Genomic DNA, 57,671 nt, shown 5'->3' on the forward strand with positions numbered 1-57,671 from the left:
GCTAAGATCTTCGACTAATTCTTAGGAATTAATTGAAATCTTGCACTTTTCTTCATTTATGAAGAAAGCGCATCTAGAAAAAGAGAAGCTTCGGCTTCTCTTTTTTGATTTTTGGTTATAAAAAAAATTGTCCGATAACTTCACTCACTCACCAATTCCTCTTTTCTTTATTCGTTAAATCAAACAGTTATCAAGGCTTATTTCATTACCATTGTTATGGTTAAGTGCGTAAGTGTTTTGTGCAGGCTTTTTCCTATTTTTGATATAACAAATCAGTCTTAATACCTCCAAAAATGCAACTGGTAATAAGAACAATTATTGTTTATATTTTTCTCCTAGGTTGTATTACGGGTTTCATTTATGTACGTTTGTTTGTGTCACGGAGTTTCTGACAAGAAAATCAAAAAGTTAGCTTTAGAAGAAGGCATAACTGATATCAGAGGCATAAAGAAATGTACCGCGCTTGGCAGCCAATGTGGCAAATGTGTCAAGATGGCGAAGGAAATCCTTAATGAAACAGGCGTAGTACAGTACCAAAAAGCGAGCTAAAACAGTCTCGTGGCTTTTTGACACCTTCTCAATTGGTTCTACAGTTTAATTGGAGCCAAAGAGGAGGTTTTTGTCATGAAAGGCGATCCAATCATTATTCAACATCTCAATAAAATCCTTGGCAATGAGTTAGTTGCCATTAATCAATATTTCCTTCATGCACGAATGTATAAAGACTGGGGCTTAAAGCATCTAGCCGATAAGGAGTATCACGAATCCATCGATGAAATGAACCATGCGGATCATTTGATTGAACGTATTCTGTTTCTTGAAGGCGTCCCTAACTTGCAAGATCTTGGTAAGTTAATGATCGGCGAAGATACCAAAGAGATGCTGGAGTGCGACCTTAAGTTAGAAATGGCCGCGATACCTGATCTAAAAGCTGCCATCGCTTACGCAGAAGACACACACGATTATGTATCCAGAGATCTGTTTCAGGATATATTGGAAGATGAAGAAGAACACGTAGACTGGCTTGAAACGCAACTTGGCTTGATCGACATGACAGGTATTCAAAATTACTTGCAGGCTCAATATGTTGATGAAGATGATGACTAGTCAGAATTAGAACAATCCCGGGCAGCGTGCGATACGCTGCTCTATCCCTACCAGCTTACCTCCACTTGTATCACATTTTTCTTGCTTAAATTGCATTCATTCTGTACTATTCGTGCTCCTTAAAACTCGGTCAATTATCTTTAGTTCCTTGCTTCCTCTGGACGACCGGGCCAATTGTGGAAGCTGAATAATCCGTAAGGAGCAACCAATGCGTCATTACGAAATCGTATTCATGGTGCACCCTGATCAAAGCGAGCAAGTTGCTGGCATGATCGAGCGTTACACTGGTTCTATCACTGAAGCTGGCGGTACTATCCACCGTCTAGAAGACTGGGGTCGTCGTCAACTGGCTTACCCAATCAACAAGCTTCACAAAGCTCACTACGTTCTAATGAACGTTGAAGCTGACCAAGCTGTAATCGATGAGCTAGAAACTGCTTTCCGTTTCAACGATGCAGTTCTACGTAACATGATCATGCGTACTAAAGCGGCTATCACTGAGCAATCTATCATGCTTAAGCAGAAAGAAGAGCGTGCTCCTCGTCGCGAAGAGCGTGCTGAAGCTAAGCCAGAAGCAGCTGCTGAGTAATTACTACTCAGAATTAGTACTCAGTCTAGATAACTCACGAGTTTACTCGGATGTGTTTATTTAGGCAGACAACTTTTTTAAATTTAAGATCAGGAGATAGCCCATGGCTCGTTTCTTCCGTCGTCGTAAATTCTGCCGTTTCACTGCAGAAGGCGTACAAGAGATTGATTACAAAGACGTAGCAACTCTTAAAAACTACATCACTGAAGCTGGTAAAATTGTACCTAGCCGTATCACTGGTACAAGCGCTAAGTATCAACGTCAACTAGCTCGCGCTATCAAGCGTTCTCGCTACCTAGCTCTACTACCGTACACTGACAAGCATCAGTAATCGGTCGTTTTATTAAGAAAGAGGATTAAGCAATGCAAGTTATTCTACTTGATAAAATCGGTAACCTAGGTGGTCTTGGTGACACTGTAAACGTTAAATCTGGCTACGCTCGTAACTTCCTTATCCCTCAAGCTAAGGCAGTTATGGCAACTAAAGCTAACGTTGAAATGTTCGAAGCTCGTCGTGCTGAACTAGAAGCTAAAGTTGCTGAGAAACTAGCTGCTTCAGAAGCTCGTGCTGAGAAAGTTAACGCTCTAGAAGCTGTTGTTATCGCTTCTAAAGCTGGTGACGAAGGTAAACTATTCGGTTCTATCGGTACTCGTGACATCGCTGAAGCAATCACTGCTGCTGGCGTTGAAGTTGCGAAGAGCGAAGTTCGTCTTCCAGAAGGCGCACTACGTAACACTGGTGAGTTCGAGATCAGCGTTCAACTTCACTCTGAAGTTTTCGCGACAGTTAACCTACAAGTTGTTGCTGCTGAGTAATTCAGTATCAAGACGTATTTTAAAAGCACCTCTTAGAGGTGCTTTTTTTACGTCTGGCGTTTGGAGAGTAAGACTAGAATAAGAACAGCAAGTTGACAGAAAAGATGCTGTCTGCTTTTTTCAGCCCTTCTGGCACTCGGTCATGATATTGACGAGTGTAGGCGAGTTTAAGGGCGATATCCTCTGTGATGTTGTTGGTCACGTTGATATCGGTATCCGCTCTGAGGTTACTGTCACCGGCGACGAGAGTGACGCCGCCCGCTACGCTGAGGTTTTTCAGCACCTGCCAGCTTGAATTGACGTTGCCTCGGAAAATGGCTTCTTTCACCGTCTCCTCGAATACGATATCACTGTCGCCAATCTCATCGGTATTTGGTTCTTGATAGCGAAAACCTGGGCCCAGTTCTAATTCCAGTACAAACACCTCGGTATTGGAAAACTGATAACCTAAACCGCCCGAAAGTGTGTAGTCCTTAAAGTAGGCACTGTAGCGAGAATCTACGCCTTTGAAACTACCGTAAAGGTATGTCTTAGGCCCAAGCTTGTAGTCGCTCTGTGCGGTATAGGTCGACTGACGTTTATCTTCTTCCCCATCTTTATAGAGTAGGTAGTACTTCCACTCACCGCTGGTTCTATAGCGGCCAGAGAGGTATTCAGCGCTGAGTCTAGAGTTGAGAGAGCGCGAGTCTGAGTTTCCGGTGTGCGACTGATAACCGAATTCGACTTCGGTGTCCCAGGGGGAGGGTATCTCAATATCGGTTTGACTTTGTACCGCCTCATCCGCATAGACCACGGAACTGCACAGCAGGCCTGCACTCATGAGCCAAAGTTTCGCCACTCATTACCTCTTATTTGATGGGAAAATTGGGGGGAATAGTAGAGGGTATTCACTCTAATTCCGTCAGTTCTAAGTTAATTCTACACGAGAAGCTTTCAAACTCCTTGTTTATTACAGACATCCGTCTCATTCTGGCTATAATGAGCGGTCACAAGTAAGTTGTTGAGCAAGAGCATGGCAGATTCCAGAACAGACAATCGTAATCAAAAACCAGCAGACGCCCAAGTGGACGCAATCAAGGTTCCTCCGCATTCGTTGGAAGCTGAGCAGTCGGTTATTGGTGGTTTGTTGCTTGATAATGAGCGCTGGGATACGGTCGCTGAGCGAGTGGTAGCGAAAGATTTCTACAGTCGCCCCCACCGTTTGATGTTTGAAGCGTCTCAGGCGATTTTAGAAGAAAGCCAGCCTCTTGATCTTATTACACTTTCCGAATTCCTTGAGCAGCGTGAGCAGCTTGATGATGTCGGTGGTTTCGCCTATTTAGCAGACTTGGTCAAAAACACCCCAAGTGCAGCGAACATTAACGCTTATGCTGACATTGTCGCAGAACGTGCTCTGACGCGTGAACTGATTGGGGTCGCGAACGAGATTGCTGATGCGGGTTACGATCCTCAGGGACGTACATCGGAAGATCTGCTCGACATGGCAGAGAGTAAGGTTTTCGCTATCGCCGAATCACGCACTACTGAAAGCGAAGGCCCACAGAACGTTGATAACATTCTGGAAAAGACGCTTGAGCGTATCGAAATCCTGTATAAGTCACCGCAAGATGGTGTCACAGGGGTGACGACTGGTTTCACTGACCTGAATAAGAAAACCGCAGGCTTGCAAGGCTCGGATCTGGTGATTGTTGCCGCGCGTCCGTCGATGGGTAAAACGACTTTTGCGATGAACTTGGTTGAAAATGCAGCCATGGCGCATGATAAACCTGTGCTGGTATTCTCTCTTGAGATGCCGTCTGAACAGCTGATGATGCGTTCCTTGGCATCGCTTTCTCGTGTTGACCAAACTAAGATTCGTACTGGTCAGCTGGATGATGAGGATTGGGCGCGTATTTCTTCTACGATGGGGCTGTTGATGGAGAAGAAGAACATCTTCATTGATGACAGCTCAGGTCTGACACCAACCGAAGTCCGCTCGCGTGCACGACGCATTGCGCGTGACCATGGTGGCTTGTCGATGATCATGGTCGACTACCTTCAGCTGATGCGTGTCCCTTCTCTTGCTGACAACCGTACTTTGGAAATCGCTGAAATTTCCCGCTCACTGAAAGCGCTGGCTAAAGAGCTCAACGTGCCAGTGGTTGCACTGTCGCAGCTTAATCGTTCCTTGGAGCAACGTGCCGATAAACGCCCAGTTAACTCTGACTTGCGTGAATCAGGCTCGATTGAGCAGGATGCCGACTTGATTATGTTCATCTACCGTGACGAAGTGTATCACCCGGACAGCCCGATGAAAGGCACGGCGGAAATCATCCTAGGTAAGCAGCGTAATGGCCCGATTGGTTCGGTACGTTTGACCTTCCAAGGTCAGTGGTCTCGATTTGATAATTATGCTGGCCCAGCGTTTGATGTGGATGAAGAGTAACGCATGAGTTATATGAAAGCGGCAACCGCCTTTATCGATTTAGATGCGTTGCAACACAACCTGAAACAGATCAAATCTCAAGCACCAAATAGTAAAATCATGGCGGTGGTGAAAGCCAACAGTTACGGTCATGGTTTGAGACATATTGCTAAGCATGCCACAGATGCGGATGCGTTTGGCGTTGCACGGATTGAAGAAGCGTTACAACTTCGTGCTTGCGGTGTGGTGACTCCAATTTTGTTGCTCGAAGGCTTTTATTCTCCGGGTGATTTACCTGTCTTAGTGACCAATAACATTCAAACCGTTGTGCATTGTGAAGAGCAGCTCGAAGCTCTTGAGCAAGCAGAGCTGGATACCCCTGTTGTGGTTTGGCTTAAAATCGACAGCGGGATGCATCGTCTCGGGGTCAGACCGGAGCAATACACGGACTTTGTCGCTCGCCTGAAAGCGTGTCGTAATGTCGCTAAGCCACTGCGTTATATGAGTCATTTTGGTTGTGCTGATGAGTTGGATAAGTCCACCACGACAGAACAAACTGAATTGTTCTTGTCCCTCACCGATGGTTGTGAAGGTGAACGTTCACTGGCGGCTTCTGCGGGATTACTGGCGTGGCAGAACAGTCACCTCGATTGGGTCAGACCCGGAATCATAATGTACGGTGTGTCGCCTTTTAACGACAAAACGGCACAGCAGATGGGCTATCAACCTGTCATGACGCTCAAGTCGCATCTGATTGCGGTGCGTGAAGTAAAAGCCGGTGAGAGCGTCGGCTATGGCGGAATGTGGACCAGCCAGCGTGACACCAAAGTCGGTGTTATTGCTATTGGCTACGGTGATGGTTACCCGAGAACCGCGCCTAATGGCACCCCAGTGTTAGTCAATGGTCGCAAAGTACCGATTGCGGGAAGAGTGTCGATGGACATGTTGACGGTTGATCTCGGTCCAGATGCCAATGATAAGGTAGGGGATGAGGCAATCCTTTGGGGACAAAGTCTTCCTGCTGAAGAGGTGGCCTGCCATATTGGCACCATTGCTTACGAATTGGTGACTAAACTAACATCGCGAGTTGAAATGGAATATTCCAAATAGCTCACATCGAACCTTTCGTTTTAGGCTGGCTTATTAAGCCAGCCTTTTTATTATTCGCCCTGAATCGTCGCAACTAGGGTGCGGCTTCCGCCATAATCACGATGCTCTCCAAGGTATATTCCTTGCCATGTCCCTAAAGCTAATCGTCCGTTGCTAATGGGTATCATCACGCTGCACCCTAAGGTCGACGCTTTTATGTGGGCGGGCATGTCATCATCACCTTCATAGGTATGCTTGTAGTAAGGGGCACGCTCCGGTACAAATTGGTTAAAGTGCTTTTCCATATCATGACGCACCGTTGGGTCGGCGTTTTCGTTAATGGTCAGGCTTGCAGAAGTATGTTGGATAAATAACTGTAATATTCCGACAGAAAAATCCGCTATCTCTGGAATTTGTTGTTCTATTTCATCGGTGATGAGATGAAATCCGCGTTTTCTCGCGCTCAATTGAATACTCTTCTGAGCCCACATATGGCATCCTCTATAATCTATTTGGCAAATTCAACCTAAGGCGGTAAGGTGAGTGCCAATAGCTAGTCATGGGTTTGAGTGTAACTAAATCACTTAACGTGACTTAACTCAATGATGGTGCAGCCACACTGGTTCATAATTGCACCTTGAAAATTTATTACAAAGTTCTGGCTGCTTGTTGCAGTGCGAGAACCGAACTATTTTTGCTTAATCGGGGATTCTACTGGCTGTCGTTTATCTTATTATCCAGCCAACCAATGTAGAATAAAACCTACTGTAACATCGGGATAGTAACCATGTTGAAAAATATCAATCCAACGCAAACATCAGCTTGGAACGCGCTGACTGCGCACTTCGAATCGGCTCAAGATATGGATCTTAAAGAGCTGTTTGCTCAAGACGCTGCGCGTTTTGACAAATTCTCTACGCGTTTTGGTAGCGACATTCTTGTTGATTACTCTAAGAACCTAATCAACGAAGAAACTATGAAGCACCTATTCGCATTAGCTGGCGAAACTGAGCTTAAAGCAGCAATCGAAGCGATGTTCAGTGGTGAAGCAATCAACCAAACTGAAGGCCGCGCCGTACTCCACACAGCACTACGTAACCGCAGTAACACTCCTGTTATGGTTGATGGCGAAGATGTCATGCCTGCTGTAAATGCCGTGCTAGAAAAAATGAAGTCTTTCACTGAACGTGTCATCGGCGGCGAGTGGAAAGGTTACACTGGTAAAGCGATTACTGATGTCGTGAATATTGGTATCGGCGGTTCTGATCTTGGTCCTTACATGGTGACTGAAGCTCTAGCTCCGTACACAAACCACCTAAATCTACATTTCGTTTCGAACGTTGATGGTACACATATCGTTGAGACGCTTAAGAAAGTAAACCCAGAAACGACACTATTCTTAGTAGCGTCTAAGACGTTTACTACACAAGAGACTATGACCAATGCACACAGTGCTCGTGATTGGTTCCTCGAGTCAGCAGGTGATGAAGCACACGTAGCGAAGCACTTCGCAGCGCTTTCTACCAACGCACCAGCAGTGTCTGAGTTTGGTATCGACACCGACAACATGTTCGAGTTCTGGGACTGGGTTGGCGGTCGTTACTCACTATGGTCAGCTATCGGTCTTTCAATTGCCCTTGCGGTAGGTTACGACAACTTTGTTGAGTTGCTAGATGGCGCTCATGAAATGGATAACCACTTTGCATCTACAGAGCTAGAAAGCAACATTCCTGTGATCCTTGCGCTAGTTGGCCTGTGGTACAACAACTTCCATGGCGCTGAGTCTGAAGCGATTCTTCCATACGATCAGTACATGCATCGTTTTGCAGCTTACTTCCAACAGGGCAACATGGAGTCTAACGGTAAGTACGTTGACCGTGACGGCAATGCAGTGACTTACCAAACAGGCCCAATTATCTGGGGTGAGCCTGGTACTAACGGTCAGCACGCCTTCTACCAGCTGATTCACCAAGGCACTAAGCTGATCCCTTGTGACTTTATTGCACCTGCTATCAGTCATAACCCTGCAGGCGATCACCACCAGAAGCTTATGTCTAACTTCTTTGCCCAAACTGAAGCGCTTGCTTTTGGTAAGTCGGAAGAGACAGTCAAAGCGGAATTTGCTAAAGCAGGTAAGAGTGAAGAAGAAGCAGCGACGCTAGCACCATTCAAAGTGTTTGAAGGCAACCGCCCGACTAACTCGATCCTAGTCAAGCAAATCACACCACGTACGCTAGGTAATCTGATTGCAATGTACGAGCACAAGATCTTCGTCCAAGGTGTGATCTGGAATATCTTCAGCTTCGATCAATGGGGTGTTGAGTTAGGTAAACAATTAGCTAACCAAATCCTACCTGAGCTAGCTGATGAATCGGAAATCAGTTCTCATGACAGCTCAACCAATGGTCTGATTAACGCATTCAAAGCGTACAAAGCATAAGCCGTTTTGAATGAAGTGAAAAACGCCAACCTGTCGGGTTGGCGTTTTTGTTTTGAAGGGATGTCAGATCGCATCCGGATCTTATTGGTCTACTAATCTTAATTCTTATACTGTGGTATCGATACTAGATTTAGTATCCGTACTTGCGGTGAACTTCTGGCTGAGCAAAGCGACCATCTGATCGTAATACTGCATATTCGGCTTGTTTCCGAGCAGCTTACACAATTCATTACCGGTTGGGCTAAAGCGGTAGTAGAGAAGTCGAACCCCTTTGCTGTGCGCTTGAAGTGACAGCTGCTTGCCCTGATAGGTTAGTGGTAAGGGGGAATCGAGCTCAATTTCACCAGACTCCAACTCAGTACCGTGCATCAGGCCAAGTTCAAATAAGACCAACAGGCTGGAGTAGGGAAGCTGAAAATTACCAACATTGATATTTCCAGTAATGTTACGCTTACCAAAGCTGAAAATCCCCCCTTGTGCCCGATAACCAATCAACAGCTTACGACTGGTATCGCCACCAAAACTGCACGCTAAAGAGGCGGCACGCTGCAACGTCTGTGCTTCTTTTGGAGACATATCCTGTAGCACCTTTAACGCTTTCATTGAGGTTGAGCCTGGGTTGGTGACTTCGCGTTTTAACACTTGTGCCCATAGGCGCTGCATTGAGGAGTTGTGTACTTCCTGAGCCATGTTGAAGAAGCGGTGCAGCCAATCCTGATCGGGGTCGCCCGCAGTTTCATCTTTACAGGACAGATGAGCGAGCTTAAGGATTTGTTCGAGGTTCTTCTGTTTCTGCTCTTTATAACGGCGCTCACGAATGAGGGCGCGTTCTAATGCGGTTTTTTCTGGTGAGTCTTTTTGTAATAAGGCATCCAAACCATGGGTTTGAGCAATGTTCATCACCCGGCTGGCACTATCTTTGATATAGGTTTTCTTTTTCTCATGCCGTGATTCAGCGCTGAACTCGTGCTCTATAACCACTGGCTTTTGCTTTTCCGACATGTGAATTCCTTGCCCATCAAAGTGTTAAACGTATTTATTAAATTTACCTCTTAACCTGATTGGCTGCCAGAGGAACTATGTGAGCAAGCTTTGAAAATTGGCGCTATGCCAAATGATAATAAGTTGTTAAAATTGTTATCGATGTTTTTGAGGGGCTTATGAAGTTTTTAAATGAGAATAAACTGAAAAAGCACCTGTCAATTGCCCTACTATTTCTGGTTTATCTAGCCGTCTTGGTATATCTCTCTAGATACATATAAAGAAAAGCGGATAATTAACAGGTTGCTTTTATGTTAATCAATATTAGTAGTCATCGTACTCTTCGATAGCGGTGCCTTCTAAAACGTAACCTGTTTCAGCCAGATCATGGTTGATGGTTTCCGTTTTCAGCGTACCGACCACGTAAATAACATCCCACAGCTCTTGTACTGGCGCCCCTTTAGGGAACTTCACGTAGATGATCTGGTTCGGCGGTGGTGGTGGCACGTGAATACATGCACCAAAGTATGGCACCAATAAGAATTCGGTGACTTTGTCCTCATCCCCTTCTAACGGAATGACGAAGCCAGGTATTTTAACCTTACTGCCGTTGAGTTCCTGGCGAACCTTACCCACCAAGGATTGCTTGGCTGCCTGACCAGAGTGATCAGTCACTGGCATACCGTACGAATCGAACTGCTTTCGTTCACTCTCCGGGATCAGATCGATCCAGTCCAGTTTGAGAATATCTTCTTTAGCACTAACCAGAGAGGGCGTCATGAAGCTCATGGCTAGCATGACGACTAAGATTATCTTTTTCATGTTTAAACCCGAATTGTCATCCCATCACTAAGGGATTGTCTGTATGCACGGAACGCTGGAATAAAGCCGATTACAGTACCTGCTAACTGCACAGCTGCAAGCAATATCCACTCATAATGGGATATGGCTACCATCTCAATATTAATTCCATACTGTTGTTGAATTACTGGTGCAACAGTGGCCAATAGCGCATATAAACCTACTACACCCACAGCTAAGCCAACTAAGGTTAAGGCACTGGCTTCGAGAACTAACAGCGACAATACATGCCGTGGCCTCGCTCCCATCGCCCTTAGAATAGCCATCTCTCGACGTCGTTCCTGCAAACTAGTCAGCAAACTCGACAACATTCCCAGTAGTCCGGCGATAACGACGAATACTGAAACCGCCATCAGGGCTTGTTCTGCCACTGACATCATGCCCCACAATTCGTGCAGCGCAACACCCGGCATAATGGCACTCAGTGGCTCTTTAGGGTAGGTGTTGATCTGGCGCTGCAGAGCAAAAGTCTGAATTTTGGAATTCAGGCCAAGAAGCATGGCAGTGATTTGTTTTGGCTGGAAGTTTTGCTTTTCAAGATGTTCAGCACTTGGTGTATTACCTAAGTGGGCACCAGATTCCCAGCCAACGTGAATCGCCTCAATCGCTTCAAGTGAGACATGTACGGTTTTATCTACTGGGGTGCCTGTCGGGGCTAGGATACCGACAACTTTAAATGGCAGGTTGTCATGGCGACTAAATCCAACGTCACTGATACCGTGGGCAATAATGATTTCTGTGCCTATCTTGTACCCCAGAGAGCGGGCGACATCAGCGCCAATGACGGTCTCAAATAAACCGTCAAATTCGCGTCCCTCAGCGATGGCAATGTTTTGTTTTTTGCCATAACGATAGTGCTCAAAATAGCTGTGGTTGGTGCCCATCACGCGGAAACCTTTGTGAGAGTCTCCGAGAGAAATAGGAATTGCCCACTTTACAGAACGATGGTTGCTGAATTCCTGATAACTCTTCCAGTCAATGTTATTGGTGGCGTTACCGATGCGAAACACTGAGTAGAGCAGCAAGTTTACTTGACCAGAGCGCCCACCGACGATCAGGTCAGTCCCTGAGATAGTATTGGCAAAGCTGCTTTTGGCTTGAGTACGGATTCTTTCTACCCCCAGCAGTAAGATGACCGAAATGGCGACGGTTAATATGGTCAGAATGGCAGTGACACGGCGGTTACGGACACTCTTCCAGGCAAGCATAAATGTTGGGGTCATTGTTGAGCTCCTGCCTGATTGATTTGATTAAGGTTTAAGGTACGGTCGAACAGGCTTTCCAGGGTCGGGTCATGACTGACAAACAACAGGGTTGATTGAGCCTGATTGACCTGCTCAAGGAGCAACTCGATAAATGCGGTGCGGTTGTCGTAGTCGAGCGAAGATGTGGGTTCATCGGCAATGATCAGAGCCGGTTTGCCAATCAGAGCACGAGCGGCTGCGACACGCTGTTGCTGACCAATACTCAGTTCTACGACAGGTTTATCCATCAGATGTGCAGGCAGATGAAGTTTTTCCAGAAGTCGAATAGCGTCTTCAACCAGCGATGTATCGACCTGTGATTTGCGTTGTGCGGAAAACTGGCATGGCAGGATGACGTTTTCAACCACGTTAAGATAGGGCAACAAATTGAACTGCTGGAATATATAGCCAATATGGTCGGCACGGAATTTGTCGCGCTGGCTACCTTTCATCTGATTAAGGTCTTGACCTAAAACACGTAACTGGCCACTGCTGGTGGTGTTAATACCAGTAAGCAGTCCGAGTAAGGTGGATTTACCACAGCCGCTGGGGCCTTTAATAAAGAGGTGCTCGCCTTTAGTGATATGCAGTTGTTTGATATCGAGTGTCGGATTTTGATTCCCGGGCCAGGTAAAGGTGACCTGCTCCAGCTCAACAACGCTGTTACTTCTGTTTTCTACCATCGGATCAACCTGAACGAATAGACCTGATAGCCACAAGCTATCAGGTCTTTTTAGACTTAAAGCGAAATCTTAGTGTTGTCTGCAGACAGTTCAAGTGCTGTTTGCACTTTATCTGTCAGTAGGTTAACGCTGATAGATTCTGTCGTTGGGAAAGCCTTGAACCATTGTGTATCGATAGAAGATAGGGCGTTGATGTCGTCACACTCGAAGTGATATTCGACAGTAAACTCGCCATGGCCACCTTGGTGTTCATCGTGACCTTCGTGACTAGCGTGATCATCATGGTCATCGTGGTGTTTGTGCTCATCTTGATGCTCGCCATGGTCATCATGGTGTTTGTGCTCATCATGATGCTCGCCATGGTCATCGTGATGTTTGTGTTCATCATGATGCTCGTTATGCTTTTCGTGGTCGTGGTCGTGGTCGTGGTCGTGGTCGTGGTCGTGGTCGTCAGCACCTAATGTGTGGGTTACTGACTGATGCTCAACCTTACAACCTGCTGCTGATGCAAGAACGAAAATAGAGTCTGCATTTTCTAGTCGAGTGACTGCGTCTTTTAGGGCCTTTTCTTGTTCTGCTGTTTTTGGAGCATGTTCAAAGCCCACAACATCAGCACCAGGAGCGGTAACTTCCATTAGAAGCTCTTTACCATCTTGAGCGATGTTTAGCTCAACGTGGCCGTGCACGTGAGCTTCGTGTTGACGGAATCCTTCTTCAGCGAAAGCGGTAGTACTTAGGACAAGACCAACCAGTGTTGCAATTTTTGTCATTGAGTTCATTGTGAATCCTAATAAAATGTTTTGATAAAATATATGGCTATTGCTATGAAACAGCACGTAAAAAATCTGGGTTAACTGATCAATCTCATCGGGGGAGATCGTGCCTGATAGGCAAAGGTTGGCTGCTGGTAGAAGTGGTAATCATCTCGCACGACGAATACATCTGGTAATGAGGTATCGATGAGTGCCAGAGATGAATAGCTCATGCCGTGTTGTGCGCAAGAGAATAGCTGGCAGTGATGATCACTGTGATGTGCAGACGAGATATCGTATTGGTGGTCGATGTAGGCGAAACTCATCCATAGCATCAGCACAATGCCACACAAGGCAAGCGCGGCTGAGCGTCTGGTTAGATTAGGATGAGTTGGAATCACAGCGTTTCATTCAATACGAAAAAAGAGCTGTTATGTTATAACAACTCTTCGGGAAACGCTAAGATCAAATGAGATTAGATATTATCTTTAATCAGGGTCAGAACCTGTTGAATTTCGTCACTATTTAGTGCGCCTTCTTTAACAAACAGGACGTTACCTTGCTTGTCTTGCACTACGATAGCAGACGATTCTTCCTGAAGTTCCCAAGCACCGGCAACCACACCCTCTTCATCAAGTACCATTGAAGACCATGGGAATTCTTTTTTGCTGTCTTCTGCTGAGGATTTTACAAACGAGCCAGTTCCCCAGATAGCATCATCTTGGTTAATGATGGACGTGGTCTGGTAGCTTTCCGCTGGGAATTTAGCCGCTGTAATGGCTGACATGAGTGGTGCATTCAGCTCTTTCGAACTGCTGCGTCCGGCGATGGCTTGGATCACACGTACCTTGCCTAACATGTCCTGAGAAGACCATTGTTGATAAGTCGTATCATTGTCCTTGACCATAATTTCACCATAGCTGGCCACTTCAACGGTCGGAACTGCCTGGCCGACAGTGATGTTATGCGCCAGTGCAAACATGGGAGAGCATGCTACTGCCAAAGCTATTAGAGTCTTGTTTTTCATTATTTTGTTCCTTCTTAGTAAGCGGAAAAAGTATATACCGAAAAATTCTCAGTCGCTGAAGAAAACCAATTGTGTTAATGATTTGTTGTCTATTTGTGATCTTGCTTCTTGTTGGTCTTGGATTAATGTGTATGATGTATTGTAAGCCTATCAGGAAGAGAGGCTGAACCAAGGAAAGGTTCATATCGCAAATGGATATTGAGGTAGTTATGCTGCGCGAATTTACGAAATATCGACCACGTCAGGTGGCACGCTTTGTTAAGACGTTATTCAAGGGACAGTTTGTCATTTCAGGAATTGGTGAGTTTAGATTTGATAACGGTAAAGTCCTGATGCCGGACATAAAAGATAAAAAGAAAATGAATACCTTCAAGGAAATCAATCAGGCCATTACGGTGTTACCTGTGTAGGAAAATAAAAAGTCGCCCAATTGGGCGACTTTTTGCTTTATAGCGTTTAGTTTTCTGGCGGGAAGCACACGCCAGTGCCGCCCAACCCACAATAGCCATTTGGATTCTTGGCCAAATACTGCTGATGGTAGCTTTCCGCATAATAGTAGCGACCAGCAGGCAGGATTTCGGTGGTAATAGACGAGGTTTCTTGTCCGAGCAGTGCCTGATACTCGTCTCTTGACTGTATCGCTGCCTGATACTGTTCATCGCTATACACATAAATAGCAGAGCGGTACTGGGTGCCTAAGTCGTTGCCCTGACGCATTCCTTGAGTTGGGTTATGACGTTCCCAAAACTTTTGCAGCAGTTGGTTAAGGCTAATGACTGCAGGGTCAAAAACAATCCGCACCACTTCAGTATGCCCAGTCTGACCTGAGCAGACTTCTTCGTAGGTTGGGTTAGGTGTAAAGCCACCAGCGTATCCCACTGAAGTACTGATCACGCCCTCAAGTTGCCAAAACAGACGCTCTGCGCCCCAAAAACATCCCATGCCGAACACGATTTCTTCGCAGCCTTCAGCAGGTGGTGCGGTTAAACTGGATTGATTGACAAAGTGTATGTCGTCAATAGCTAGTGGCTGCTCACGCCCCGGCAAAGCCTGCTGAGCAGTGATCATGGTTTGTTTGTCGAGCATAGTGAATATCCTTAAATTAACAATCTTGAGAGTAGACCGCCTAATTGACTGTTTTCGTACAGACTTATTTTATGAGTGGCGTTATTATTCCGTTACGATTTTGAGGTAGTAAATAGAACATGATAAGAAAGTCATTACCAGCCCTTCTCCTTCTCAGCAGTTTTCCTGTTTTTGCGCAGGAGATCGATTTGTCCGTCGAGGGCTTGTCAGGTGAACTGGAAAAGAATGTTGACGCTTATCTCTCGTCTATACCTGCCGAGGAGTATAACACCAGCCTGCGCTTTCAAGCGCGATTGGAAAAGAGTCTGACCGAAGCGCTTAACGCGCTGGGCTACTACCATCCTGATTTTTCTTTTCAGATCGTTGATGATGGCAGTGAGCTGATTGTTACCGTCACTCCGGGCGAGCCCGTCACGATCAAAGAAGTCGATATTCAAATCAGTGGTGAGGCCAGCGACGATCGATCATTTAAAGCCTTGATTCGCAAAAGCGGCCTTAAGGAAGGTCAAATCCTCAACCACAGTCAGTATGATGGCCTGAAGTCTGGGATTCGCAATCTGGCTTTGCAGAAAGGCTACTTTGAGGGCGATTTCACCGCCAGTCGTCTTGAGGTTGCACCTGATCTCAATCAAGCCTTTATACGTCTTCATTTTGATAGTGGCATACGTTACTCGTTTGGCGAGAACCTGATCACGGGCAGTCAAATCGAACAAGATCGGGTTAACTCTTTATCGCCTTATCAGCAAGGCGACCCTTATCAGGTTTCCGAGGTCGGCGCTTACAACCAGAACCTGTCAAACACAGACTGGTTCTCATCGGTATTTGTGGAACCAGACTTGTCTATGCTGGGCAAGGGCAGAGAGCTACCAATGAAAGTGTCTTTGGCACCACAGGCAAAAAATAAGTTGGAGACCGGCCTTGGCTACTCTACCGATGTGGGCGTTCGAGGCTCTCTGAAATGGAAGAAGCCTTGGGTCAACTCTCGTGGTCATAGTTTTGACAGCAGTTTTTCTCTCTCTAACCCAGAACAGACCATTACGGCCGGCTATCGGATTCCGCTTGAAGATGCATTAAATGAGTACTATCGCATTCGCTATGGTATGAAAAACGTCGACAATCGAGATACGAAAAGTCTCGAGTCCAATCTTGCCCTGGAGCGGCATTGGGCTTTGGACAATGGTTGGCATAGAACCGTGTTTGTCCGTTACTTATTGGAAAACTATGAGCAGGGTCTGCAAGATGACTCTGGGCAATTCCTTTTGCCGGGGATCACATACAGCCGAAGCCGCATTCGTGGTGGCGCGATGCCACGTTGGGGTGATCGTCAAAGTCTGACTATCGAATATGGTGATGATAGCTTGATATCAGAAACACGTGTACTGCGCCTTCAGGCGGGCACGTCATGGATCCGTAGTGCAGGGCGCAACCATCGCGGTATTTTGCGTCTAGATGGAGGCGCTAACTTAGCAGATGATTTTGATAAATTATCTCCGTCACTACGCTTCTTCGCTGGTGGTGACAACAATTTGCGTGGTTATGGTTATGAGTCTATTTCCCCGAAAGACAGCAGCGGCGCATTGACGGGTGCCAAATACATCGCCACTTCATCTTTAGAGTATCAATATCGAGTGTATGGCAACTGGTGGGGGGCGGTGTTTTATGACTATGGTGATGCCTTCAATGATAATCCCGACTTTAAACGTGGCACTGGCTTCGGTGTCCGTTGGGCCTCGCCTGTAGGTCCAGTCCGTCTTGATTTTGCCTGGGGCCTTGATGCCACTCCGGGTGACGAATTTAAAATCCATTTCACGTTAGGGCCTGAACTATGACCAAGGTTGTTTTTAAATGGTCTAAGTGGCTGTCTATCTCATTGATCAGCTTATTGGTGGCGATTGCGATTGCCTTAGCGGCAGTACTGTTTACAACTCCGGGGCTTAAACTGGTGCTGTGGGGAGCAGAAAAGTTTGTGCCTCAGTTGAAAGTCGAGTCCTATTCAGGGGCGATTTTTCCGCGCTTTACACTTAATGGAGTTGTGTTTAAAGATGACTCACTTAACGTTGATGTGCAGGCTCGCTCAGTCACGTTGGCAGTTAATGCTGCTTGTCTGACAGAGCCCAGCGTTTGTGTCGATGAACTTGCGGTAGACGGCCTTAAATTTGAGATGCCGGAATTACCGCAGAGCACTGCAACGCCAGATGAGCCTGTGGCTGACGAAAGTGGACCAGTGACAGCGCCGCTGCCAATTAAAGTCAAACGCGTCGCCTTAACCGACATATCACTGGATATTCTAGGTAATCAGATCAACTGGCAGTCTTTCACCACTGGATTAGCGTTTCAGGGGAATCGTCTACGAATTAACAAAACGGCGCTCGACTCCATTCGCGTCGCACTGGCACCAAGTGATGCCAGTGAACCAGCCCCTGCTGCAAGTCCTTCTACGGATGCTAACGCACCGATAGCCTTACCAAACATTACCTTACCGCTGCAAATTGATGTAGTGCGACTGGATGTGAATGATTTTGAGCTGCAACAACCCACTCCTGTAGTCGTGCACCATTTGGGGTTGGAGGCAAGTGCGGCCCGCTCCCAAGTTCAGGTTGATACTCTTGAGTTGGATATGCCTGAAGTCGAAGGTCAGCTGAGTACAACGGTGACCTTAGCAGACGACTATCCGCTGGATCTGGAACTGAATGCCAAAGTGAAGCAGGAGATAGCGGATGGACAGACAGTCAAACTGCATGCGACGGGAAGTGTTGCTGACTTGAGGTTAAAGGCAGACTTCGGTGGTTTAGCGAAGGCACATCTTGAAGCGGCACTGCAGCCACTGAAGTCTGAATTTCCTTTTGAACTGACTTTGAGTGATGGCGACCTTCAATGGCCGTTGAAAGGCCAAGGTGATTATTTTGCCACAATACGCAACTTGCATACTCAAGGCTCGCTAAGCGGCTACAGTGTTGAACTCGATTCGGCTTTGAAAGGTAAGCAATTGCCTGATGTTGACCTGACTCTACAGGGCAAAGGGGATTTAAACCAAATCGATCTTCAGTCCCTCTCTATACAAACTTTAGGTGGGGAGGTGAGCGGTACGGTGATGGCCAATTGGCAAGCGCCGATTAATTGGGCAGCAAACCTTTCACTGAAGGACATTCAACCGGGCCTACAGTGGCAGCAGGCGGAAGGTAATATTAGCGGCAAATTAGCCACTACAGGTTCACTGACAGAGCAAGGTGGTTGGCAGGTTGAGTTACCAACATTAGATATTGACGGCATTTTGCGAGATTACCCGCTGAACATAGAAGGTGCGTTGTCTGCTTCCGATAAAGCGGGCACTGGTGAACTCAAAATTGATACGCCACGCTTAGTCTTATCTCATGGACCGAATCATCTGACGGCAAAAGGTGATGTTGAACAAAACCTAAACATGCAGCTAGCCGTTGATTTTCCGGATATCGCTAAGTCCGTCCCTGATGTAAAAGGCAGTGCACAAGGTCAGATTAAGCTGACTGGTAAGCTGGATAAACCTCTGGTTGGTGTTGATCTCAATGTGAAAGCTATTAAGTGGCAGCAAGATGTGCAGGTAGAGGGTGTTTCGCTGCAAGGGCAGATCTCTCCAATGCCTTTACCTTCCGGCGAATTGCAGCTCAAAGTTGCCAACGCCAAGTACCAAGATTATCTGATTGATAAAGTGTTATTAAATTTTGATGGCGAGCAACAGCAGCACGCATTGACTCTGGATCTTGAGTCAAACATCGCCTCAACGAAATTGGCGATTAAAGGTGCGTTGCAAGATAAGCCTGAGTTGATGTGGAAAGGTGCGCTAGAGCGCATGTCGCTTACCTCAGAGCAAGGTACGTGGAATCTGAATCAACCGACTCAGTTAGAGTTTCTCATCGACTCACAACAAGCTTTCGTTGCGGCCCATTGTTGGTTACAAGCTGATGCTTCGATCTGTCTCGATCAGGATGTGAACGCGGGTCAAAGTGGTGAAGCGCATCTTTCCATCAAACAATTCGATTTTGAGCAGGTTAAAGCGTTTGTGCCTCAAGCGATTAAATTAGAGGGTGGTGTTAATGCCACAGCGATGGCGAAATGGGCACCAGAGCAAGCGCCGCAAGTCGTGATGAAGTTAGAAATGCCAAAAGGATCGGTCACGCAAAAAAGTGAGCAACCTGTGCATCTTGGCTGGGAGTCACTTAAGCTCAATGCTTCTCTGGCAGAAAATACCCTACACGCTGATTGGCTGCTCGATGTGGCTGACAATGGAGACATTTCAGGTGAGCTGAATATTCCGGATGTGCTTGCGAAAGATAAGCAAATCGACGGGCGGCTGGGGTTAACCACATTTAACCTCGACTTCCTTGCGCCTATTCTTGGTGATTACAGCAAGCTTAAATCAAACATTGCCACTGAACTGACTTTCTCTGGGCCAGTTATGCAGCCTAAGGTGCAAGGTCAGTTTGTAGTGGATGATATTTTGCTCAAAGGTGAAATTACTCCCGTTGAGATTGATTCGGGTAAATTGACTGTTAATTTCTCGGGTTACGATGCCACGCTGGCCGCTGCGATCGATACACCTGATGGCAAACTAGAAGTTGCGGGCGATGCCGACTGGCGAGATCTGAAAGATTGGCAAACCAATGTGCGCGTGTTTGCCGAAGAGTTATTGGTTGATGTACCACCTATGGCAAAAATAAAGGTGGTGCCTGACATGACCATATCCGCTTCGCCTAAGCAGGCTCGCATTGACGGTAACATCTCTCTGCCGTGGGGACGGATAGTGGTAGAAGAATTGCCACCAAGTGCGATTGGCGTGTCTAAAGATCAGGTGATTCTTAACGATCAGTTAGAGCCAGAGCAAGAAACTGCCAGTGTTCCATTCAGTGTCCAGACCAACATCAATATCAAAATTGGGGATGACTTTAAGCTGTCTGCGTTTGGTCTTGAGGGTGGACTGTCAGGTAACCTCAATGTTGCCCAGCGTGATAAAGGCCCATTCGTGACCGGAGAAGTGAACATTGTTGACGGTTCGTATCGCTCCTTTGGTCAGGACCTTTTGATTAAGCAAGGTAAGATCCTGATGAACGGCCCGGTTGACCAACCTTATGTCCAGATCACCGCGATCCGAAATCCGGACAATACGCAGGATGAAGTGACTGCTGGTGTCAGGGTGACAGGCCCTGCTGATGAGCCAAGTGTGACCATCTTCTCTGAACCGGCGATGCCGCAGGCCAATGCACTGTCTTACTTGCTGCGTGGACAGAATATTGATGGTGAATCTGGTGGCAACTCAATGACGACCACGCTGATAGGATTGAGTCTGGCACAAAGTGGTCGTGTCGTGGGTCAAATTGGTGAAGCGTTTGGTGTTCAGGACTTGCAAGTTGACACCGCGGGTTCTGGCGATGACTCGCAAGTGACGGTCAGTGGTTATGTTCTACCGGGCTTGCAGGTTAAATATGGCGTTGGCATTTTTGACTCAGTGGGTGAGTTCACGGTGCGTTATCGTCTGATGCAGGATCTGTACGTGGAGGCGATGTCAGGTCTGGACAGTGCCGTTGATCTGCTGTATCAGTTTGAGTTCAATTAATCATTAAGTTAGGTGGCAGGATGCAACATTTACTCTTTGTGTACGGAACCCTACGTCAGGGCGAAAGTAACCATAATTTTTTGGCTGATAGCCAATGCTTGGGGCATTTTGAAACACCGCCGCACTACGCTTTGTATGATTTGGGCACCTATCCAGCAGTAATCGAAGGTCATGATACGATTCTCGGTGAAGTGTACCTGATTGATGATGAAACTCTGGCGAGGGTGGATAAACTCGAAGACGTACCCGTAGAATATCGACGTGAGCAGATTGAGACACCTTTTGGTGAAGCTTGGATATACTTGTATCAAGACGGTAGCATGCTCGATACCATCATTTCATCAGGGGATTGGTGTCAGAGGGTTTAGCTGCTATAGCCATGGAAAAAGAGCCAGCATTGCTGGCTCTTTTTTATTATTTCTGTGCGCGTTCGTAAGACTCTAGAATCTCTTTGCGGGCTGACTTTACGTCTTCCCAACCGTCGACTTTTACCCACTTGCCAGACTCAAGCTCTTTATAACGCTCAAAGAAGTGCGTGATCTGTGCTTTTAGCAGCTCAGGCAGGTCGTTTACGTCTTTAATGTGATCGTATTCTTTTGACAGCTTAGTGTGTGGTACCGCCACTACTTTCGCATCTTCACCAGACTCATCCGTCATCTTTAGAACACCGACTGGACGGCAGCGGATAACTGAACCAGGCATCAGAGGGTGTGGTGTTGGAACCAGAACGTCTACTGGATCACCGTCTAGAGACAGAGTGTGGTTTACGTAACCATAGTTACATGGGTAGAACATAGGTGCAGACATAAAGCGGTCGACGAACACAGCACCTGAATCTTTGTCTACTTCATATTTGATTGGATCAGCGTTAGCTGGGATTTCAATCACGACATAGAGGTCATCCGGAAGAGACTTACCTGCTGGTACGTTGTTTAAACTCATTAAGAAAGTTCCTTTTTTAGTTTGTACCTCAATGAGGCACACGGGCTGAATATAAGACCGGAATACCTTACTGCTAAACTCGGTTTTATGTAAACCAACTAAGGCGAGATTTTGCTCAAGAAAATGTGAAAAAGGCGCTCGAAAGCGCCTTTATATTTAATCTTCTGGATGGCGTTCTAAGAACTCTTCCACTTTTTTGACCATGTTTTTTGAGCCAACAAAGAAAGGCACACGCTGGTGCAGTTCGGTTGGTTTGAGATCCATGATACGAGTTTTACCATCAGACGCTACACCGCCAGCTTGCTCAATGATGTAAGCCATTGGGTTGCATTCGTATAGCAAACGCAGCTTACCGTTTGGATGGCTTTGCGTACTTGGGTAGAGGTAGATACCGCCCTTAAGCAGGTTGCGATGGAAATCCGCAACCAGTGAACCGATATAGCGTGACGTGTAAGGACGTTGCTCGCTCGGCTCATTTTCCTGACAGTATTTGATGTACTTCTTGACGCCCATCGGGAAGCGGATGTAGTTACCTTCGTTGATTGAGTAAATCGTGCCATCTTCAGGAATCATCATGTTTTCATGAGACAGGCAGAATGTGCCCAGAGATGGATCGTAGGTAAAGCCATTAACACCTTTACCAGTTGTGTACACCAACATCGTTGAAGAGCCGTAAATTACGTAACCTGCAGCGACCTGCTTGTGGCCTGGCTGAAGGAAATCTTCTTCTGTCGGTGGGGTGCCAATAGGTGACACACGACGGTAAATCGAGAAGATGGTACCGACTGACACGTTAACATCGATGTTTGAAGACCCATCTAGCGGATCCATCAGGACCACGTATTTCGCGTTTTTGTTCAGCTCTTTATTGAACGCAACGGCTTCGTCTTCTTCTTCACTGGCAACACCACAAACTTGATCACGGGCTTCTAGCGCTGCTTTAAACTTTTCATTCGCGTAAACATCCAGCTTCTGCTGGTCTTCACCCTGTACGTTCTCAGTACCGACTGCACCGGTAATGTCACCAAGACCAGCTGCGTTGATTTCGCGGTTAACGATTTTTGCAGCAAGTCGGATAGAAGAAAGTAGGGATGATAGATCACCGCTAGCGTGGGGGAAGTCCGCTTGTTTCTCAACAATGAACTCGCCAAGGGTGCGCATTCCAGACATGATTTTTCCTTTAAGTCGCTTCAATATAGGGGGATTGGCGTTGGTGATCTCTGACGGATCTTAGATTTCGCCTAAGCCTAGTCTAAGAGTTAGATCTTTTTATTGGTAATGAACTAACTGACTGAGATCTCGTTTTATTTGTCGACTTGATAACGGTTTTCATCTGCTTGTTTGAAGCCATGCGAACAGAGTAACGCGCATTACACGCAATCATTTGCGTTCGTGTGACGAAAAAACAGTGAGCAAAGTAGTTCGCTTTTCTGCGCATAATCGCCATAATGTCAGCTCAGTTTTCGCCTTGGAGAAGGTTGCTTATGCATATTCATATCTTGGGAATTTGTGGCACATTTATGGGAGGTGCTGCAATTTTAGCTCGTCAATTAGGTCATAAAGTGACGGGCAGTGACGCCAACGTTTATCCACCAATGAGTACATTGTTGGAGTCTCAAGGTATTGAAATCATTGAAGGGTTTGACCCTTCTCAGCTTAATCCTGCACCTGATCTGGTAGTGATCGGAAATGCGATGAGTCGAGGCAACCCCTGTGTCGAGCAGGTACTCAACAGTAACCTGAGATACACCTCAGGCCCACAGTGGCTGCAGGAGTTTCTTCTCCATGACCGCTGGGTGTTGGCTGTGTCAGGAACCCATGGTAAAACCACAACTTCCAGCATGCTGGCGTGGATTTTGGAAGACTGTGGCTATCAACCTGGCTTCCTTGTTGGTGGGGTGTTGGGCAACTTTGGTGTTTCAGCGCGTTTGGGCGAAAGTATGTTTTTTGTCGTTGAAGCCGACGAATACGACAGTGCTTTTTTCGATAAGCGTTCTAAGTTCGTGCATTACCATCCTCGCACGTTAGTTATGAACAATTTGGAGTTTGACCATGCGGATATCTTCGATGATCTGGAAGCGATCAAACGCCAATTCCATCACTTAGTAAGAACCGTGCCGGGTAATGGTCGAATCCTTGCCCCGCAAGGCGATTCAGCAATTGCCGATGTATTACAGCGTGGCTGCTGGAGCGAAACGGAGTTCAGCGGTGAACAAGGTGACTGGCGAGCGGAGAAACAAGTCGCCGATGGTTCAATATTCACAGTTTTCTTCCAAGGGGAAGCCGTCGGTACTGTGAAATGGGATCTGGTGGGCGATCATAATGTCGACAATGCCTTGATGGCTATCGCAGCGGCTCGTCACGTGGGTGTTACTCCGGATTTAGCCTGTCAGTCGCTGGCGAAATTCATCAATACCAAACGTCGACTTGAGCTAAAAGGTGAAGTGAATCAGATTACGGTTTACGATGACTTCGCTCATCACCCTACGGCGATTGAACTTACTGTGGGTGGATTGCGTAACAAGGTTGGCAAACAACGTATCCTAGCTGTACTTGAACCTCGTAGTGCGACGATGAAACGTGGCGTGCACAAAGAAACATTGGCGGCGTCCCTTGCTCAGGCTGACGTTGTCTTCCTTTACCAACCAGATAATATTGAATGGTCTGTTGAGGATATTGCCCAGCAATGTCAGCAGTCGGCTTATGCGTCAGACAGTGTTGATGCGTTAGTTCAGATGGTGACAGAACAGGCTCAACCGGGCGATCAAATTCTGGTGATGAGCAATGGTGGGTTTGAAGGCATCCACGACAAGCTGCTGGCTAAACTCGCCGAATAGATTAATGTAGTAGTATGAACAATGAGAAAAACAAGGCAATTACACTCGCTTTTACGGGGGCTTCTGGCGCACCGTACGGGCTTAGATTGCTTGAGTGTCTGCTAGCCGCCGGCTATCAGGTACATTTGCTGATATCGTCAGCAGCTCGAGTTGTGTTAGCCACTGAGCATGATATGAAATTGCCGGCGAACCCAGAGTCTGCTCAAAAAACGTTGGTCGCCCACTTAAACTGTGATGCCGAAAAGCTGATAGTCTACGGTAAAGACGACTGGTTCTCTCCTGTGGCTTCTGGGTCTGCGGCGCCAAAACAGATGGTTGTGTGTCCTTGCTCTGCAGGCAGTGTCGCTGCCATCGCACATGGTATGTCCGACAATCTCATCGAGCGCGCGGCTGATGTGGTGATGAAAGAGCGCGGGCAGTTGTTGCTGGTAGTGCGTGAAACACCATTCTCTACGTTGCATCTAGAGAATATGCATAAGTTGTCGCAGATGGGCGTCACCATTATGCCTGCGGCACCGGGCTTCTATCATCAGCCTAAGTCTATTGACGATCTGGTCGACTTTATGGTGGCGAGAATTCTCGATCATCTTGATGTTGAACAGGGGCTTGTCCCACGTTGGGGATATGACCAGCGTGCTTAATTCTGGCTAATTGATAACATTACGATTACAATTCAGCCGACACTCATCGGGGAGCTATTCATCGCACAGATGAAGCTGAGATTGGGCAAAGCCCAGGACCCGTGTACCTGAACCAGATAATGCTGGCGTAGGAATTGAGTCTGAACATTTGCCCTGCCAATGTTTCCTCAAGCCTGTGCCGCTCAACCAAGGAGAGAGCGAGCAGTGAAAACCACTTTAAGCACCATCGCCGTTGCCACACTGACATCTTTTTCTGCATTGGCAGCAGATAACACCCTTACCGTTTATACCTACGATTCTTTTGCTGCGGACTGGGGCCCGGGCCCGAAAGTGGAAAAAGCGTTTGAAGCGCAATGTGGCTGTGATGTGAACTTTGTCGCTCTTGATGATGGCGTTTCTATTCTTAACCGCCTTCGTCTTGAAGGAGACAACAGCAAAGCGGATATTGTGTTAGGTTTGGACAATAACCTGATGGCAGAAGCGCAGAAAACTGGCCTATTGGCCGAGCACAAGGTTGATACCAAATCGGTCAATCTGCCTAACGGTTGGGAAGACAGTACTTTTGTGCCGTATGACTTCGGTTACTTTGCGTTTGTCTACAACAAAGAAAAGCTCACCAATCCACCAAAGAGCCTTAAAGAGCTGGTGGAATCTCGCGATGATCTGAAAGTGATTTATCAGGATCCCCGTACGTCAACGCCGGGCCAAGGCCTGATGCTGTGGATGAAATCTGTCTATGGCGATGACGTTACCCCGGCATGGCAACAACTGGCTAAGAAAACCGTCACTGTGACAAAAGGTTGGTCTGAGGCTTACTCTATGTTCCTTGAAGGTGAGTCAGACATGGTGTTGTCTTACACGACTTCACCGGCTTATCACCTGATCGCGGAAAGCGACAGCAAATACGCTGCCGCTGATTTTACAGAAGGCCATTACACTCAAGTTGAGGTTGCGGCTAAAGTAAAAGCATCGAAAAATGAAAAGTTAGCCGATGAATTTATGACGTTTATCCTTAGCGACGACTTCCAGTCTTTGATGCCAACAGGTAACTGGATGTACCCAGTAACTGAAGTCGCACTGCCTGAAGGCTTTGAGACACTGACGGTACCTGAAAAAGCCTTGAGCTTTAGCGCAGAAGAAGTGGCGCAAAACCGAAAATCCTGGATACGTGAGTGGCAAAGCGCCTTAACCTTCTAAGGAGACGCTTTGCGTAGTATTCCAAAATTGGGACTCTGGGTCGCGATAGCTATCGCGGCCTTTGTTGTTTCTGCTCTCGGTGCTTTATTAGTTGCCGCCCCATCTCTGAATATCACTCAGGTTTGGTCAGACCCTTATTATCGGCATGTCACCAAGTTCAGCTTTTACCAGTCGTTCCTGTCGACTCTGCTCAGTGTTGGCTTAGCCGTCCCTGTTGCGCACGCACTATCTCGGCGTACCTTTCCCGGTAAATCCTTGCTACTTAAGCTGTTTGCCACCACATTAGTACTGCCTGTACTGGTTGGGGTGTTTGGCTTACTGGCGATTTATGGCAATAGCGGTCTGCTATCGTCAGCTTTTGCATGGTTTGATTCTAGACTGCCATTTTCGATTTACGGTCTGAACGGTATTCTACTGGCGCATGTGTTTTTCAACCTACCTTATGCGACGCGCCTGCTATTGCAATCATTGGAGTCTATTCCGGCTGAGCAGCACAAACTGTGTGCTCATCTAGGTATGGGCCATTGGCATAAATTTGAGTGGGTCGAATGGCCTCGCTTGCGTCAGGAGTTGCCGCACGTGTGTGGCTTGGTGTTTATGCTGTGTTTTACTAGTTTCGCGACGGTAATGGCACTCGGTGGTGGGCCGAAATCGACCACGATAGAACTGGCGATTTATCAAGCGATCAAATTCGATTTTGACTTGCAGGCAGGGGCATTACTGGCGATATGGCAGATGCTACTGTGTGGCATTATGGCGTTGGCAGTGCAGCGTTTGACCAAGCCTGTGGCTGTGAGTTCTGGTACACAAGGTCACAACCTTTATATGGCAAAGGATTCAATCTGGTCACGTATCTGGGATTGGAGTTGGATTGGCCTGAGTATGCTATTGGTGCTGCCACCTTTACTGATGGTGGTGCTCAGTGGCATCAACTCAGAAGCCCTATCAGTGTTTACGGATCAACGATTTTGGCTGGCGTTATGGTCGTCACTTAAAGTGGCAACATTGGCGAGCGGTATCGCGCTCTCGGCAGGGATTGCAATATTGCTAACTAGCCGTCGATTGCGTTTGAATGCAAAAAACCGTCATGCGGATCAGATTGAGTTACTGGGAACGATCATTCTTGTCACGCCCGGTCTGGTGATATCTACGGGGCTATTCTTGCTACTGCGGTCTTTTACAGATGTGTTTAGTCTGGCGTTTTTTATTGTGGTCGCGGTGAATGCTTTGATGGGCTTGCCTTACGTGATCAAAACCTTGTCACAGCCGATGCTGCATATCGAGCAGCAATACCAATACGTATGCGCAAGTCTAGGTATGAAAGGCTGGCAGCGCTTTCGCGTTGTTGAGTGGCGAGCACTGAAAAAGCCAATGGCTCATGCTTTCGCGATCAGCTTTATGTTTGCGGTGGGAGATTTAAGTGCGATTGCCCTGTTTGGTAGCCAGGAGTTCCGCACTCTGCCGTTGTATCTTTTCCAATTGCTGGGCAGTTATCAGATGGATGCAGCAGCTGTAGTGTCAGTTACTCTGTTACTGCTCAGTGTTGGCTGTTTTGCACTGATTGAAACCCTGTTTAAGGCAAACTCTATGGTGACTTATGCTGACCCTCAATGATGTTCGTTACTATTACCATCAGGACCTATTCCATTTTGATTTACATATTGAGCAGGGGAGTCTGGTCGCATTGATGGGGCCGAGTGGGGCAGGTAAATCAACGTTACTGGCCTTGGTCGCAGGCTTTATCGAACCTGAAAGTGGCAGTATTAAAGCTGGTGGATTAGAGGTTGTGGGCAAAGAGCCTCACCAGCGTCCTTTTGCGATGCTGTTTCAGGAGCATAACCTGTTTGCCCACCTCTCAGTACGTGAAAACATCGGATTGGGCCTGCACCCTGGTTTGAAGCTCAACTCAGAGCAAGTCAGTCAGGTGGAACACGCAGCGATGCAGGTCGGTATTGCGGACTATTTGGATCGTTTACCTGAGCAATTGTCGGGCGGACAGCGTCAGCGTGTCGCATTGGCTCGTTGCTTTGTTCAGCCTCATCCAATCTGGTTGCTTGATGAACCTTTCTCTGCGCTTGATCCGGTGTTGCGTGAAGAGATGCTCGGACTGGTCAAGCAGTTAGCCGCAGAGCGCAATATTACCGTGGTGATGGTGACTCATCATATCAGTGACGCTAAAGCTATCGCCTCGCATTTTGCCTTTGTTGACCAAGGAAAGGTGGTGATTGCTGATACGATTGATCATTTAACCCAGCAACATAACCACGCTGCACTCAGCGGGTTTGTTAAAGCGGGTGAATAACTTTTCCTAAGAGCAAAAAATGGGCTGATGCGTTTGCATCAGCCCATTTTTATCTAAAGCAGCTTGCTTAAATCTCTTCGTCGTTGAGCTCTTTGAGCACTTGGAAGATTTCACGGAATGCTTTAGCGGGCTTACCCGCTTTTTTCTCTTTTGCTGCCTGACGTGCTAGTTGGCGTAAGCGTTGGCGATCCGCTTGTGGGTATAACTCCATTACATCAGCAATGGCATCATCGCCTTCTTCAACGACACGATCGCGTAACTGTTCCAGCTTGTGCAGTGCAGCAGTCGCTTGAGAGTGCTTGTTACGTACTTTGTCTAGTGCCGCCTGAAGTGGTTCAGGATCTTCGAAACGCATCAGCTTACCAATGTATTGTAACTGGCGACGACGAGCTTCATTTTTAAAGCGTTGTGCGTCTTTAATTGCTTCTGCAAGGTCTTCACTTAACGGGAATTTTTCTAACACCGAAGGTTTAAGACTGGCGAGCTCTTCACCCAGTTTTTGTAACTCTTCCATGTCACGTTTCATTTCGGTTTTACTGACCCAAATGATTTCCTCTTCTTCTTCCCATGGCGCTTTTTGATTCTTACGGGCCATCTTTCTGCCTTAATTTGAACATCTATTTCTCTATTTTAACAAGAATCATGGGGAGAAAGCGAAATTCTTGTTATTCTAGGGACAACAGACCTTAAGCATGAAGAAGATATGGACGTAAGACAGCAAGTCGCTCAGCAACGTGTTGAGCTTGAGGCCGCCGTTGCGAAAGCACTGGAAATGGCCGCGGAAAAATCCGATGGCGCTGAAGTCGCGATCACCAAAACCACTGGCCTGAGTGTATCATCACGTATGTGTGAAGTGGAAAACGTTGAATTTAACAGCGATGGCGCTTTGGGGATTACTGTTTACCGTGGTCAGCGCAAAGGCAGTGCGTCTACCTCCGATCTCAGTGAAAAAGCCATTCAGCAGACGGTAATGGCAGCACTTGATATTGCCAATTACACTTCAGAAGATCCATGCGCAGGCCCAGCTCCTAAAGAGCTGATGGTAAAAGAAATTCCTGATCTTGATTTGTTTCACCCTGATACACCAGACCCAGATCATGCTGCTGAGATTGCGATTGCTGCTGAGCAAAAAGCGTTATCTTTCAGTGACAAAATTAAACAAAGCGATGGTGCAAGTTACGACAGCCACTATGGCTTGAAGGTCTATGGCAACAGCCACGGTTTGCTTGCTAGCTATGCCTCCAGCCGCCACAGTACCAGCTGTTGTGTGATTGGCCAGGGCGAAAGTGGTGTCATGGAGCGTGACTACAGTTATACAGTTGCACGCCATAAAGATGATCTTTGGACGCCTGAGTCAGTCGGCTTGAAAGCGGCAGAGAAAACCATCAGTCGCCTTGATGCGCAAAAGCTCAAGACAGGTAAGTACCCTGTAATGTTCGCAGCCGATGTGGCAACGGGTTTACTTGGACACTTGGTGATGGCAATCAGTGGCGGTAACCTGTATCGCAAGTCGTCATTCTTACTTGATCATTTAGGCCAACAGGTACTGCCAGACTGGTTTAATGTTTCTGAAAAACCTCATGTGTTACGCGGTTTAGCGTCGAGCCCATTTGATAGCGAAGGTGTTACAACACAAGATCGTGAAATCATTACCGACGGTGTGCTCGCGACATACCTATTAACCAGCTATGCCGCGCGTAAAATGGACATGGCGCCAACGGGTCACGCTGGTGGTATTCATAACTGGTTCGTTCAATCGACGGGGCAAGACTTTGAGCAGATGCTTAAAGAACTGGGAACGGGCTTCCTTGTCACCGAAGTGATGGGGCAGGGCGTGAATATCGTCACCGGTGATTACTCACGAGGAGCGGCAGGCTTCTGGGTAGAGAATGGTCAAATCCAATATCCTGTTTCTGAAGTGACAATCGCCAGCAACCTGAAAGATATGTTTAATCAGATTGTCGCGGTTGGTAATGATGTTGAAACCCGCTCACAAATCCAGACGGGTTCGATTCTGATTGAATCTATGAAAGTGGCGGGTGAGTAACACACTCGGTTTTACCACTGATACAAATTGAAAGGGTTGGCGTTTTAGCGCCAACCCTTTTTTGTTCTCTGCTCTATTATTACTTCTCAAACAATTCAGTGTGCAGCTTCTGAATCGCCAATTTTGCATCGGCTTCGTCAACCAAGAAACACAGGTTGTGTGGGCTTGCACCGTAGCAGATCATTCTCAAGTTAAACTCTTCTAATGTGCCAAATACTTGTTTTGCATAACCTTTGCTCTCACTCATATTGTTGCCAATCAGCGCGACCAGACACAGGTTATGCTCTACTTCAACCGTACACAGATCTTCCAGCTCAAGACGTGCAGCTTCAGGTAACTGAGGAGCACCACCAGATGTGTCGGTTTGGTCAAGTGTTAGACTGACACTGATCTCTGAAGTGGTAATCAAATCTACCGAAATCTTGTGCTTCGCCAGAATTTCAAACACTTTGGCTAGAAAGCCGTAAGCGTGGAACATCTGCGCGCTGCGCAACGTCACCATGGTCTGGTTGCATCTTAAAGCCAGAGCACGGAAGAGAGGTGAGCTCTCGACTTGATGGCGAATCCAAGTTCCGCCTTTTTCGGGTTGCTTTGATGAACCGACAAATACCGGAATATCATGGCGAAGAGCAGGGATTAGCGTCGAAGGGTGAAGGATCTTGGCGCCAAAATTGGCCATTTCGGAGGCTTCACTGAAGCTGATCTCAGAGATAGGTGATGCTTTTGGAGCAATGCGTGGGTCAGTGGTATAAATGCCCGGTACATCGGTCCAAATTTCCAGCCCCTGCGCTTCAACCGCTTCTGCAATAAGTGCGGCACTGTAATCGCTGCCACCTCGACCGAGTGTCGTGGTATTGCCATCTGCATCGGCACCGATAAAGCCTTGAGTTACCACAACCTGTTGTTGGCATAACGGGATAAGCGATGCTTGCGCTTGTTGACGAATAGTGGCCAGTTCCGGTTCTGCTTTACCAAAGTTACCATCTGTGCGTAGTACGTCACGAATATCAAAGCGTACCGCATTGATACCACGTTCCCTCATTAACTGGGCCAACAGGTGTGTAGACATCAGTTCACCACAGGCGACAAGGTGATCCGTCAGCTTGGTACTTGACTGAATCGAGGCGGCTTCTGCCAAACTTGTGACAGTATCTAGAATGGAGTAGACCTCGCTGGCTGCTTGAGTTGCATCCTCTAGTTGATTAAGTACCGCATCATGAATACTGGCGAGTTTGGTTAGAATCGCACTGCGCTCTGTCTGATCTTGAACTCCATTCGCGAGTTCGACTAATAAGTTTGTCACGCCTGAACAGGCACTACTGACGACCAACTTTGTGTTTGGGTTTTGCTCAATGATCGCAGCACAGCGACTCATGGCTTCAAAGTTAGCGACACTGGTTCCACCAAATTTAGCAACGTTAAAATTGCCCACGGCATTTCTCCCACAACTTCCTGAAAGTAAATAAGTAATCCTTGCTTGAAGAGAGAGTGAGCGTATAGAGAGGTTTTATTGTGTAAGGTTTACCTCAGAAGCTCTTCACCAGACTGAGCTGATGACAGTTGATGGGAGTCAACCCAAGTCAACCGACAGATCAAAACCACAACGTTGATCTACCTCGGCACTACTCCCCCTCAGTGATTTGTATCGGAGTTGTGGCTCCACAAAACACCTACCTGGGTAGTGCTCCTCTTCTGCAAAATGCATTCATATGGCGGCATAAAAATTCACCATACAGTCTGCATTGAACGTTTTTATGTGACCTTTGTCAACGGGAAAGTGTCACTTTAATCGGTTTATTAATTAACAAACTTGTGACAGTGGTTTGACCTGAGAACTTTCGGCCAATTGCTGCCTGTGTCGATTTGTTTTAATGTAAAGACAAATAAGTAGAAAGTAGACCCGTTTCAAGGAGCGAACAATGACGATTCAAAGCTTTATCCCCCCTCACCGTATTCTTATGGGCCCTGGCCCTTCGGATATTTCTCCTCAAGTTTTGCAGGCTTTGAGTCGCCCTACCGTAGGCCACCTTGACCCCTTGTTCATTAAAATGATGGATGAACTAAAACAGTTACTCAAATACGCTTTTCAAACCGAAAATGAATTCACTATTGCTGTTTCAGCGCCGGGCAGTGCAGGTATGGAAACCTGTTTTGTTAACCTGATTGAACCGGGTGAGAAGGTGATCGTCTGTCGCAATGGCGTGTTTGGCGAGCGCATGCGCGAAAATGTGGTTCGAGCGGGCGGTGTAGCGGTAGTTGTCGATGATGAATGGGGGACTCCTGTCTCGGTCGACAAAGTTGAGCAGGCGCTGAAAGATCACCCTGATGCTAAAATCCTGTCATTTGTTCACGCAGAAACATCGACAGGCGCATGTAGTGATGCAGAAGCATTAGGTAAGCTTACAAAAGCTCACGGTGTGCTAACGATTGTTGATGCAGTAACCTCTTTAGGTGGTGTACCGCTTAAAGTCGATGAATGGCAGCTGGATGCGGTGTATTCAGGCAGTCAGAAATGTTTATCTTGTGTTCCGGGTTTATCACCAGTGACGTTCTCTCCTCTGGCCATTGAGAAGATTCAGGCTCGACAAACACCTGTTCAGAGCTGGTTTTTAGATCAAAGCCTAGTATTAGGTTATTGGAGTGGAGAAGGAAAGCGTAGCTATCATCATACTGCGCCTGTCAACAGCCTTTATGCGCTGCATGAGTCCCTATTAATCCTTAAAAATGAAGGGCTAGAGAATGCTTGGCAGCGTCATAGTGATATGCATGAAAAGCTGAAGTTGGGTCTCGAAAAGTTGGGCTTTGAGTTTGTTGTTGCAGCAGAGTCACGTTTGCCTCAGCTTAATGCGGTCTACATTCCTCAAGGTGTTGATGACGCAGGGGTTCGTAACCATTTACTGGAAAACTACAATCTCGAAATCGGTGCAGGTTTGGGGGCGTTAGCGGGTAAGGCATGGCGTATAGGCATTATGGGCTACGGTGCTCGTGCAGAAAATGTTGCGCTTTGTTTGAGAGCACTGGAAGAGTCACTGAGGCAGTAACTTCCATAAAAAATGAGTTGAAAGGCGACGCATAAAGCGTCGCCTTTTTTACTTGGTTACTTTTTCATTATCTGCTTTTAGCGCATCGATATCTGGAGCTATGTATTGCACCTGTGAGAAATCTCGCTCAGGGAACAAGTATTGCGCTTCACTGCGAATTTGCTCAGCACGCTCACTATCTCCAAGGCCTTGGTAAGCCAGGATCAGGTTGTTGTAAAACGCTGGTCTTGGCTTCTCTTTAATAATTTTCAGTGACCAGTCAATGTATGGCTGGATGAATTTCGCCTCCTGACGATAAAGGCCAATATTGAGATAAGTGCTATAAATATCCCAGTCGTACCTGTCTTTCCAAACTATTGGATTGCTGACTTGACTGAGTAAGTCAGGATTTTTAGGGTTCGATGTTTCAAACTGAGTGAGTACGTAGTTAGTGTGCAGCGCTGTCAGCATATAGAAACTGGTTATGATTGGCACGACTAAGCTCATCACTCGGAACAGTGTTTTAGTCACCATGCTGAATGACGCAAAGCGATACGAGCGAGCGCGTTGATCAATCCAGAAAAGCAGAACCACAAAGGTTATCCAGTGAATCGCAGAGTGGTAGAACGGATATTCCAGCTGGCTATGAAGCACTATTGGCACAAATAAGGCAAACATCGCGAGGCGAGTGCCTTTTTTAGCATTGTAGATCCTCACTAAAACCATCACCGCAGCGAGCACTATAGCTACAACCGGAAGTAACCCTCCCTCAGCTCCCCAATAAAGCAACTCATTGTGAGGGTGGTCCATCGAAGCAAGCCCCGGATGATAATTGGGGTTCAACTGATGCTGACGGGCGGTATAGACAATGTATTCTGATTCAAAGCGCCCATAGCCGTATCCAGTAAAGGGTTTCTCAATCAACATGTCGAGTGTTTGAGGAAAGATGTATTGTCTCGGACTCTCAAGGTTAGCCCGCTTGGCTGCTAGAGACTCTCCATCAGTTAGCAAGTTGATGCTGCTACCAATCGATAGGCCTAGCAAAATGGCTGTTAACCAGCCCCAAAAACGTTTTTTAGTTGCAAAGCGATACAGATATGAAAGCAACAAAATGACGCAGAGAAATGCACCAAGCCAACCCGTTCGAGAAGCGATGATGATTAAGAGTGGTACGGTGACCACCGGCATCAGATAAAGCAACGAAACTTCGCTGAGATGGCGGTTGTATTTCTTTGGATGACGGGTGAGTAGATAGCCTGACAGAGCCAATCCTGTGGCAAGAAAGCTGGCCATGACGTTAGGCTGCTGAAAAATACCGTAAGGGCGATTCTGTACTGTATCGTAGCCAAATAAGTTGTTAGGTTGTAGGACTAGATATTGAAACCAGCCAAACAGTGCCTGCATAAAAGCCGCGATGGTGATAAACCACAATAAACGCTGTTTCTGCTTATTGCTGAAGCGAAATTGTTGAAGAACGAAAAACAGCCCGTATCCGGCCCACAACCCGAGTAGCTTACCTTGAGATAGAGAAAAGTCTGAGTGAGGGAAAAATACCGGTATTGTGATTAATACACAGCAGATAAACAGCCCAATCGACAGCTTATTGTATCTGACCACACCTTGGGTACCGACCTGATACAATCCTATCGCCAAAGAGAAACTGACTGCCAGCCAGGTCGTCGTATTAAAAGAGAGCGCGAGCCCGGCACCACCCGGATTAGGCGTAAAAATGTGCATTGCGAGCAAAAATACGACTGCTAGAGAAACAAGAAACGGTTTAATGAGCGGTAGTTTAGGTGCTTGCGGCTCTAGACTTGTCCCTGCCAAATGGATGGTTGCCATTGATTATTGCGTCCTTCAAAAGAAAACAGACCATGTTATGGTCTGCTTAATTTACTACTTTTCTTTATTTTAACATAGGCTTGAGGAATCGTGCGGTGTGTGAACCTTTTACCTTAGCCACTTCTTCCGGTGTTCCTTCGGCAATAATTTCACCGCCACCTTGGCCGCCTTCAGGGCCCAAATCGACAATCCAGTCTGAGGTTTTAATCACATCAAGGTTATGTTCGATGACCACCACTGTATTACCGTGATCACGTAGTCGATGCAGTACAGTAAGCAACTGCTGAATATCATGGAAGTGCAGGCCAGTGGTTGGCTCATCTAAGATATAGAGAGTTTTACCGGTATCGCGCTTGGATAGCTCTCGGGCAAGTTTAACACGTTGCGCTTCACCGCCGGATAAGGTGGTCGCAGCTTGGCCAAGGCGAATATAAGAAAGTCCGACGTCCATAAGTGTTTGCAGCTTACGAGCTATGACCGGCACAGGGTCGAAGAACTCACGGGCATCTTCAACCGTCATTCCAAGTACTTCATCAATGGTTTTGCCTTTGTAGTGGACTTCGAGTGTCTCACGGTTGTAGCGTTTGCCTTTACACACATCACATGGGACGTAGACATCCGGCAGGAAGTGCATCTCAACTTTAATCACCCCATCGCCCTGACAGGCTTCACATCGGCCTCCGCGTACGTTGAAGCTGAAACGACCCGGTTTATAGCCACGTGATCTCGCTTCTTGTGTTCCAGCAAACAGCTCTCGGATTGGTGTAAAGATGCCTGTGTAAGTCGCTGGGTTAGAACGTGGTGTACGCCCAATTGGGCTCTGGTCAATATCGATGACTTTATCAAAGTGTTCCAACCCTTTAATTTTCTGGTAAGGAGATGGAGTTGCTGTCGTCGCACCGTTTAGCTGAGTGTGTGCAATCTTGAAAAAAGTATCGTTGATCAGAGTGGATTTACCTGAGCCTGAAACCCCTGTCACACAGGTGAACAAACCGACAGGTATAGTTAAGCTGACATCCTTAAGGTTGTTGCCAGTTGCCCCAATCAGCTGCACCACTTTTTTCTTGTCGATAGGTGTGCGCTGCTCAGGTATCGCAATTTGTTTAACGCCACTGAGGTACTGGCCCGTCAGGGATTCAGGTGTAGCGACGATGTCTTCCATTGTCCCTTCAGCGACCACACTTCCGCCGTGAACACCAGCTCCCGGGCCAATATCGATCACGTGATCAGCGATGCGAATCGCATCTTCGTCATGTTCAACGACTAAAACCGTATTGCCCAAATCACGCAGGTGAGTCAGTGTCTTTAGCAGTCTCTCATTGTCCCGCTGATGAAGTCCAATTGACGGTTCATCGAGTACGTACATTACACCGACCAGACCTGCGCCAATCTGGCTCGCCAGTCGAATACGTTGTGCTTCGCCTCCAGATAGCGTTTCTGCACTACGAGAAAGATTCAAGTAATTAAGACCGACGTTGACCAAGAATTGGAGACGATCGTTGATTTCTTTCATTACCTTTTCAGCGATTTGCGCTCTCTGGCCTTCTAGCTCCAACGATGCAAAGAAATTCAGAGCATCCGCGATGCTGAGTTCAACAATCTCAGGTAAGGTCGTGTCGCCTATGAATACATTGCGAGCTTCTAAACGCAAGCGGCTGCCTTCACAGCTAGAACAGGTACGAGTTGAAATGTACTTTGCTAGATCTTCACGTACGGCATTAGATTCGGTATCACGATAGCGACGCTCAAGGGTATTGAGTATGCCTTCAAATGGGTGACGTTTGACGCGGATATCGCCGCGATCGTTGATGTACTTAAACTCGACCTCTGTGCGTCCGGAGCCTGTGAGTACCACATCTTGCATTTTCTTTGATAAGGACTTAAAAGGCGCTTTTAGATCAAAGCCATAGTGTTCTGCCAACGATGACAGCATTTGGAAGTAATAGTAGTTTTTCTGATCCCAACCTCGGATCGCCCCTTCGGCGAGACTTAAAGAGTCATCGAGAATGACTCTGTCGGGGTCAAAATATTGCTGGACGCCAAGGCCGTCACAGGTGTGGCAGGCGCCTGCTGGATTATTGAAGGAAAAGAGTCGAGGTTCTAGCTCTTGCATGCTGTAACCACAATGTGGACAGGCAAAGTTAGCGGAGAAGACGACTTCTGCGCCATCTCCATCCATCGGAGCCACGACCGCAATGCCGCCGGACAATTCGAGAGTCGTCTCAAAGGATTCCGCCAGCCTCTGTTGTAAATCATCGCGCACCTTAAAGCGATCGACTACGACTTCAATGGTGTGTTTTTTATGCAATTCTAAAGTTGGTGGATCGGATAGATCGCAAGTTTCACCATCGATACGAGCGCGAATAAAGCCTTGTGCAGCAAGGTTCTCCAATGTTTTAACGTGCTCGCCTTTACGCTCTTTAACAATTGGCGCAAGGAGCATCATTTTGGATCCTTCGGGAAGCTCCAAAACTTTGTCGACCATTTGTGAGATGGTTTGAGCTGTCAATGGTACATGATGTTCAGGGCAACGCGGCTCGCCAACACGTGCGTACAATAGACGTAGGTAGTCATACACTTCAGTAATGGTACCAACGGTTGAGCGAGGGTTGTGCGACGTTGATTTTTGTTCAATGGAAATGGCGGGCGATAAGCCCTCAATATGATCGACATCGGGCTTTTCCATCAAAGACAAAAACTGGCGAGCGTAGGCCGATAGGGATTCAACATAACGACGTTGACCTTCCGCATACAGGGTATCGAAGGCAAGTGATGATTTACCTGAACCTGATAAACCTGTAATCACGATGAGTTTATCTCGTGGAATGGTTAGGTTCACATTTTTTAAGTTATGGGTGCGTGCGCCGCGAACTTCGATCTGATCCATTGCTCTCGCTCAATGTAAAAACAAGTGGGCTAAGTATTACATAGAGTGATAAATGTTCAAAGAAAATACTGGATAAAAAAACAGTAACAAAAAGGCCGCTCTATTAAGCGGCCTTTGAAGCATGTTTAGCGTAAAGCGATTAAGCTTCTTTTGTCGTCTTTTGTTTATCCAGTTCTGATTTGTTGCTATCCGTTAGGTAAAGGTTCTCAAAGCAGTAGTTGGTTGCTTCGATGTATCCTTCAACGCTACCACAATCAAAGCGTTTCCCTTTGAATTTGTATGCCAGTACGCACCCGGCCTTGGCCTGTTTCAGAAGTGCATCTGTAATCTGGATCTCGCCACCTTTACCCGGTTCAGTATTTTCGATCAGCTCGAAAATATCTGGAGTTAGGATGTAACGGCCAATGATAGCTAGATTACTTGGCGCGGTCCCCGGTTCTGGCTTTTCAACCATGTCATCGACGCGATAAATGTCGTCTTTGATCATCTCACCGGAAATCACACCATACTTATGTGTTTCGTCAGCAGGTACTTCTTGTACTGCCACAATAGAGCAGCGGAACTGCTTAAACAAAGCGACCATTTGAGCCAGTACACCTTCTTGCTCGTTGACGCAAAGATCGTCTGCAAGTACTACAGCAAACGGCTCATCACCGACTAGCTCACGTCCTGTCAAAATTGCATGGCCTAACCCTTTCATTTCACGTTGACGAATGTAAGTGAAGTTGGCGCTTTCGATAATGTCACGAATATCGACCAGCAGTTGCTCTTTATTTGTCCCGCTGATTTGATGCTCCAATTCGTAGTTTTTGTCGAAATGGTCCATGATCGAGTGCTTACCACGGCCAGTGACAATACACATGCCATCCATGCCCGCCTGAATGGCTTCTTCAACACCGTACTCTATAAGCGGTTTGTTGACGACTGGCATCATTTCTTTAGGCATAGATTTAGTTGCAGGAAGAAAGCGAGTTCCGTAGCCAGCAGCTGGGAAAAGGCACTTTTTGATCATGTTTAAACCCTATATTTCTAATTAATCTATTATAGCTGGCGCAACCTTATCACTTTTTGCGTGAATGGATAATGAATGTTAAAGATAAAATGTGAGTTTTTGCACATCGGATTAGATTTAAGACAGCATATGCTGATTGGCCCAAGCGATTGCTTGGACACGATTCTTAACCGACAGCTTTTTGAAGATCTGATAAAGGTGGGACTTAACGGTAAACTCACTAATGAACAGATCTTCTGCGATCTGCATATTGGATGCCCCAGTTTTTAAACAGCGTAGAATTTGAATTTCACGCGAGGTTAAATCCACGGTGGCTGGCGCAGTTTGGCTAAGCACGACGTGACGATAATAATGCAGTAGCTGAGCCGCGACTTTGCGGGGTAACCAGTTTTGGCTGTTGATGATCTCACCACAACCTTTGGCGATGGCTTCAATCGAGTCATCTTGATAAAACAATCCTTTTAAGTTGCCGAAGCACAATAGCTCTTCAGTTGTGAGTCTTTTTTCTACATTAAAAATGATGGTTTCAAACATTTTGTTCGATAGAGGCAAGTCACGGATTTGATTATTGAGCTTTTTGTAGTTGTCATGATCAATCATCAAAATCTTATGCTTATGTTGTTGCATGGCAAGCATCAGCTCGTTCGGCTCAATATGGGGAATATCAACACCAAGCTGTTTCTCGACTTGGTGAATAAAGTGGTTGCTTTCGGAGCTGTCTTCACAGAGAAAGTAGATGGTTCTGGTATAGATGTTTTTAGTCATAAGGTTCTTCATTCGGTTTAATTAGGTGTGTTGGCAGAGTGAATGAGAATTCCGGCTGGTGCGAGTTTGGTTTACAGGATTGCGTTTAATTTCATGTTAGCCAGTAACTAATAAATCTATCACTCAATCAATAGATTGAATTTACTCGAAAATAATTTTGCTTTGAGTAGGGTGAATGAGTTTGTGAACTCATTGTGTGGATTGCAATTTGTTCACAGACTAAAGCGTGTTATCCTTATGCGCTATTTTTAGATCAATACAGAATTTAGACGGAGCGAATCATGGCGAGCCGTGGAGTCAACAAAGTTATTTTAGTCGGTAATCTGGGATCAGATCCGGAAGTACGTTATATGCCAAGCGGTGGCGCTGTAGCAAACATCACGATTGCGACGTCTGAAAGCTGGCGTGATAAAGCAACAGGTGAGCAACGCGAAAAAACAGAGTGGCACCGTGTATCTCTATTTGGCAAGCTGGCTGAAGTCGCTGGTGAGTACTTACGTAAAGGTTCTCAGGTTTATATTGAAGGTCAACTGCAGACACGTAAATGGCAAGACCAGAATGGTCAGGACCGCTATAGCACTGAAGTTGTGGTTCAAGGGTTTAATGGTGTTATGCAGATGCTAGGTGGTCGTGCTCAAGGTGGCGCACCGGGTCAATCAATGGGCCAGCCTCAGCAGCAAGGTGGTTGGGGTCAACCTCAGCAGCCAGCAATGCAACAAAGCCAACCTGCTCAGGCTCAGCAACCATACTCTCAGCCTCAACAGCAGAACCAAAATCAGCCTCAGTATAATGAGCCACCAATGGATTTTGATGACGATATCCCATTCTAACTCATTGAATCCTGAAAAAAGCCGCGAATTTCGCGGCTTTTTTATATAGTTAAAAAACAGACTAATCAGTTAGTAGTATCTCGGCCTAGGTACTCTGACTGAGCATGGATGTTGCACAATCTAATTCAAGAAAGGAATTCTTCTTATATGAGGTATACACCCACCTTAAAACTGAGCACTCGCCTAGTTGCGTTTGTCACCGTTATAGTGACCAGTGCGATGTTCATCCTATTTTTAGGTGGGACACTGTCTTTCAAGCGCTTAGGGCAAGAGTATCTAGATCATTCTCTACAGGGAATTGTTGAGGTGTTGGATAAAGAGATGGAAGACCCTGATGCCGCATATTCCCTTCAACGTTGGATGCCTAAGATGCTTCAGGCTTCCAATATTGTTGAGATGAAACTTCTGTCTGACAACGGGGTGATTTACCGCTATAAGGATACTTCATCGAAAGTCGACAAAGCGCTTCTTTACGACGTGGAATATCAACTCGAGCGCAATGTCGGTTACCGACTTCAGTTTAAAGCGGTGCCTCCTTATATTGGCTATGGATACTCCCTTGAGGCTTTATGGTCGATCACTTTGGCGGTGGCGTTGATCATCTTTTGCTTGATGCGGGGCGTAAAATGGCTGAGAGAGCAGTTGGCAGGGTCTGAGCTCCTTGAAGAGCGAGGGCGAATGATCTTGGCTGGAAGAGTGGAAGAATATGCCAAGGGCGATGTCAAAGAATGGCCATATACAGCCAGCGAAGCGTTGGACTGCCTGATAGAGGAGTTGCAGGACGCTCGCCAAGAGCGAAGTCGCTTTGATACCTTCATTCGTACGCAAACCTTTCTCGACCAATTGACTGGTACCGCAAATCGTGTCTTGTTGGACAGTAAGCTTGAAGCCGCATTGTCAGAGCATGGTTCGCATGGTGGAGTATTGCTGCTGAGAATAGATGACTGGGACCAATTGCGAGAAGAGTCGGGTAAGTCTGTTGCTGATGATTTCGTGGTCGATATTGGTGAAAACCTAAATAATATTATTCAGCGCTATCCTGACGTTATCCTTTCACGTTATTACGAATCAGACTTTGCCATATTTGCTCCTCATTTAAGCAGTAAAGATATTTCACAAATAGCAGTGAATAGCTTAAAGCAACTGACAAAATTGTCCCCACCTAGTCCACTAGATAAAGAAAACTGGGTGCATATTGGTATTAGTATGTATCGCGAAGGTGAAAGTCAGGGGCGTATTTTAGATGAGGTAGAAACGGCGCTCAAAAGCGCACAGTTACAACGAGTCAATACTTGGAATAAATTTAACAAGCTTGTCACGCATGAGGATGAGCGGGGCAGTGTACGTTGGCGTACTCTATTCGATTTAGTGCTAAAGCCTGAAAAGCTCTATATATACCATCAGCCTTGTTATTTATTAGATTCACACCGAGATCGAATATTTGAGCATTCTGAGCTGTTTGTGCGTATTAAGGATCCCGATAAAGGTTTAATAAAAGCATCAAGATTTAACTCAGCAATAGAGTCTGTTGGCTATGAGTCGATTCTCGACCGTGCTGTTTTTTCGACGGTCGTCAAATTTTTGAAAGTCTCAAAGAAAAGAATATGTTACTCTGTAAATCTTCACGTTGTGCCGTTTTCTGAGCGAGATTATCTGAAATGGTTTCGTTATGAACTACTACAATTGACAGCAGAGCAGCGAAAGTTATTAATTTTTGAATTCGCAGAAGCAAGGTTAGTAAAACACTTAGATTATATGCGCCCGGTAATAAAAATGATTTCCGGATTAGGCTGTAGAGTTTCGGTAGGTCAAGCTGGACGATCAATTGTCAGTACACATTATTTAAAAGATCTACCGGTCGACTTTTTAAAATTGCATAGGAGCTTGGTAAAGCAAATAGATCAGCGAGATGAGAATCAGTTATTCGTGCGTAGCCTGTTAGGTGCTTGTGAAGGACTTAAAACTCAAGTTATTGCCGTTGGTGTCGACAATAAACAAGAGTATAAAACGATGCTGGCTTTAGGAGTACAAGGCGTTCAAGGACGTTATTTTCAGTCCGAGCAACAGTTATTACCTGAAGTTGAAACTGAGAAAAAAGTCATGGCGACCACTAAAGTTCAGATCGGTCGCCGTAATCGATGGCGAAAAGTTAGTAGTAAATGAACATTCAGTCTTTGATCGGAAAGCTTAAGCACAACAAAAAGGTCGGCCATAAACTGACCGTCGTTGTTCAACCCGGTGAATTGTATTTTTCAGCGTTGGTTGACCATGCGCTGCCGTCTAAGGTGGTGGTCGAGGGGGGCGCTTGGCAAGAGACGCTACTCAAAACGCTGATACAGGCTAAATTACCTGAGATTCACCTCGATATCGTTCTCAACTCTAAGTTTTACCAAACCTATCAAATCGATAAGCCTAACATTCCAGAGGCAGAACTAGCGGGTGCCTTGCCGTTTTTGCTTAAAGACCTAATCAGCGAAAAAGTGACGGACATTGTTGCGGATGCGGCCGAGCTTCCCGTTGGTAATAAACTTCAGGTTTATGTTGTGCCTAAGAGTCTGATCTTCGGACTACAGCAACAGCTGTCTGCTCATCATATTCAGCTTGATCGTGTTTTAGTCGAAGATGAAGTTTGGGGTGTGTCGGCTGGTGAAGTTTCGCATTTTTTATTACTGCAGCGCAGCAAACAAAGCAGTTTCCGAGTTAGCGCCTTTGTTGACCATCACTGTGCGTTTCAAAGAACCATTCGAGGGGTTGCATCTCCGCTAACAGGTGTTGCCACCAGCGTCCTGCAGCTTGATGGTATTGCATTAGAGCTACAACGTTCGATTGACTATCTATCGTCGCAGCTACGCGGTGCTTCTCTGCATCAGATGAAAGTTTGTTGTGATGAAGAAGATCAACCTGAGCTGGTGGAGGCGTTAAGTGAGCGTTTAAGCGTTAAAGTCGCTGCGCTAAGTGAGGATGACAGAGAGTCAGGCGATATTCTGATTGAATTTTCAGAGCAATTGAGCGAGCAAGCGGTCAATCTCTATCCAGATTCACTTAAGCCGAAGAAGGAAAACTTTACTCTTACTAATGTTGTGTTTGCATGGGGAGCGGTAGCGGCCATTTTGCTTACCTCATTCGCTTACCTCCATTTTCAGCAAAGCACGCTAAATCAAGAGCTAGAAGATTTCCAAATCCAGCAGAGAGAGTTTGAGCAGCAGTTGGCAAGCTTGAATGAACGTTTGGCCAAGCATAAGCCATCTGCTGCTAAAGTTGCCGCAGTGGCGAGATTAAAACTGGATATTCAGGCTAAACGGGCTTCGTTAAAAGCTGTCGATGAATTTGATGGCTCTCAACAGATAGGTTACTCAGGTGTAATGCGCGCACTGGCGGAATTGGGTCGGGAAGACATCTCGCTAAACCATATTTTTATTGATGCAAATACCATGGATTTGCAGGGGTTGGCACGAGAAGCAAAAGCTATCCCAAACTGGGTGAATCAATTCCAGTCGGAAGTCAATTTAGTGGGGCGGACATTTGAAAAGCTGCGCATTGGTCGTAACGATGACGACATTGTGACGTTTGAACTTATCACTAAGCAGGAGTCGAAATAATGCAACAGCTATGGCTTCAACTAAACGATAAGTTTCAAACTCTGAGCTTGCGAGAGAAATGGCTGCTTACGCTTTGTGGCTTGGTGGTCCTCAGCGTTATGCTTCTAATTTGGTTGATTGAACCGACGGTGAAAGCAAATCATGCGCTGTCTGGGCAACTGAGTTCGACTAAGCAGACGGTTCAACGCTTAGAAGGCGATATTTTACTTGCCACAGCAAAGCTAAATAAAGACCCCAACCAAAATATTGATCTCGAATTTAAGAAGTTATTGACTGAAAGTCAGCAACTGTCAGAGCAGTTAGCACAGATTATTGAAAACCTGATTTCCCCTAGCCAAATGGCGCGGTTACTGGAAGATGTACTAGCAGGCACTAAAGGCCTTAAGCTAGTTTCATTAGAGTCTATGACAGCGGAACCCATTACAGGGGGAGCAGACAACCAGACACGAACAGGCTATTACTTGCATCCGGTAAGGCTAGAGTTAACTGGGGGCTATTTCTCTATTCTGACTTATCTCAACACACTAGAGTCTCTGCCTGTCAATTATTACTGGAGAAGTTTCAGTTATACCGTCGAAGCATACCCTACCGCACGACTGGTGCTGGAAGTGTACACGTTAGGCACGAGACAGGAGTTCATCGGTGGTTAGATTATTACTTGTGACTGTTGCGTTTTTTTCATCTGTGGCCAGTGCATCTCAGGACCCAACGGCTCCGCTTGGTTGGCAGAAGCCTCGGGAGGCCAAGCCAGCAACCAAGATTGTTCAACAGCCAGTGCCTATGCTGCAAAGTATTGTTTGCCGAGATGCTGGACATTGTCGCGCGGTGTTAAACAATCAGGTAGCTTTGGTCGGAGAAACGGTGAATGGATATAAAGTGACAAGCATTGAACCGGAGCTGGTCTGGCTTTCTCGAGCAGGTAAACAGTGGGAATTAGAGCTTTTTACTCTGGATATAAAACAATAAGGTTATTGGAATCGTATGCGTAAACTCGTTGTAGCAATGACTGTTGCATCATTAGTGGGTTGTTCAATGGGCCATCGGGAGCCTGTTGAAGTTAAAGATGCGCTGAATGAAGCGATAAATCAGTCAGGCAGTCGCAGTCTGGATGAGCTTCCGCCTTCTGTAGAGGCTGATTTAATGCCAGATCTGGATAGTGGGCTGGCAGCTCTCGAAACAGTAAAGCGTTTTCGAATTCAAGCGAATGATGTCGAAGCCAAAGCCTTTTTTGCCAGTTTGGTAAGAGGGACCGAATTTAGTGTTGCACTGCATCCAGAGGTATCCGGCAACATTACCGTTAATCTAACGGACGTGACTTTAGATGAAGTCTTGTCCGTCGTACGCGATCTATACGGCTACCAAATTGAAAAAACTGGTAAAGTGATTCAGGTTTATCCTGCTGGGCTAAGGACAGTAACCATTCCGGTCGATTACTTACAGTTCAAGCGTAGTGGTCGCTCATTAACCTCGATTACTACTGGGACCATCACCAACAGTAGCTCATCGAGTTCGTCATCTTCTGGCTCAGATTCAGATACCTCCAGTACTGGCAGTTCGAACACCAGTTCAGCTAAGGGCGGCACTGAAATTGAGACGACTAATGAAAGTGACTTTTGGCCACAGCTGGAACAAGCCGTGAGTCAGTTAATTGGTTCAGGTCAAGGGCAGAGTGTTGTTATTACGCCACAGGCTGGGGTGATTACTGTACGTGCGTTCCCCGATGAAATTCGCGAAGTGCGAAGTTTTATTGGTGTTTCTCAGCAACGACTGCATCGTCAAGTGATTTTGGAAGCTAAGATTCTCGAAGTCACTTTAAGTGATGGTTACCAGCAAGGTATTGATTGGTCAAAAGCCTTCACGTCGAACGGGACTAATTACACTATAGGTCAGGGAACGCCGACGACAACTGGTACGCCGGCAACATTGCCAGGTTTGGATACGATTGGCACTCTACTGGGCGGACAGACAAACTTAGTGATTTCCAGTGGCAGTTTTGATGCAGTGATCAGTTTTATGGCCACCCAGGGTGATTTGAATGTACTTTCTAGTCCTCGTGTCACGGCGTCAAACAATCAGAAAGCGGTAATCAAAGTAGGGACCGACAGCTACTTTGTGACAGACTTCTCGACCAATGTTGACACAAGCAGCACGACATCTACCACGAGTACCGATATTGAGTTGACACCATTCTTCTCGGGCATATCCCTTGATGTCACGCCGCAAATTGATAATGACGGCAGTGTTCTATTACATGTCCACCCAGCGGTGATTGACGTAACGGAAGAAAATAAAGAGATCACTAATGGCTCGTCTACAGTCTCTTTGCCACTAGCGACCAGCTCCATTCGTGAATCGGACTCTGTTATTCGTGCACAAGATGGCGATGTGGTGGTTATTGGTGGCTTAATGAAATCCAATACGTTGGATAGAACATCCAAAGTCCCGTTTTTAGGTGATGTTCCCGCTCTGGGGTACCTGTTCCGCAACACTACGCAATATACTGAAAAAACAGAATTAGTCATTCTACTGAAGCCGACAGTTGTGGGTGTGAATACTTGGCAGAAAGAGATTGAACGTTCACGAGCTTTACTTCAGGAATGGTTTCCTGATGAGCAGTAGCACATGTATTTGGAGCATTTTGGTTTAACTCAATTTCCTTTTCATCTGACCCCAAATACGGAGCTTTTTTTGGGGTTGGAGCCTCACTATGAAGCCATTCAAACCGTTCAGTCGGCAATTGAAATGGGGGAAGGGCTGATAAAGGTGACGGGTGAAGTTGGCACAGGAAAGACCATGGTATGCCGCATTCTAGTCAATCAACTTGAGCAAGATGTGCAGTTGGTTTACTTGCCAAACCCTGCCCTTAATGGTGATGAGTTAAGACGAGCCATCGCGACTGAGTTAGCCGTTGATTCAGTGGATTCGACCAACTTAGTTGAAGAGATTCAAGCTAAACTTATTGAATTAGCTCGACGTGGATTGCCTGTTGTGCTGTTTGTCGATGAAGCTCAGGCGCTGAGTGATGAAGCTCTAGAAGTACTGCGTTTGTTTGGCAACCTGGAAACCGAATACAACAAGCTAATACAGATCGTTTTGTTTGGCCAACCGGAATTGGATGAGAGATTAGAACAACATCATCTTCGCCAGTTCCGTCAACGGATAACCTTCAGTGCACGACTAAGAACGTTAACAATTGCTGAGGTGGTCGCCTACATTGACAACCGATTAGAGAAGTCGGGCGGTGAGGATGGAATCTTTACTGTCAGCCAGAAAAAAGCGATTTGGAAAGCCAGCCGTGGGATTCCAAGGTTGGTTAATCAAATCTGTCACAAATGTCTAGTGTTAGCTTGTAGCCAACGTAGCTTGAGCGTCAATAATGAACAGTTGTTTAGTGCCATTCACGATACGTATGACAGCTGTAAACCTAAATTTAAAAGCCCGTTAATTTGGGGCTGGAGTTTATCATGAGTGCGATTAACAATGCGCTGTCTGAGCTGGCTAGTAACCATTCGCATAAGCCAGAGCAGGTTGTCAAAGCGCAAGTCAAACCTGTTAAACAGCTCAAGGTGCTGCCCTGGGTGATCGGCAGCTTTGGGTTAAGTCTTGCTGTTGGTGGGTGGGCTCTTTCTTCGCAGTCCCCAGAATTGCGGCAACAACCAGTCTCTGTCATCGTTGCTGAGCCCACAATCCAAATAGCCTCTCCGACGTCTAAACCTTCTGAGAGCAGTGGCGTTATTTATAATCCTCAATCTCGTACCGTGAATAAGCCTACCAAACCTGCGCCTGTCATCGAGGAAGAAGCTCAGGCTCATCTACCTCAGCCTTTGCCAATAGCTGTTGCAAGCGTTTCACAGAAACCCACTCAAGTTGCGCAAGGTGAAGTTGTTATTCAGCAAATTGAACTGTCACCAGCTCAATTGGCAGAAAAAGCGGAAACAAGAGCCAAGAAAGCGCTTGATGACAACAACCTGAAAGAGGCGCTTGGTCATTATCAGGAAGCGCTTCGCTACGCGCCCAATAGCGTTAAGATTCGTCAGAAACTGTCGGCTTTATATTACGGTAAAGGTGAAGCAAGAAAGGCGGTGGATATTCTGCGTAAAGGTATTCAACTCGACAAGGATAATACTGCGCTACGAATGTCCTTAGCGAAATTGCTTATGAAAGAAAAGCAGAATGAAGCGGCACTAACGGCTTTAGTCCATCTTCCACAGCAAGTACCAGTGGAGTATTTGTCGTTGAGAGCGGCGTTAGCACAGAAATCCAAGCAAGACGAAATTGCGCTCAGCAGTTACCAGAATTTAGTTTCGATGGAGCCAGATAGTGGCCGTTGGTGGCTTGGATTGGGTATCCAGCAGGAGCGTGCTTTAAATTTACCTGAAGCTGAGAAAGCCTATCAGCAGGCACTCACAAAATTGGGTTTATCCAGCCAATCTCAACAATTTATTCGTGATCGTCTATCGCTAATTAGTCGATTAGAGGAGCAACCAGATGCAAATTAAACTGAGAAAGCGTCTCGGTGACTTGCTCGTCGAAGAAGGCATTATTACCGACTCTCAGGTCGAAGAGGCACTAGCCGCGCAAAAAAGCACGGGTCGAAAACTGGGTGCAACTCTGATTGAGTTAGGCTTTTTAACCGAGCACCAGATGCTGACCTTCCTATCTCAGCAGCTTGATGTTCCATTGATTGATCTTAGCCGAGCGAACGTTGACGTTGACGCTGTGCAGCTCTTGCCTGAAGTTCATGCTCGTCGTCTGAGAACCTTAGTGATCGGTCGTCAAGGTGACACATTGAGGGTAGCAATGAGCGATCCTGCAGACTTGTTTGCTCAGGAAGCACTGCTTGGACAATTGCCTCAATACGGTATTGAATTCGTCATCGCGCCTGAGAAACAGCTGGTTGATGGATTTGATCGCTATTATCGACGTACCAAGGAAATCGCCTCATTTGCAGAGCAGTTGCAGGCAGAGCATCAGGTTACTGAAGCCTTTGATTTTAATATTGAAGATGAAGACAGCGATGAAGTTACCGTTGTTAAGCTAATTAACTCATTGTTTGAAGATGCTATTCAGGTTGGTGCTTCAGATATTCATATTGAGCCTGATGCTAATGTATTACGCTTACGTCAGCGTATCGATGGTGTCCTGCATGAAACCCTATTGAATGAAGTCAATGTCGCACCTGCCTTGGTATTGCGCTTAAAGTTAATGGCGAATCTGGATATTTCTGAAAAACGTTTGCCACAGGACGGTCGCTTTAACATTCGTGCTAAGGGCCAATCAGTCGACATTCGTATGTCAACGATGCCAGTCCAGCATGGCGAATCGGTCGTTATGCGTCTATTGAATCAGTCAACGGGTGTACGAAAATTGGAACACTCCGGGATTCCTGATCACTTATTGCTTCGTCTGAGGCGTCAACTTCGCCGCCCTCACGGTATGATACTGGTCACCGGTCCTACAGGTTCGGGTAAAACCACCACGCTTTATGGCGCATTGAGTGAACTTAATGAACCCGGTAAGAAAATCATCACCGCAGAAGATCCGGTGGAATATCGTTTACCTCGTGTTAACCAAGTCCAAGTGAATTCGAAAATTGACCTCGATTTCTCAACCATTCTCAGAACTTTTTTGCGTCAAGACCCGGATATTATTCTGGTTGGTGAGATGCGTGACCAAGAAACAGTAGAAATTGGTCTGCGTGCTGCACTCACGGGTCACTTAGTTTTGAGCACATTGCACACTAACGATGCGGTGGATAGCGCTCTGAGGATGATGGATATGGGTGCACCAGGTTACCTAGTGGCTAGTGCAGTACGAGCTGTTGTTGCTCAGCGCTTGGTACGTAAAGTTTGTCCAGATTGTAAGACCAAAGATGAGGTGGACGATTCACGCAGGCAGTGGTTGGCTCAACGCTTTCCTAACCAAGGACAGGCGGATTTTGTCAAAGGTCGTGGATGTCAGAACTGCAACCTAACGGGATACCAAGGGCGGATAGGCGTGTTTGAAATGCTCGAATTGGAACAGGACATGATGGATAAGCTGCGCGCCAACGATGCGGTAGGCTTTTCAATGGTCGCCCGACAGTCGGAAAGCTATAAGCCGTTGCTTGCTTCTGCCATGGAACTGGCTTTGCAAGGTGTGGTGAGTTTGGACGAAGTCATGAACCTTGGTGAAGGGGATGCCTCTGGCTCGGTTGAAGCCATCTACTTATAGGATGAATCATGCCAGTATTTAGCTATCAGGGACGCAATTTAGACGGTACTTCCGCCACTGGGCAAGTTGATGCTCCTAATGAAGAAGTCGCTGCTGAGTCTCTGATCAACAAAGGTATTATTCCTACGTCTATCACTTTAGGTGGTGGTGGGCGCGCCTTTGAGTTTGATATCAGAACACTGCTTACACCTTCAATTCCGTTGGAAGTGCTGGTGATCTTTTGTCGTCAGTTGTATAGCCTGACTAAAGCGGGTGTCCCTTTACTTCGCTCCATGAAGGGGTTAACTCAAAACAGTGCTAACAAGCAACTGAAACAAGCCTTGGAAGAAGTTACCCTAGAGCTAACAAATGGGCGAAGTTTATCGGCGTCAATGCAGATGCATTCTAAAGTCTTCAGTCCGCTGTTTGTGTCGATGATCCACGTGGGTGAAAATACTGGTCGACTGGATCAGGCTCTGATGCAACTCGCCAACTATTATGAGCAGGAAGTGGAAACTCGCAAGCGTATCAAGACAGCAATGCGTTACCCTACTTTTGTTATCAGTTTTATCGTTGTTGCGTTGTTCGTTCTGAATGTGAAAGTCATCCCTCAGTTTGCGAGTATGTTTGCTCGTTTTGGTGTGGATCTACCATTACCAACACGTATTCTCATTACGACATCGGAGTTTTTTGTCAACTACTGGGCATTTATGTTGGCGGGTATCGTGAGCTTGAGCTTTGCGTTCAAAGCTTGGGTGAGAACGGAAAAAGGCCAAGAAAAGTGGGATAAGTTTCGTTTACGCATGCCGATTATTGGTGATCTTGTTAATCGAGCGCAGCTTTCCCGCTTTTCTCGCACTTTTGCGCTAATGCTTAAGGCTGGTGTGCCTTTGAATCAGTCATTGGCTCTCTCTGCGGAAGCTCTAGAAAATAAGTACCTTGAGAATCGTTTGCTGGAAATGAAGTCTTCAATTGAAGCTGGGGGAACCATTTCAACAACGGCGAGTAATAGCCAAGTGTTTACGCCCTTAGTATTGCAAATGCTATCTGTTGGCGAAGAAACCGGGCGAATTGATGAGTTATTACTTGAAGCGGCTGATTTTTATGATCGTGAAGTTGATTACGATTTGAAGACGCTGACAGCACGAATCGAGCCTATATTATTAGTAGTCGTTGCAGGTATGGTATTAATTCTCGCACTAGGTATTTTCCTGCCAATGTGGGGCATGCTAGACGCAATTCAAGGTTAATATGGCGAACAATGTAGAGCGTTCAAGATTGGTACTCTGGCTGTTGGCTATTATTATTTTAATGATGAGTTTTGTTTTAGTGATGGAGAAATTAGGAAAGGATGTCGATGATGCAGCCTTTTTACTTGCCAGCAAGAGGATTATAGAAAGAGCGAGTTTTTATAAACAGCAGTGGATGCTCCAAGGCCAACATGAAAGGTTGGCTATTGGGGAAGAAAGTTTAAGATTTTCAAAGGCTGGCTGGGTATTACCTGAACTTTCCGGAAATAGTAGTCCATGTAATTCTTGGCTTTCGATATTATATCCAGAGCAGCGGATTATGGATTCAATTCCAGTCAAGGTAGTTAATCGCTCTGAATTAAATAATTATCGATGTGACTATATTTACAATCAGGAAAAATCGATTCATATACAACTGGTAGATAATAGATTTACAGTGAGTGTCGGTTTTTCGGCAAAGTGATTTTGTTGACATATTTGTGATGGCTATATCGTGGATATCTCGTATAATACGATGTACTAAATAGCGAGTTTATAATTATGCATAATAAGCAATTCGGTTTTTCGTTAGTTGAGCTTGTTGTAGTTATTGTTGTCGTCGGATTGCTGGCGGTTGCGGCTCTACCACGCTTTTTAGATGTGACTGACGAAGCGAAGAAAGCTAGCGTTGAAGGTGTGGCTGGTGGTTTCGCAACTGGAGTGCTATCAGCACGTGCTCAGTGGGAGGCGGAAGCTCGCCCTTCCGTGACGGTGAATGCAGAAACTTATAACACCGTTAATTATGATGGTGTTGATTTTTGGTTAACTCGCTCTAAAAACAGCAGTAATGCTGACACCGGTTTTAGAGATGGCTACCCATTTGGGTTAAATACAGATAACACGAGTTTTCCGGCAAGTTTGACGGATCAGATTTGTATCAATTTGATGGAAAACCTGCTGCAAAACCCGCCAAGTGTAGACACTGTGTCGAATGCCAACAGTAACACAAATATAAAGTATTCAGCGCAGGCTGATGATTCTAATGACACTTGTACTTACATTCAGAAAGAAGGTGGTACGAATCATCAGTTTGTATATGAGATTAAAACCGGTCGCGTGACCGTGACATTGCAGTAGTACTGCGGATTAACATAGAGAGATAGAGACTATGAAAAAACAAGGCGGTTTCACCCTAATCGAATTAGTGGTGGTGATTGTTATTCTAGGTATTCTGGCAGTAACTGCAGCACCTCGTTTTCTTAACCTGCAAGGAGATGCACGTTCTGCTTCATTACAAGGGCTTAGGGGCGCGATGCAAGGCGCTGCTGGAATTGTGTATGGTAAAGCTGCTATAGATGGTAGCGAAACCTCATCTTCAGCGGTCAATGTGACAGCAGGCAGTACGACTATTAGCACTATATTTGGTTATCCAGTAGCATCTTCTGCAGGAATTGGTGCTGCGGTATCTGGGCTGTCAGACGACTGGAGTGAAGTGACAAGTGCTGGTCAACCTACTGATTCAATTTCATATACATTTAATGGTACTACCACTGCAGGCTGTCATGTGAACTACGAACAAGCGACATCATCAGGTGATGAGCCTACAATAACTGTCGTTACTACAAGTTGTTAAATCAGAAAAGGCCAGCTTTGCTGGCCTTTTCTTTGTCATGCTCTCACACAGAACTAACCTCTTACTTCTTCTCAAAATCTACACAAATCACCTCACTGATAGCTTTTCTAATTTATAATCAAATTAGAAAAATTAACTACTTAGGTATCTTATGAATGCTAAGCCTTGTCGAGGCTTTACGCTAATTGAACTTATTATGGTCATTGTGTTGCTTGCAGTGGTATCAGTCTATGCTGCAAGTCGCTACGTAGGTATAAGCAGCTTTGATGCACAATTAATGGAAGAAGCCGTTTTATCGTCGTTGCGGTTAACTCAGCTCAGAGCAATGAACCGAAATGGCTTATGTGGTCGTTGGATTGTGGATGAAAATAAAGCGATTGATATGGCGGCATCTATAACGTCTGGTGCTTGTACAACGATTTTTCCTGCTAATACTAACGACAGTAGTTTTGTTGACGCCAATGAAGACGGCGTATCCTTAACGATTAGTTCGGGTAATTTTATTGATTTTGACAGTCTAGGTCGTCCTTCGCAATGTTCAACTAATGCTTGTACTGTGACTATTCAGGGCCAATCTGGCACCAGCCGATTTATTTGTATCAATTCAGAAGGTGGTATTTTTGCGAACCCGACAAGTTGCTAAATATAACGGTTTTTCGTTATTGGAGATGGTGATTGTTATCGTGATCATTGGTATTGCTATCAGTGGTGTGTCGATTGCGCTATTTCCTAAAGGTAAACAAAGTGCCGAACAGGTATCGTCGGTTAAAGCTGCTGAGTTAGGCCGCGCAGTGTTAGATGAAGTGTTAGGTCGTAATTTTGATCAGAACTCGGGGCCGAATGGCGGTTTACCTGAATGTGTAATCGTTGCTGCCGTCGGCCGAGATTTATGTACAGATGCTACTGTCCTTGGCACAGATTCAGGAGAGACAAATAAAACGTTGTACAACGATGTAGATGACTTTGACGGACTGAATGGGGTGGTTCAAGACGTATTAGGTGAAGACCTTAGTGACGACCTTAGTGATGGCTACCAAGGATACAATGTATCTATAACGGTTTTCTATGAACAAGATGTCAGTGGAACCATGCAAGGCACGGAATCCTCCACCATGACAAACTATAAGCGAATTACCGTCACTATCACAGATCGTCAGGGGAACACCTATCCATTTGCAGCGACAAAAGGGAATTTTTGATGCGCGGTTTTACTCTGATTGAAATGGTTGTCTCTATTACCCTACTAGGGATAGTTGGCCTGTTTGTGGGAGAGGTGGTGCGTCAATCATTGGTCCTGTACTCAGACTCATCGACTCGTGAAGCCTTAATTCAGCAGGGGCGCTTTGCCACTGAAAGGCTGCGTCGAGAAATTCGCGAAGCGATTCCAAATAGCGTCGTGGTTGCGAATAACTGTATTGAAATTTTGCCAATTACAAATAGTGCCATATATATGGAACTTCCTACGCCTTCATCGGCTTCTTCTTCAATCAGAGTGCTCCCTGTGGTGAAGAGTATTACTGCGGGCGAACGTATTGTGGTGTATCCAACTGATAGCTCTGAACTGAGAGATAGCGTGGATGGTTCAGGCCAAACCGCCCAAGTCAGTGCGGATGTTGATTTTACTGCCAGTGGTGCGACGACAACAATGGTGAATGTCAGTCTTACGGCCAGCACAGGTTTTACTACATTGAGCCCAGCAGACCGTTTGTATTTCTACCGTGAACCAGTCGCATTTTGTTTGGTTGACAATGAGCTACGGAGGTATTCGGGCTATGCTCTAGATAGAGCGTCTTTGGAGCATACCTCTCTTGGTCAGGGTGTTAGGGTCGCTGGTAATCTAACTGCGGTGAATTTTGTTGTCTCTTCTCCTCAGCTACAACGCAACGGCTTGGTAAAGATGGAGCTGACGTTTTCTGATAATGGAGAGCAAATTAGGTTTGATCATGATGCACTTATCTACAACACGCCGTAAGCAAAGAGGGAGTGGGTTACTTCTGGTGATCTTCATCATTGTTGTAGTGGTGGGGTTCATCGCAGCTATTGCCAATAGAAACCAAGAGCGTAGCAGTGACCAGCTTATTGCTGCTGTTATTGGAACAAGAGCTGAAATGGCGGCACGCTCTGCTGCCCAGATAGAAATAAGTCGCTTTTACCAAAATGGCAGCTGTCAGGTTGGTGTTCAACAAACGATTAACTTTAACGGAGTCGGTTTATCTCAATGTTCGGCCTCTGTGGTATGCAATGCTTTAGGAGCCTTAGATGATGGTAATGAAGTCTTCCAGTTAGTCTCCACAGGAATATGCCAAGTGGGAGGGTGGCAGTTGCAGAGAGTCATTGAGGTAGGAGTAAGACAATGAGCATTATGAGGAAAATCGTTTATTTCGTCTTTGGGCTAATGATGCCAATTTATGCTTATGCAGTGCCTCAATGTACAGACATCTTTACTGACCCTCCTTCTGGAAACCATTCGGGAAATGGTTTAGTTCCACCGCCGGATGTTATTAATAACAAACTGGGGAATCTTGACTGTTTTCGCTTTAGAGGAAGTAATCTGTGTTGGGAAGGTGTGACATTAAGAACTAGTAATTTTGCACCCGGGGATTACAGCTATTACGCTGGTCGTTTCCAAAATAGGGCTGAGCTCAGCACCAATGGTACAACTACTCGTTTATATTTTGATTCTCTTCAACTAACGAATGCTGAATTAAACCTTAATGGTGATCCCGAGGATTTGTTTATTTATGTTGCTGGCAGTTTGCAGATCACTGGTCAAAACAAGATTAACGGAATCATCTACGTTGCAGGTAGCGTACAAGTTGCCGGCAATGCTGAAATATCAGGGGCTCTTGCTGCTGGAGGAGCGTTAACAACAACAGGTAACAGCACTGTAACGGTTGATCCTGATGTGATAGAAAACGCTGATCTCATCGATATGTGTGAAAACACGACGCTTCCTTTAGAGTGTTTCACCGATGACTTTAATTCAGGAAGTTTGTCTGATTTGTGGGTGACATCGACCAGTAAAGGCTCCTTTCAACCTGGAATTGTCAATAATAGGTTGAGGTTCACTCAAGCGTTGGTCGATCAGGCAACCTCGTCGACGTATCAACGTTTATTCCCAGCCAAGGACAACTTAGTTGAAATTGAGTTTGACCATTTTGCATATGGCGGCTCTGGGGCTGATGGTATTGCAGTAGTATTGTCTGATGCACTAGTTACACCAAAGGCAGGTGCATTTGGCGGCCCATTGGGTTACGGTTTTAAGCCTAATGAGCCTGGTTTTGCAGGAGGCTGGTTGGGTATTGGTATTGACGAATATGGGAACTTCTCTGCTCAAGGTGGAGAGGGGAGTGATCCTGGGCAGCGCCGTCAGTCAGTCGCTCTGAGGGGCTCGGGTTCCAATGAAACAGGGTATCGGTACTTAGCCGGTGCCTGTAATAACGGTCAAACTAATCAGAACAGCAACTGTTTGTCACCGACCGTTGACAATAACAACTCAGGCTCAATCCATCGCTATAAAATCGTTGTAGACTCAAGAGTTAGCAACCAGTCTCAGGTCGAGATCTTCCGTAAAATTGGTAGTGCTGACTGGCAAACGATTGTTGGTCCAATTGATGTCCTGGATAGCCAATACTCACAAGCCGCAGTCCCTGAAGATTTTTTGTTATCTATTGCAGGCTCTACAGGTGATTTAACGAATAATCATGAGATAGACAACTTTCAGGTTTGTGCGCTGAATTCCCGCCCTATAGAAGATCAAATCGATCATTTTCGTCTAACTCATACCGGACAAGGACTCACTTGTAAAGCAGAAGAGGTGACCATTAAGGCCTGCAAAAATGCAACCTGTACTGAGCTATATACTGATTCAGTGACTGCAACTCTTTCTCCGGCGACAGTTGATGGCGGTGGAGGGTGGGTCGGTGGAAATGTAAAAACTTTTTCTGGCGGCTCAGGTACTTTCCAGATAAGAAAGGGCCAGCCAGGGACTTTAACCTTGGGTGTGACGGGCTCGACACCTCCTGCGAGA

55 protein-coding genes and 2 riboswitches (1 of these 57 running past the window's edge) are annotated in these 57,671 nt (G+C 46.2%); of the genes, 37 read left to right on the forward strand and 18 right to left on the reverse strand.

Features of this window, described 5'->3' with window-relative positions:
* The first annotated feature begins 360 nt into the window (after positions 1-360).
* The 5 genes from IX95_RS10390 (at position 361) to rplI (ending at position 2,512) form a co-directional block, all read left to right on the forward strand.
* A complete protein-coding gene (locus IX95_RS10390) occupies positions 361-549 on the forward strand; it encodes a (2Fe-2S)-binding protein (RefSeq protein WP_006958359.1) in 189 nt (62 codons plus the stop codon).
* 75 nt (positions 550-624) lie between these two features.
* Positions 625-1,107 carry a bacterioferritin gene (gene bfr / locus IX95_RS10395; RefSeq protein ID WP_006958356.1) on the forward strand — a complete coding sequence of 161 codons (483 nt, stop codon included), beginning with the start codon at positions 625-627 and terminating at the stop codon, positions 1,105-1,107.
* Between the two features lie 208 nt (positions 1,108-1,315).
* Positions 1,316-1,696 carry a 30S ribosomal protein S6 gene (gene rpsF, locus IX95_RS10400; protein WP_004747103.1) on the forward strand — a complete coding sequence of 127 codons (381 nt, stop codon included), beginning with the start codon at positions 1,316-1,318 and terminating at the stop codon, positions 1,694-1,696.
* Positions 1,697-1,799: 103 nt separating this feature from the next.
* Complete coding sequence (rpsR, locus tag IX95_RS10405) at positions 1,800-2,027, forward strand: 30S ribosomal protein S18 (protein ID WP_000090472.1); 228 nt, start codon at positions 1,800-1,802, stop codon at positions 2,025-2,027.
* 32 nt (positions 2,028-2,059) lie between these two features.
* The gene (gene rplI, locus IX95_RS10410) at positions 2,060-2,512 is read left to right on the forward strand and encodes a 50S ribosomal protein L9 (RefSeq protein WP_019277267.1); all 453 of its coding nucleotides are present in this window, start codon (positions 2,060-2,062) and stop codon (positions 2,510-2,512) included.
* Between the two features lie 73 nt (positions 2,513-2,585).
* Here rplI and IX95_RS10415 read toward each other — a convergent pair whose 3' ends face one another.
* Positions 2,586-3,332, reverse strand: a complete 747-nt coding sequence (locus IX95_RS10415; RefSeq protein WP_038159802.1) for a DUF481 domain-containing protein — start codon at positions 3,330-3,332, stop codon at positions 2,586-2,588.
* Between the two features lie 192 nt (positions 3,333-3,524).
* Between IX95_RS10415 and IX95_RS10420 the strand changes: the two genes are divergently transcribed.
* Positions 3,525-4,937, forward strand: coding sequence for a replicative DNA helicase (locus tag IX95_RS10420; protein ID WP_006958349.1), 1,413 nt, complete (start codon positions 3,525-3,527; stop codon positions 4,935-4,937).
* Positions 4,938-4,940: 3 nt separating this feature from the next.
* Positions 4,941-6,026, forward strand: coding sequence for an alanine racemase (alr, locus tag IX95_RS10425; RefSeq protein WP_171354852.1), 1,086 nt, complete (start codon positions 4,941-4,943; stop codon positions 6,024-6,026).
* A gap of 50 nt (positions 6,027-6,076) precedes the next feature.
* On the opposite strand, the gene IX95_RS10430 is transcribed toward alr, so the two are convergent.
* Positions 6,077-6,496 carry a secondary thiamine-phosphate synthase enzyme YjbQ gene (locus IX95_RS10430; RefSeq protein WP_019277271.1) on the reverse strand — a complete coding sequence of 140 codons (420 nt, stop codon included), beginning with the start codon at positions 6,494-6,496 and terminating at the stop codon, positions 6,077-6,079.
* Between the two features lie 296 nt (positions 6,497-6,792).
* Here IX95_RS10430 and pgi point away from each other — a divergent pair, with 296 nt between their 5' ends.
* Positions 6,793-8,445 carry a glucose-6-phosphate isomerase gene (gene pgi / locus IX95_RS10435; protein WP_006958343.1) on the forward strand — a complete coding sequence of 551 codons (1,653 nt, stop codon included), beginning with the start codon at positions 6,793-6,795 and terminating at the stop codon, positions 8,443-8,445.
* A gap of 105 nt (positions 8,446-8,550) precedes the next feature.
* Here the strand turns inward: pgi and IX95_RS10440 are convergent, their stop codons facing one another.
* From IX95_RS10440 to IX95_RS10470, 7 genes are all read right to left on the reverse strand, one after another.
* A complete protein-coding gene (locus IX95_RS10440; RefSeq protein ID WP_038159620.1) occupies positions 8,551-9,447 on the reverse strand; it encodes a TIGR03899 family protein in 897 nt (298 codons plus the stop codon).
* 303 nt (positions 9,448-9,750) lie between these two features.
* The gene (locus tag IX95_RS10445; RefSeq protein WP_006958339.1) at positions 9,751-10,248 is read right to left on the reverse strand and encodes a DUF3299 domain-containing protein; all 498 of its coding nucleotides are present in this window, start codon (positions 10,246-10,248) and stop codon (positions 9,751-9,753) included.
* Positions 10,249-10,250: 2 nt separating this feature from the next.
* A complete protein-coding gene (locus tag IX95_RS10450; RefSeq protein ID WP_038159623.1) occupies positions 10,251-11,510 on the reverse strand; it encodes an ABC transporter permease in 1,260 nt (419 codons plus the stop codon).
* On the reverse strand, positions 11,507-12,214 hold the full coding sequence (locus tag IX95_RS10455; RefSeq protein WP_038159626.1) for an ABC transporter ATP-binding protein: 708 nt from the start codon (positions 12,212-12,214) through the stop codon (positions 11,507-11,509). Before IX95_RS10455 ends, IX95_RS10450 begins: the two co-directional genes overlap by 4 nt.
* Before the next feature lie 56 nt (positions 12,215-12,270).
* The gene (gene zrgA / locus IX95_RS10460; protein ID WP_038159630.1) at positions 12,271-12,993 is read right to left on the reverse strand and encodes a zinc uptake protein ZrgA; all 723 of its coding nucleotides are present in this window, start codon (positions 12,991-12,993) and stop codon (positions 12,271-12,273) included.
* 71 nt (positions 12,994-13,064) lie between these two features.
* Positions 13,065-13,367, reverse strand: coding sequence for a DUF2607 family protein (locus IX95_RS10465; protein WP_038159633.1), 303 nt, complete (start codon positions 13,365-13,367; stop codon positions 13,065-13,067).
* Between the two features lie 74 nt (positions 13,368-13,441).
* Entirely contained in the window at positions 13,442-13,993 is a 552-nt protein-coding gene (locus IX95_RS10470; RefSeq protein ID WP_038159636.1) for a YtfJ family protein, read from the reverse strand.
* Positions 13,994-14,202: 209 nt separating this feature from the next.
* Here IX95_RS10470 and IX95_RS10475 point away from each other — a divergent pair, with 209 nt between their 5' ends.
* Positions 14,203-14,403: a DUF1107 domain-containing protein gene (locus tag IX95_RS10475; RefSeq protein ID WP_029236268.1), complete on the forward strand. Its 201-nt coding sequence runs from the start codon at positions 14,203-14,205 to the stop codon at positions 14,401-14,403.
* Between the two features lie 46 nt (positions 14,404-14,449).
* Here IX95_RS10475 and msrA read toward each other — a convergent pair whose 3' ends face one another.
* Positions 14,450-15,079: a peptide-methionine (S)-S-oxide reductase MsrA gene (gene msrA, locus IX95_RS10480; protein ID WP_038159638.1), complete on the reverse strand. Its 630-nt coding sequence runs from the start codon at positions 15,077-15,079 to the stop codon at positions 14,450-14,452.
* A 119-nt stretch (positions 15,080-15,198) separates the two neighbouring features.
* Here msrA and tamA point away from each other — a divergent pair, with 119 nt between their 5' ends.
* The 3 genes from tamA to IX95_RS10495 are packed head-to-tail and all read left to right on the forward strand — an operon-like array spanning position 15,199 to position 21,034.
* A complete protein-coding gene (gene tamA, locus IX95_RS10485; RefSeq protein ID WP_038159640.1) occupies positions 15,199-16,908 on the forward strand; it encodes an autotransporter assembly complex protein TamA in 1,710 nt (569 codons plus the stop codon).
* The gene (gene tamB / locus IX95_RS10490) at positions 16,905-20,666 is read left to right on the forward strand and encodes an autotransporter assembly complex protein TamB (RefSeq protein WP_038159642.1); all 3,762 of its coding nucleotides are present in this window, start codon (positions 16,905-16,907) and stop codon (positions 20,664-20,666) included. Before tamA ends, tamB begins: the two co-directional genes overlap by 4 nt.
* A gap of 20 nt (positions 20,667-20,686) precedes the next feature.
* The gene (locus tag IX95_RS10495; RefSeq protein ID WP_006958319.1) at positions 20,687-21,034 is read left to right on the forward strand and encodes a gamma-glutamylcyclotransferase family protein; all 348 of its coding nucleotides are present in this window, start codon (positions 20,687-20,689) and stop codon (positions 21,032-21,034) included.
* Positions 21,035-21,080: 46 nt separating this feature from the next.
* Here the strand turns inward: IX95_RS10495 and ppa are convergent, their stop codons facing one another.
* Together ppa and fbp are read right to left on the reverse strand one after the other, a co-directional pair.
* On the reverse strand, positions 21,081-21,608 hold the full coding sequence (gene ppa, locus IX95_RS10500) for an inorganic diphosphatase (protein WP_038159643.1): 528 nt from the start codon (positions 21,606-21,608) through the stop codon (positions 21,081-21,083).
* A gap of 156 nt (positions 21,609-21,764) precedes the next feature.
* Complete coding sequence (fbp, locus tag IX95_RS10505) at positions 21,765-22,778, reverse strand: class 1 fructose-bisphosphatase (RefSeq protein ID WP_038159645.1); 1,014 nt, start codon at positions 22,776-22,778, stop codon at positions 21,765-21,767.
* 314 nt (positions 22,779-23,092) lie between these two features.
* Here fbp and mpl point away from each other — a divergent pair, with 314 nt between their 5' ends.
* From mpl to thiQ, 5 genes are all read left to right on the forward strand, one after another.
* Positions 23,093-24,445 carry a UDP-N-acetylmuramate:L-alanyl-gamma-D-glutamyl-meso-diaminopimelate ligase gene (mpl, locus tag IX95_RS10515; protein ID WP_038159649.1) on the forward strand — a complete coding sequence of 451 codons (1,353 nt, stop codon included), beginning with the start codon at positions 23,093-23,095 and terminating at the stop codon, positions 24,443-24,445.
* A 14-nt stretch (positions 24,446-24,459) separates the two neighbouring features.
* A complete protein-coding gene (locus IX95_RS10520; RefSeq protein ID WP_006958315.1) occupies positions 24,460-25,086 on the forward strand; it encodes a flavin prenyltransferase UbiX in 627 nt (208 codons plus the stop codon).
* Between the two features lie 37 nt (positions 25,087-25,123).
* Positions 25,124-25,237: riboswitch (TPP riboswitch) on the forward strand.
* Positions 25,238-25,290: 53 nt separating this feature from the next.
* Complete coding sequence (gene thiB / locus IX95_RS10525) at positions 25,291-26,283, forward strand: thiamine ABC transporter substrate binding subunit (protein WP_021456085.1); 993 nt, start codon at positions 25,291-25,293, stop codon at positions 26,281-26,283.
* 9 nt (positions 26,284-26,292) lie between these two features.
* Positions 26,293-27,897, forward strand: a complete 1,605-nt coding sequence (gene thiP / locus IX95_RS10530) for a thiamine/thiamine pyrophosphate ABC transporter permease ThiP (RefSeq protein WP_038159652.1) — start codon at positions 26,293-26,295, stop codon at positions 27,895-27,897.
* Entirely contained in the window at positions 27,881-28,585 is a 705-nt protein-coding gene (gene thiQ, locus IX95_RS10535; protein ID WP_019277287.1) for a thiamine ABC transporter ATP-binding protein, read from the forward strand. Before thiP ends, thiQ begins: the two co-directional genes overlap by 17 nt.
* Before the next feature lie 67 nt (positions 28,586-28,652).
* Here the strand turns inward: thiQ and yjgA are convergent, their stop codons facing one another.
* Positions 28,653-29,180, reverse strand: coding sequence for a ribosome biogenesis factor YjgA (yjgA, locus tag IX95_RS10540; RefSeq protein ID WP_006958311.1), 528 nt, complete (start codon positions 29,178-29,180; stop codon positions 28,653-28,655).
* 108 nt (positions 29,181-29,288) lie between these two features.
* Here yjgA and pmbA point away from each other — a divergent pair, with 108 nt between their 5' ends.
* On the forward strand, positions 29,289-30,632 hold the full coding sequence (gene pmbA, locus IX95_RS10545) for a metalloprotease PmbA (protein WP_038159657.1): 1,344 nt from the start codon (positions 29,289-29,291) through the stop codon (positions 30,630-30,632).
* A 79-nt stretch (positions 30,633-30,711) separates the two neighbouring features.
* Here the strand turns inward: pmbA and lysC are convergent, their stop codons facing one another.
* A complete protein-coding gene (gene lysC / locus IX95_RS10550) occupies positions 30,712-32,064 on the reverse strand; it encodes a lysine-sensitive aspartokinase 3 (RefSeq protein ID WP_038159660.1) in 1,353 nt (450 codons plus the stop codon).
* Positions 32,065-32,154: 90 nt separating this feature from the next.
* A riboswitch (Lysine riboswitch) is annotated at positions 32,155-32,332 on the reverse strand.
* 219 nt (positions 32,333-32,551) lie between these two features.
* Between lysC and IX95_RS10555 the strand changes: the two genes are divergently transcribed.
* On the forward strand, positions 32,552-33,673 hold the full coding sequence (locus IX95_RS10555) for a pyridoxal-phosphate-dependent aminotransferase family protein (RefSeq protein WP_038159663.1): 1,122 nt from the start codon (positions 32,552-32,554) through the stop codon (positions 33,671-33,673).
* Positions 33,674-33,721: 48 nt separating this feature from the next.
* On the opposite strand, the gene IX95_RS10560 is transcribed toward IX95_RS10555, so the two are convergent.
* The 4 genes from IX95_RS10560 to IX95_RS10575 form a co-directional block, all read right to left on the reverse strand.
* Positions 33,722-35,494: a PglL family O-oligosaccharyltransferase gene (locus IX95_RS10560; protein WP_038159666.1), complete on the reverse strand. Its 1,773-nt coding sequence runs from the start codon at positions 35,492-35,494 to the stop codon at positions 33,722-33,724.
* Positions 35,495-35,558: 64 nt separating this feature from the next.
* Complete coding sequence (gene uvrA, locus IX95_RS10565; protein ID WP_038159669.1) at positions 35,559-38,381, reverse strand: excinuclease ABC subunit UvrA; 2,823 nt, start codon at positions 38,379-38,381, stop codon at positions 35,559-35,561.
* Positions 38,382-38,520: 139 nt separating this feature from the next.
* A complete protein-coding gene (gene galU / locus IX95_RS10570) occupies positions 38,521-39,393 on the reverse strand; it encodes a UTP--glucose-1-phosphate uridylyltransferase GalU (RefSeq protein ID WP_019277293.1) in 873 nt (290 codons plus the stop codon).
* A gap of 117 nt (positions 39,394-39,510) precedes the next feature.
* A complete protein-coding gene (locus tag IX95_RS10575; RefSeq protein WP_038159672.1) occupies positions 39,511-40,158 on the reverse strand; it encodes a LuxR C-terminal-related transcriptional regulator in 648 nt (215 codons plus the stop codon).
* A 281-nt stretch (positions 40,159-40,439) separates the two neighbouring features.
* Between IX95_RS10575 and IX95_RS10580 the strand changes: the two genes are divergently transcribed.
* The 18 genes from IX95_RS10580 to IX95_RS10665 all read left to right on the forward strand — a co-directional run.
* Positions 40,440-40,988, forward strand: coding sequence for a single-stranded DNA-binding protein (locus tag IX95_RS10580; RefSeq protein WP_006958299.1), 549 nt, complete (start codon positions 40,440-40,442; stop codon positions 40,986-40,988).
* Positions 40,989-41,135: 147 nt separating this feature from the next.
* Positions 41,136-43,151, forward strand: coding sequence for an RNase E specificity factor CsrD (csrD, locus tag IX95_RS10585; RefSeq protein WP_038159675.1), 2,016 nt, complete (start codon positions 41,136-41,138; stop codon positions 43,149-43,151).
* Positions 43,148-44,587: an MSHA biogenesis protein MshI gene (locus tag IX95_RS10590; protein ID WP_038159678.1), complete on the forward strand. Its 1,440-nt coding sequence runs from the start codon at positions 43,148-43,150 to the stop codon at positions 44,585-44,587. Before csrD ends, IX95_RS10590 begins: the two co-directional genes overlap by 4 nt.
* Positions 44,587-45,237, forward strand: coding sequence for a type II secretion system protein GspM (gene gspM, locus IX95_RS10595; protein ID WP_038159681.1), 651 nt, complete (start codon positions 44,587-44,589; stop codon positions 45,235-45,237). Before IX95_RS10590 ends, gspM begins: the two co-directional genes overlap by 1 nt.
* Positions 45,230-45,553: a hypothetical protein gene (locus tag IX95_RS10600; protein ID WP_038159684.1), complete on the forward strand. Its 324-nt coding sequence runs from the start codon at positions 45,230-45,232 to the stop codon at positions 45,551-45,553. The genes gspM and IX95_RS10600 overlap by 8 nt, the downstream gene beginning before the upstream one ends.
* Positions 45,554-45,568: 15 nt before the next feature.
* Positions 45,569-47,206, forward strand: coding sequence for a pilus (MSHA type) biogenesis protein MshL (mshL, locus tag IX95_RS10605; RefSeq protein ID WP_038159687.1), 1,638 nt, complete (start codon positions 45,569-45,571; stop codon positions 47,204-47,206).
* Positions 47,207-47,209: 3 nt separating this feature from the next.
* Positions 47,210-48,055 carry an ExeA family protein gene (locus IX95_RS10610; protein ID WP_038159690.1) on the forward strand — a complete coding sequence of 282 codons (846 nt, stop codon included), beginning with the start codon at positions 47,210-47,212 and terminating at the stop codon, positions 48,053-48,055.
* A complete protein-coding gene (locus IX95_RS10615; RefSeq protein ID WP_038159692.1) occupies positions 48,052-49,086 on the forward strand; it encodes a tetratricopeptide repeat protein in 1,035 nt (344 codons plus the stop codon). Before IX95_RS10610 ends, IX95_RS10615 begins: the two co-directional genes overlap by 4 nt.
* Positions 49,076-50,800, forward strand: coding sequence for a GspE/PulE family protein (locus tag IX95_RS10620; RefSeq protein WP_019277236.1), 1,725 nt, complete (start codon positions 49,076-49,078; stop codon positions 50,798-50,800). The genes IX95_RS10615 and IX95_RS10620 overlap by 11 nt, the downstream gene beginning before the upstream one ends.
* 8 nt (positions 50,801-50,808) lie before the next feature.
* Positions 50,809-52,029: a type II secretion system F family protein gene (locus IX95_RS10625; RefSeq protein ID WP_038159695.1), complete on the forward strand. Its 1,221-nt coding sequence runs from the start codon at positions 50,809-50,811 to the stop codon at positions 52,027-52,029.
* A 1-nt stretch (position 52,030) separates the two neighbouring features.
* On the forward strand, positions 52,031-52,492 hold the full coding sequence (locus IX95_RS10630; RefSeq protein WP_019277238.1) for a hypothetical protein: 462 nt from the start codon (positions 52,031-52,033) through the stop codon (positions 52,490-52,492).
* 77 nt (positions 52,493-52,569) lie between these two features.
* Positions 52,570-53,145 (forward strand): prepilin-type N-terminal cleavage/methylation domain-containing protein, encoded by a 576-nt coding sequence (locus IX95_RS10635; RefSeq protein WP_019277239.1) that lies wholly within the window; start codon positions 52,570-52,572, stop codon positions 53,143-53,145.
* 31 nt (positions 53,146-53,176) lie between these two features.
* The gene (locus tag IX95_RS10640; RefSeq protein ID WP_019277240.1) at positions 53,177-53,641 is read left to right on the forward strand and encodes a type II secretion system protein; all 465 of its coding nucleotides are present in this window, start codon (positions 53,177-53,179) and stop codon (positions 53,639-53,641) included.
* A gap of 151 nt (positions 53,642-53,792) precedes the next feature.
* On the forward strand, positions 53,793-54,284 hold the full coding sequence (locus tag IX95_RS10645) for a prepilin-type N-terminal cleavage/methylation domain-containing protein (protein ID WP_038159698.1): 492 nt from the start codon (positions 53,793-53,795) through the stop codon (positions 54,282-54,284).
* Positions 54,262-54,840, forward strand: coding sequence for a prepilin-type N-terminal cleavage/methylation domain-containing protein (locus IX95_RS10650; RefSeq protein ID WP_081885426.1), 579 nt, complete (start codon positions 54,262-54,264; stop codon positions 54,838-54,840). The genes IX95_RS10645 and IX95_RS10650 overlap by 23 nt, the downstream gene beginning before the upstream one ends.
* Positions 54,837-55,613 carry a PilW family protein gene (locus IX95_RS10655; RefSeq protein ID WP_171353958.1) on the forward strand — a complete coding sequence of 259 codons (777 nt, stop codon included), beginning with the start codon at positions 54,837-54,839 and terminating at the stop codon, positions 55,611-55,613. Before IX95_RS10650 ends, IX95_RS10655 begins: the two co-directional genes overlap by 4 nt.
* Entirely contained in the window at positions 55,585-55,998 is a 414-nt protein-coding gene (locus tag IX95_RS10660; RefSeq protein WP_029236261.1) for a hypothetical protein, read from the forward strand. Before IX95_RS10655 ends, IX95_RS10660 begins: the two co-directional genes overlap by 29 nt.
* On the forward strand, positions 55,995-57,671 hold the 5' end (the start) of the coding sequence (locus IX95_RS10665; protein ID WP_038159706.1) for a DUF6701 domain-containing protein. It continues 1,803 nt past the right edge of the window; 1,677 of the gene's 3,480 nt are visible here — the first part of the coding sequence; the start codon lies at positions 55,995-55,997; its stop codon lies off the right edge, out of view. Before IX95_RS10660 ends, IX95_RS10665 begins: the two co-directional genes overlap by 4 nt.

The organism is Vibrio sp. B183, from assembly GCF_000740665.1.
GTDB classification, from domain to species: Bacteria; Pseudomonadota; Gammaproteobacteria; order Enterobacterales; family Vibrionaceae; genus Vibrio; species Vibrio coralliilyticus.

Excerpts from the sequence above, each read along its gene's own strand:
- rplI (WP_019277267.1), top strand. The coding sequence starts at position 2,060 with ATGCAAGTTATTCTACTTGATAAAATCGGTAACCTAGGTGGTCTTGGT.
- IX95_RS10625 (WP_038159695.1), top strand. The coding sequence starts at position 50,809 with ATGCCAGTATTTAGCTATCAGGGACGCAATTTAGACGGTACTTCCGCC.
- IX95_RS10430 (WP_019277271.1), bottom strand. The coding sequence starts at position 6,496 with ATGTGGGCTCAGAAGAGTATTCAATTGAGCGCGAGAAAACGCGGATTT.
- IX95_RS10635 (WP_019277239.1), top strand. The coding sequence starts at position 52,570 with ATGCATAATAAGCAATTCGGTTTTTCGTTAGTTGAGCTTGTTGTAGTT.
- IX95_RS10620 (WP_019277236.1), top strand. The coding sequence starts at position 49,076 with ATGCAAATTAAACTGAGAAAGCGTCTCGGTGACTTGCTCGTCGAAGAA.
- IX95_RS10420 (WP_006958349.1), top strand. The coding sequence starts at position 3,525 with ATGGCAGATTCCAGAACAGACAATCGTAATCAAAAACCAGCAGACGCC.
- IX95_RS10640 (WP_019277240.1), top strand. The coding sequence starts at position 53,177 with ATGAAAAAACAAGGCGGTTTCACCCTAATCGAATTAGTGGTGGTGATT.
- uvrA (WP_038159669.1), bottom strand. The coding sequence starts at position 38,381 with ATGGATCAGATCGAAGTTCGCGGCGCACGCACCCATAACTTAAAAAAT.
- IX95_RS10645 (WP_038159698.1), top strand. The coding sequence starts at position 53,793 with ATGAATGCTAAGCCTTGTCGAGGCTTTACGCTAATTGAACTTATTATG.
- IX95_RS10630 (WP_019277238.1), top strand. The coding sequence starts at position 52,031 with ATGGCGAACAATGTAGAGCGTTCAAGATTGGTACTCTGGCTGTTGGCT.
- ppa (WP_038159643.1), bottom strand. The coding sequence starts at position 21,608 with ATGAGTTTAAACAACGTACCAGCAGGTAAGTCTCTTCCGGATGACCTC.
- galU (WP_019277293.1), bottom strand. The coding sequence starts at position 39,393 with ATGATCAAAAAGTGCCTTTTCCCAGCTGCTGGCTACGGAACTCGCTTT.
- alr (WP_171354852.1), top strand. The coding sequence starts at position 4,941 with ATGAGTTATATGAAAGCGGCAACCGCCTTTATCGATTTAGATGCGTTG.
- IX95_RS10440 (WP_038159620.1), bottom strand. The coding sequence starts at position 9,447 with ATGTCGGAAAAGCAAAAGCCAGTGGTTATAGAGCACGAGTTCAGCGCT.
- rpsR (WP_000090472.1), top strand. The coding sequence starts at position 1,800 with ATGGCTCGTTTCTTCCGTCGTCGTAAATTCTGCCGTTTCACTGCAGAA.
- IX95_RS10610 (WP_038159690.1), top strand. The coding sequence starts at position 47,210 with ATGTATTTGGAGCATTTTGGTTTAACTCAATTTCCTTTTCATCTGACC.
- IX95_RS10495 (WP_006958319.1), top strand. The coding sequence starts at position 20,687 with ATGCAACATTTACTCTTTGTGTACGGAACCCTACGTCAGGGCGAAAGT.
- IX95_RS10470 (WP_038159636.1), bottom strand. The coding sequence starts at position 13,993 with ATGAAAAACAAGACTCTAATAGCTTTGGCAGTAGCATGCTCTCCCATG.
- IX95_RS10450 (WP_038159623.1), bottom strand. The coding sequence starts at position 11,510 with ATGACCCCAACATTTATGCTTGCCTGGAAGAGTGTCCGTAACCGCCGT.
- mshL (WP_038159687.1), top strand. The coding sequence starts at position 45,569 with ATGCGTAAACTCGTTGTAGCAATGACTGTTGCATCATTAGTGGGTTGT.
- IX95_RS10475 (WP_029236268.1), top strand. The coding sequence starts at position 14,203 with ATGCTGCGCGAATTTACGAAATATCGACCACGTCAGGTGGCACGCTTT.
- tamA (WP_038159640.1), top strand. The coding sequence starts at position 15,199 with ATGATAAGAAAGTCATTACCAGCCCTTCTCCTTCTCAGCAGTTTTCCT.
- IX95_RS10455 (WP_038159626.1), bottom strand. The coding sequence starts at position 12,214 with ATGGTAGAAAACAGAAGTAACAGCGTTGTTGAGCTGGAGCAGGTCACC.
- IX95_RS10445 (WP_006958339.1), bottom strand. The coding sequence starts at position 10,248 with ATGAAAAAGATAATCTTAGTCGTCATGCTAGCCATGAGCTTCATGACG.
- pgi (WP_006958343.1), top strand. The coding sequence starts at position 6,793 with ATGTTGAAAAATATCAATCCAACGCAAACATCAGCTTGGAACGCGCTG.
- csrD (WP_038159675.1), top strand. The coding sequence starts at position 41,136 with ATGAGGTATACACCCACCTTAAAACTGAGCACTCGCCTAGTTGCGTTT.
- thiQ (WP_019277287.1), top strand. The coding sequence starts at position 27,881 with ATGCTGACCCTCAATGATGTTCGTTACTATTACCATCAGGACCTATTC.
- IX95_RS10560 (WP_038159666.1), bottom strand. The coding sequence starts at position 35,494 with ATGGCAACCATCCATTTGGCAGGGACAAGTCTAGAGCCGCAAGCACCT.
- zrgA (WP_038159630.1), bottom strand. The coding sequence starts at position 12,993 with ATGAACTCAATGACAAAAATTGCAACACTGGTTGGTCTTGTCCTAAGT.
- tamB (WP_038159642.1), top strand. The coding sequence starts at position 16,905 with ATGACCAAGGTTGTTTTTAAATGGTCTAAGTGGCTGTCTATCTCATTG.
- fbp (WP_038159645.1), bottom strand. The coding sequence starts at position 22,778 with ATGTCTGGAATGCGCACCCTTGGCGAGTTCATTGTTGAGAAACAAGCG.
- IX95_RS10520 (WP_006958315.1), top strand. The coding sequence starts at position 24,460 with ATGAACAATGAGAAAAACAAGGCAATTACACTCGCTTTTACGGGGGCT.
- mpl (WP_038159649.1), top strand. The coding sequence starts at position 23,093 with ATGCATATTCATATCTTGGGAATTTGTGGCACATTTATGGGAGGTGCT.
- IX95_RS10575 (WP_038159672.1), bottom strand. The coding sequence starts at position 40,158 with ATGACTAAAAACATCTATACCAGAACCATCTACTTTCTCTGTGAAGAC.
- IX95_RS10660 (WP_029236261.1), top strand. The coding sequence starts at position 55,585 with ATGATGCACTTATCTACAACACGCCGTAAGCAAAGAGGGAGTGGGTTA.
- IX95_RS10415 (WP_038159802.1), bottom strand. The coding sequence starts at position 3,332 with ATGAGTGCAGGCCTGCTGTGCAGTTCCGTGGTCTATGCGGATGAGGCG.
- rpsF (WP_004747103.1), top strand. The coding sequence starts at position 1,316 with ATGCGTCATTACGAAATCGTATTCATGGTGCACCCTGATCAAAGCGAG.
- gspM (WP_038159681.1), top strand. The coding sequence starts at position 44,587 with ATGCAACAGCTATGGCTTCAACTAAACGATAAGTTTCAAACTCTGAGC.
- yjgA (WP_006958311.1), bottom strand. The coding sequence starts at position 29,180 with ATGGCCCGTAAGAATCAAAAAGCGCCATGGGAAGAAGAAGAGGAAATC.
- IX95_RS10590 (WP_038159678.1), top strand. The coding sequence starts at position 43,148 with ATGAACATTCAGTCTTTGATCGGAAAGCTTAAGCACAACAAAAAGGTC.
- IX95_RS10555 (WP_038159663.1), top strand. The coding sequence starts at position 32,552 with ATGACGATTCAAAGCTTTATCCCCCCTCACCGTATTCTTATGGGCCCT.
- IX95_RS10390 (WP_006958359.1), top strand. The coding sequence starts at position 361 with ATGTACGTTTGTTTGTGTCACGGAGTTTCTGACAAGAAAATCAAAAAG.
- bfr (WP_006958356.1), top strand. The coding sequence starts at position 625 with ATGAAAGGCGATCCAATCATTATTCAACATCTCAATAAAATCCTTGGC.
- IX95_RS10580 (WP_006958299.1), top strand. The coding sequence starts at position 40,440 with ATGGCGAGCCGTGGAGTCAACAAAGTTATTTTAGTCGGTAATCTGGGA.
- pmbA (WP_038159657.1), top strand. The coding sequence starts at position 29,289 with ATGGACGTAAGACAGCAAGTCGCTCAGCAACGTGTTGAGCTTGAGGCC.
- IX95_RS10615 (WP_038159692.1), top strand. The coding sequence starts at position 48,052 with ATGAGTGCGATTAACAATGCGCTGTCTGAGCTGGCTAGTAACCATTCG.
- msrA (WP_038159638.1), bottom strand. The coding sequence starts at position 15,079 with ATGCTCGACAAACAAACCATGATCACTGCTCAGCAGGCTTTGCCGGGG.